We start from the raw sequence: 57671 nt of genomic DNA on the forward strand, positions 1-57671 counted from the left end.
TGTCGACCAGCGGTGCGGTGTACTTGGGCGAGGAGGCTTTTTCGACCTGGTAGGACGTCGGGTCCTGCGCTTCACCGGTGATGGCGGTAGCGTCCAGAGCGATGGCATTGCCGGAGGCTTTGCTGTCGGTCTTTTCGGCGGCAAATACCATGTGCCCAGCGGAGCCGGCAGTAATGGCGACACCAATGGCCGAAGCGAGCAGACGTGGTGAACTGACCGGCAATTGTGCGTGTTGACGTGACATTTTTATTCCCCTCCCCAAGGATTTGAGGCGGCGGAATATAGGGTAAACAGGTATTCGTATCAATTGCGAAATATTGTTATTCGCGACGAATTTACATTCTTTACAATTTGGCCTTACGGTTTTTGCCGATTCATTCGTCACACGGGTTTTACACGGTCAATAAGAATCAATACCATTGGCACCCCTTTGCCATCAGGTACGTTCGTCATGCTGCTGCACATTCCCGGCCTGTTCGCCAAAGACGAAGTGCAGCGCATTCGCGAGGCGCTGGAGCAGGCTGACTGGGCCGATGGCAAGATCACCGCCGGTTACCAGTCGGCCAAGGCCAAGCACAATCTGCAACTGCCTGAAGGTCATCCACTGGCCAAGGAAATTGGTGCAGCGATGCTCGAACGGCTGTGGAAAAACCCACTGTTCATGTCTGCCGCGCTGCCGCACAAAGTATTCCCGCCGTTACTCAACTGCTACACGGCGGGCGGCAGTTTCGATTTTCACATCGACAACGCTGTACGCCAGCACAAGGGCAGCATCGAACGGGTGCGCACCGATCTCTCGGCCACGCTGTTTTTCAGCGAGCCCGAGGACTACGACGGTGGCGAGCTGGAGATCCAGGACACCTTCGGCACCCAGCGGGTAAAACTGCCTGCCGGCGACATGGTGCTGTACCCCGGCACCAGCCTGCACAAGGTCAATGCCGTCACGCGCGGTACGCGTTATGCGTCGTTCTTCTGGACGCAAAGTCTGGTACGCGAAGACAGCCAGCGCGCCTTGCTGTTCGAGATGGACGGGGCGATCCAGCAGCTGACTCAAGACATGCCCGATCACCCGTCGCTGATCCGCCTCACCGGCACCTATCACAATCTGCTGCGGCGCTGGGTCGAGGTATGAGTTTTCAACTGCGGCGCGAGGAAGTGCTCGACGGTGCACAGCTCAGCGCCATGCTCGAAGAAAGTCCGGCCCGTGCCGCGCAGGCGATTCTGCTCGCGGCCGGTCAGGGCATTGTCGAAGCGCAGGCATTGCTCGGGCAGATCCTGCTCGACGGCCGTGGCATCGCTCAGGATCAACCGTTGGCGCTGCGCTGGTTTGCTATCGCTGCCGGCCAGGGGCATTTAATGGCGCGCAACATGCTCGGTCGCTGCCATGAGCATGGTTGGGGCTGTGTGGCGGATGCTGCGGTTGCCGCGCAGCATTATCGAATGGCCGCGGATGCCGGCCTGGACTGGGCGATTTACAACCTGGCCAATCTGCTCGCGACCGGGCGTGGTGTAGCGGTGGATCATGCTCAGGCGCTGGCGCTGTATCAACGCGCCGCCGAAGCCGGCCATGCCAAATCGATGAACCTGCTGGGACGTTATCTGGAAGAGGGCCAGGCCTGCCAGGCCGATCCGGCAGCAGCGCACGACTGGTATCGACGTTCGGCCGAGGCCGGGGATTTTCGTGGGCAGTTCAGTCATGCCGCGATCCTGGCGGAAGCAGGGCGCCTCGATGACGCATTGCAATGGCTTGAGAAAGCCCTGGTGATCGGCAACGTGAAATTCTTACAGGTCAGCAGCGAGTCGCTGCTGACCTCCGCGCATCCGCAGATGCGCGCCATGGGCGAGGCTTACCGTCAGCGTCTGTCGATCCTCGCTGGCGGAGCGTCTGCCCTTCATCAGGCGTGAATGGCAGGCGCGATCAATCAGCCACGCAACCAACGTCCCTGCAGCGGATACAGATAATTGCGCAAGGCCTGGCTGTGCTCGAGCACTCGCTCGCCGCGCAGCAGGATATTGTCGTTGGGCGAAGCAGTGACAGCACTGAGAAACGCTGACAGCGCTTCGGTCAATTTACCGGTTTCGCTGACATAGGTTTGCCGGTGGGGCAGGACCTTCTGAGTGTCGGTCAACTGACGGCTCTTGTCATCGTTGTCCCGCAGCTGTTTGGCCAGCGAGGCCACACGCTCCTCGCGCTGGTCGAGGCGCGTCTGCAGGATCTGTCGCGCTCTGAGCAGGTCCTTGTATTTGATCAACTCGTTGCCTTCGTCGAGAAACTTGGTGGCGACGAGCAGTCCAGCTTCCAGCGCCAGGGCTTCGGGGCTTTTGGGTTTGCCGCTGAACATCGCCTTGAGTTGCTCGAACAGCGGTTTGATTCGGTCGATGACTGTCAGTTTTTCAAACTCCGCAATGGCCAGATTCAGAACCGCCTCATCGTCTTTCAATTGAGCCAGCGGGATTTTCTCGGCGGTGTATTCACGGTCCAGATCGACTTTGGCGGTGGCCAGTTCCTCGAGCCGGAAACGGTTGTTGCTGATGGCGATGCTCTGCACACCGAATACACCGTTGTGCAGTGACAAGTGCAGCGTGGTCATTTGATCGATACACAGCCTGATCAGTCCTGTAACAGCCTGCGAATAAAGCTTGCGTGCGTTTGCAGCCTGAGGGGTGGATTCAGCCTCGCCGAGGCTGGCCAGGGCCTGCAGGTTTTCGCTCAGTTCGTCTGTATCCAGTACAGAGATTGCCGTAGTGATGGCGTTGGCAGCCGCGAGATCCAGATCGCTGACGGCGGTATTCAAGCTGAGCAATTCATCGCTCAGGGCTTTGATGTACAGATTGGCGGAGCCGATGATCGCCTGGTAACGAATCGCCTCGCGGCTTTCGTTAAGGCGGCCAAGATCGGGCAGGGCGTAAGCAATGGTTGTCATGGGAAATTATTCTCGCTTGGATGGATGGCGTTAGTCGAAAGCGCTGATAAGCAGGTTCGAGTTGTTCTGAACGGTTTTCCAGTTCTTGAGAACAACCTTGAAACTCGCGACAAAAGTTCTGAGGGTCAGGAATTCATGCATGCCCATTACTGTGTTTTGCGAGGCGTTGATGTACTGAGTAATTTCGCTCCACAGCTGCTCAAGTTGTGAGGTGCTATTGACGGCGCCCTCGACATAGATCGACATACTGCTCAAGCTCGACTGAAACTCCATGAGCGTGCCGGCAAGAATGTTTTTTTGCTTGACCTGCTCGGCCAGCAAATCTCGTTGCTCGATCAGCGGACGCAAGTGGATTGCCTGCTGCAGATTGACGTGCCGATACCAGGCGGGTCCGCCACCGGTGTAAACCACGATGGTGCCGAAGATGTAGTCGAAAAAATCAGCATTGGACTCTCTGGTCTTCTCGGCAATACGCTGCTCGGCAAGATCAATGGCGGCATTCAACTCGGTAAGCTGTCGGTTGATTTGCGCATCGCCGGCCAGTTTCAGTTTTTCGCCAATTCTGACGGCGACCTTGTCGTTGAGCTCCGCCTTGAAGTATTTCAGGCGCTCATTGACGTCCTGGCTGCTGAGCTTTTTGTCCTCGATCGACCGTGCAATGAACGCCAGTGATTCCTGGATGGAACCGAATCGGTTCTTTTCTTCCCGACCGATTTCCAGCGGCGGCAGACTGTTTATCTCTTCTTCACTCAGCGAGTTGATAGTGCCAATGAAGTTGATGTAGCCCGGCATGGTCACGATCGCGTCGATAATGTCCTGACCGAAACTTTCCAGGTCTTCCGAGAAGGTAGCGAGGCTGCCGGCCACGAGCCGCATCGAATATTCGATATCTGTCCAGGAATTGGCATTGTTAATCATCGTGTGATTGAGTTCGACAATGTCGGTTAACTCCAGACCGATGATGCCGGTGCGTTTTGTTTTCAATTGCCTTTCGACATCTTCGATATCGCGTGGCAATGCCTTGGCGGCGGAAATGTAGTTTTTTATTTTTCGAATGTCATCTTTGGTGATGAGCGGTTTTGAGATGGGTTGCACTTTCAATTCCTTTGAAGTGTTGTTTGAGTCCTTAGGTTGAATTTGGATTCGCTGTTGAGTACATGTATTGATTGTGACTTGTTGTTGGTTATGATTTGTCGTTTTTTGTAATTTTTTGCATGGGTGGCTGGTTGTCTGTCGCAAGACGATGTTTGTGTATTCAATTTTAATATTTGATTGGTTGCATGTGATGGTTTTGTCGATCTAAGTTGAGGGGTGGCGTTGATTTGATTGCGCTCCGGATGAGCGCGCCAACGCTGTAAGTGAATAATCAATATTAATATCCGAAGAAGACAAGGAGTCTCCGATGGAACAGAATTTAAATGACAAGATGGTTGAGGTCGCCGCAAAAGCCCCATTGCTTTTTGTGAACGCTTCGTTGGGTGAGGGCGAAGAATACAACCGGGACACCGGTCTCCATGTGACCAAAGAGCAAATAAACAATTTAAGGCGGTATGAGGCGCTAGGTTTGTCCCTGCCGATTCAATTGGACGACGTCATTGCCTATCTTAACTATGGCTCCGGTGATGACGGTGGTGTGGGACGCACTGCTCGGGATTTTTTGCGAACTTTTACCACGACCTATCAGCATGCACGACGCTGGTCGCCTCTGCGCGAGAAAATAATGCTGACGGGAAATGATCTGAAGATATTTGCTGGCAGCATCATCGGAACGGGTGATGCCATTGTTGAAGTGTATAACGATCTGAGGGCTTCTAAATATCTGGAAGAGCATGATATTACTACTGTTCAACAATACCTGAAGCTTCAACGGCAAATGCCAGGGCTACCAGATCTCGATCTTGCCCCTGGTGATATCGCCGATATTCGAAGTTATCTGAATAGCTTGCTGTCGACAATCAAACTTTGTCATCAAAAAGCCGAAGAGGTACGCGGGGAACTGGACCGTTTCGGCACCGATATGCGGGCGTCTGTTCTGCCGGAAATCAAGCTGCGACTGGAGTTCGTTTCCAGGAATACGTACGCGTCCGATATCAAAGAGTTGCAAGGTCAAATGGATCAGCGTTCCGCTGAGATTGATGAGCTGAACAAACAATATGAAAAGTTGGTTCAAGATGCGATCAGAGATGCGGCGGGTCTTAACATTGGTGGACTGGTCATGGCTATCTATCAGGGTGTCAAAGCTGAAAAAATACGCCGTGAACGTAATGCGTTGAAGCAACTGCAGCAGGCCGATAATCAAAAAATGGCCAGCAAGAACCAGACGCTGAGTTCGCTGAATAAAGTTCGTGATGATCTGCAAAACCTTAGTTACGTTGCGATCGAGGCCGATGTAGCAACGCAAAACCTCATGCTGGTTTGGAACGCGCTCGGTGATTATGTCATTGCCTCAATTAATAAAGTCAATGAAATCGACGAGTCCGTGACGTTGCGCGCTTTCAAGAATCAGATAGTTCAAATCATCGCTCCGTGGGAGCAAATACAATCCAAGGCCGATCAGTTGTTGGAGGTATTTGCGGAAGCCGATAAAGAATACCAAAACAATAATGTCGCGATTCGGAGTAGGGCTGCAATGCAAAATTTTTCGATCAATGCTGTAGAACCAGCGTTCAATATGCAAAAACTGCGCGAACACAATGCGTCCGTGCAGCGACTGAACACTACTGCGCAAATGCTCTTTGAGCAATTCGATTACATGCCCGGCACTGTCGGGGCTATGAACGGTATGGCACTGGCGTTGAACAAGGCAACTTTTGAATTGCGCGACAAGGCGCAGAGACTAAGCATCAGTCTGGTGCTGTCCGAGAGGAATTTAAAATCCTATCAGGAAGAATTGAGTTCTCCGGAGGATGCGGAAGAGGTGCGCGAGGACATGGAGGTGGAACTGAAAGATATTTTCGCTAAAGTCTCTGCGCAAACTCGAGACTTGAAAAGTATCCACAACAGCATTGGCGCAGTCTATGACCGCAAGGCGTCGGCGGAGTGGATCGTCAAGCTGGAAGAAGAGCGTGTCAGTAACGAGGAACTCAAGACCCAATCCGAAGAGAAAATTGCAGCCTTCACTGCTGAGATAAAGTCTATTTCCGATGCGATTGATCTGATCACCAAGGCGGGTATCGAAAAAATTGGCCAGGAAGCCCAGTTATCGCTTGAAAATCTGAAGGCGTTGGGTCTGGCGCCTCCGCAAGTTCAAATCGCCATGTTAGCTATTGATACCCTGAAAAAATTGATTTCTGGTATTGGTGAGGCGATTTCTTATCTCAACATGCTGGCTGCATACCGTCGACTCAGCGACAAAGCAGCCGAAATGCGCGCTCAGTTGCGAAAGCACCTCAACGATGGCACTCGGATTGTCGGGCGTATCGAACTGGTCACTACGCTGGACGAGCAGGACGACGAACGTTCGAAGTACGCCAAGGAGTTTGCCAGCCTGATCAACTACTTTGATCTGCTCTCTACTGAGTTTACCCAGGACACTTCGGTGCCGGTGGACGGCCGGGCAGACTCTGCAATTGCCCGGATTGCCGAAGCCGTAAACGTTCTGAAATCCATTTCCCAATAACAAGGAGGTGAGGAAGTGGGCGATCGCTCGCCCACTTCCTGCACAGGAAATATGAATTCAGTGAGTTATGAGTTTTCGGCGCCGCAGCGCGAGGTGCTGAATCGGTATGTCCGTTGGCTGGGTCTGTTGATACCGACCTACGACAACACGCCGGTTGTATTTGAGGCGCGACGAAAAAATGGTCATCAACGCGCAGAACTGTCCTGGGATACGCGCCTGAACCGCGTTAACTTTTATGAACAATATCTGCAAGGGAGCTGGGAGCGAATTAGAGACCTGCGGAGTTTGACCAGTCGGTATTTGAGTGACCTGGATACGTTTGGACGTGAATCTTTGGAAATAACACAGAGAACATCGAAACGCGCACCTGTCAGTCAGGTTGACGTAACAAGTTACAGTCTGTATCGCTCGACGGACTGGGGACGGTCTCCACCTACCAGCCCCAGAGGATTGGTGCACCAGTTGGGTAATTGTTTCTGGAGCTTGAGCGGAGTAATCAATCCGATTGAGGGCCAGATTGACATGCTGGGCGAGGCATCATTTGGATTGAACGCGGCATTTATCAAGATAATGGGTTGGCAGTCGTGTGCCTGTCATCTACAACCGACTGTCGCGCAAGAGTTGTTCAGGAATCCTGCCACAACGCCTCCCTGGGACATTGCTTACTCTTCTTCAGACCCCACGATCAGGGCTGCCGAGTTTCAGGCCGATATTGCTAAGCTCTTCAATGAGTTCGTACCGCTGAATATTCAGATGGGCGTGTTCCTCAGAAACGTATCTGAGCGTGCGAGAGGCTTGGGCACTGCCCTCACACAAACCGAAAATATGACCACCATGGGGCTGCTGAATTTCAAGATCGAATCGGCTCTGGAAGGCGCTGATGAGATTTTGCAGATGTTGACGCACTTCGAAAACTGGCTGAAAAAATAAAAAAGGCCCATTCAATGGGCCTTTTTTACTCGGAGGTGTCGATTACACGTAGAACGATTTCAGTGGCGGGAAGCCATTGAATTCGACGGCGCTGTAACTGGTGGTGTACGCACCGGTCGACAGCCAGTACAGACGATCACCGATGGCCAGGTTCAGCGGCAGGCCGTACTTGTAGTTCTCATACATGATGTCGGCGCTGTCGCAGGTTGGGCCGGCGATGACCACTTCTTCCATCTCGCCTTTCTTCTCGGTCCAGATCGGGAACTTGATCGCTTCGTCCATGGTTTCGATCAGGCCGGAGAACTTGCCCACATCGGTATACACCCAACGCTCGACGGCGGTGCGGGATTTACGTGCAACCAGTACCACTTCGCTGACCAGAATACCGGCGTTGGCAATCAGCGAACGGCCCGGTTCCAGAATGATTTCCGGCAGATCGTCACCGAAGTCTTCCTTGAGGAAACGGATGATCTCTTCGGCGTAGGTTTCCAGGCTGTTGGTGCGGGTGATGTAGTTGGCCGGGAAGCCACCGCCCATGTTGATCAGCTTCAGATGAATGCCGTCTTCTTCTTTCAGGCGTTCGAAGATCACTTTGACCTTGGCGATGGCCGCGTCCCAGACGCTGATATCACGCTGCTGCGAGCCCACGTGGAACGAGATGCCGTAAGGCACCAGGCCCAGGTCACGGGCGAGGATCAGCAGGTCCATGGCCATGTCGGTCTGGCAGCCGAACTTGCGCGACAGTGGCCAGTCAGCGGTGGTCGAGCCTTCGGTGAGGATGCGCACATAGACTTTCGAACCCGGCGCGGCCTTGGCGATGTTGCGCAGGTCGGCTTCGGAGTCGGTGGCGTACAGGCGCACGCCCTTCTCGAAGAAGTAGCGGATGTCCTTGGATTTCTTGATGGTGTTGCCGTAGCTGATCTGGTCCGGGCTGACGCCACGGCTCAGCACTTTGTCCAGCTCATAGATGGAGGCGATGTCGAAGCTCGAGCCTTTCTCTTTGAGCAGGTCGATGATCTCGACGGCCGGGTTGGCCTTGACCGCGTAGTAGACCTTGGCGAATTCGAAACCGGCGCGCAGGTCATCGTAGGCCTGGCTGATCATCGCGGTGTCGATCACCACGAACGGGGTTTCCTGTTTGTCGGCGAACGCCTTCATTTTCTGAAAGGTTTCGCGCGCGAAATAGTCTTCGACCTGGATCGACATGCTGGAGTGCTCCTATGGGCAAACGGGTAAAAACATGGGTGTAAATGAACGTCCTCCGTATCCCCACTTTGGTTCGCCTACTTCCCAAGGCATGTCGCCGAAAGCAAAAAGGCCACGGGCGTAACTGCCCTTGGCCTTGCTGTCTCGTCGTCAGTACTTGAGCCGGATGGATCGTTTCCAGCATGGACGTTCGGCGCGAACTTTAGGGCGTGAGGGGCCTGAGATCAACTAAAAATGTCGCGTTTTTGCACGCTTCTGACGTACGTCGCGGATATCACTCTTTGTAGCCGACCGAGATGACGGACAGATGTTCCCCGAGAATTTTCATGTGTTAAAAATACCTGCACGTTCGATGCTTTTGTCGGCTAAGTCGTGGGTAAGTGCGATAGGCGCAACATCGGCGACGTTGGCGGCGAGAGGAGGGTGTGAGGGGGATTTTGGCCGTTTGGGAGCGGCTGCTTGCAGAAGTTCCGTGAACGCAGCTGTTGAGATTCTTTTCCGCCTGCGAATCACCAGGAAATTGCACAAATCCTGTGGGAGCGGGCTTGCTCGCGAAGACATTTTCATAGCCAACATCACCGCTGACTGAGATTACGCTTTCGCGAGCAAGCCCGCTCCCACAGATTTGCATGCTTAAGCCACTACCGCCTCAGCCGGCGAGACGATATTGGTCTTCATCCCGCGCGAACGCCCCGAGCTCAGGTAAGCCGCAATCGACTCCTGCGTCACCTCTCCCAGGAACACCCGCTCGGCATCCATCACCGGCAGCCACGAACGGTTGAACTCGTACATGCGCGACAACAGGATGCGCAGATGCTCGTCGTACGCCGCGGTGGCGTTGAACTCGCGCAGATACTGCGCGCAGGTGCCGGTCTGGCGGTGCAGGTCGCGACGACGGACGTAACCCAGCGCCTTGTTCTCGGCACAGGTGACCACCACGTAGCGGCGGTCATGCTCGTCCATCAATTCCAGCGCATCGGCCACCGGGGTCTCTGGACTGACCGATGGCGCGTTGTCCGCTGCGTCTTCAGCCTTCACCAGCAGCAGACGCTTGAGGGTGCTGTCCTGGCCAACGAAGTTGCTGACAAAGTCGTCCGCCGGGTGTGCGAGCAGGGTGTCCGGATGGTCGATCTGCAGCAGTTTGCCGGCGCGGAAAATCGCGATCTTGTCGCCGAGTTTGATCGCTTCGTCGATGTCGTGGCTGACCATGATCACGGTCTTGTTCAGTGCCCGCTGCATCTCGAAAAACTCGTTCTGGATCATCTCGCGGTTGATCGGGTCGACCGCACCGAACGGCTCGTCCATCAGCAACAGCGGCGCATCAGCGGCCAATGCGCGGATCACACCGATGCGCTGTTGCTGGCCACCGGACAGTTCACGCGGATAGCGGTGCAGATACTGTTTGGGTTCCAGTTTGATCATGCTCATCAGTTCGCGGGCGCGGTCGTGGCATTTCTGTTTGTCCCAGCCGAGCAGTTTCGGCACCACGACGATGTTCTCTTCGATGGTCATGTTGGGGAACAGGCCGATCTGCTGGATCACGTAGCCGATGTTGCGGCGCAGGGTCACTTCGTCGAGGTCGGTGGTGTCTTCACCGTTGATCAGGATCTTGCCCGAGGTCGGCTTGATCAGGCGGTTGATCATTTTTAGCGTGGTGCTTTTGCCGCAACCCGATGGCCCGAGGAACACACAGATTTCGCCTTCATTGACGGTCAGGCTCACCGAGTCCACGGCTTTGACATCTTTGCCGTTGCTCTGGAAGGTCTTGCTGAGGTTTTGAAGTTCGATCATTTGAGGAGTCCTTTTGGAGTCAGCGTACGTTGCAGCCACTGCAGGAGAAGGTCGGCGAAGATCGCCAGAAGACTGACCAGCAGCGCGCCGACGATCAGCATCGACATGTCGCTGCGGCTGATGGAGGCGAGGATCAGCACACCGAGGCCACCGGCGCCGATGGTCGCGGCGATGGTCATCACACCGATGTTCATCACCACCGCGGTGCGCACCCCGGCGAGGATCACTGGCACCGCAATCGGCAGCTCGACCATGCGCAGGCGCTGGCCGAAGGTCATGCCGATACCGCGTGCGGCTTCACGGATGCCCGGCTCGACGCCCGTCAGGGCGAGGTAGGTGTTGCGCATGATCGGCAGCAGTGAATAAAGGAACACCGCGGTGATCGCCGGCATCGGCCCAAGGCCCTGGCCGAACTTGGAGTAGAACGGCAGCAGCAGACCGAACAGCGCAATCGACGGCACGGTCAGCAGCACTGTGGCGCTGGCCTGCAAGGGACCGGCGAGGCTGGGGAAGCGCGTCATCAGAATGCCCAGCGGCACCCCGATGAGGATCGCCAGACTGACGGCGATGCCGACCAAGGTGATGTGCTGCCAGGTCAGGTGCATCACCTGCTGCCAGTCGAGGTGGGAAAAGGCGTTCAGAAATTCCATGACTTTTCCTCCTTAATTGAGTGGGTGCTGGCGCAGAAAGTCGGCGGCCACTTTCGATGGGCTTTCGTGATCGACGTCGACCCGCGCGTTGAGCTGGCGCATGGTTTCGTCATCGAACAGTTCTGCCAGCGGCTTGAGTTGCTCGGCCAGTTGCGGGTGCGCATCGAGGTAGGCCTGACGCACCACTGGCGCGGCGGTGTAGTCGGGGAAGTAGTGCTTGTCGTCTTCCAGCAACTTCAGGCCGAAGGCATTCAGGCGGCCGTCGGTGGTGTAGACCAGACCGGCAAACACCTGGCCGTTGCGCAGCGCGGTGTAGACCAGTCCCGCGTCCATCTGGCGGATGTTGTTGCGGGTCAGGTTCATGTCGTAGAGCTTGACCATGCCGTCGAGACCGTCGGAGCGGTTGGCGAACTCGGTGTCCAGCGCCACCAGGTGATTGGTCTTGGCCTCATCGCGCAGCACCTTGTTCAGGTCGCTGATGGTGTTGATCTGCGGGTACTCCTCGGCGACTTTTTTCGGCAGGGCGAGGGCGTAGGTGTTGCTGAATTTCGACGGGGTCAGCCAGACCAGACCTTTTTTCGCGTCGAGTTCTTTGACCCGGGCGTAGGACTGTTCGCTGTCGAGTTTTTCGGTGACATGGTTGTAGGCCACCAGTGACACGCCGGTGTATTCCCAGAGCATGTCCAGTTGCCCGCTTTCGTGGGCGCTGCGGGCGAGGTTGCTGCCCAGACCGCCGGTGATCTGCGCGTCGTAACCTTTGCTGCGCAGGTATTGCGCGGTGATTTCCGCGAGCAGGGTCTGCTCGGTGAACACCCGGGCGCCGAGGCGAATCACCGGTTTTTCGGCGGCTTGGGCCAATCCTGCAAACAGCAGGAGGCCGCTCAAGATCAAGCTAAATCGTTTCATAAATATTCCTTCGCAAGAGCCTTAAGACGGGCGCAAACCGCGTTCCAGCCAGAGACGGCTGGCGAGGGTGACCACGCCATCGAGCAGCAGGGCCAGCAGCGCGGTGCACGCGGCGCCGAGCAGCAGTTGCGGCTGATTGTTCAGGGCGATGCCGGGAAAGATCAGGCTGCCGAGGCTGTTGGCGCCGATCAGGAATGCCAGCGGCGCGGTGCCGACGTTGATCGCCAGTGCCACGCGCACGCCACCGATGATGATCGGCACGGCGTTGGGCAATTCAACTTTCCACAGCACCTGGCGCGGGGTCATTCCGATGCCGACGGCGGCTTCTTTCAGCGAACCCTGGACGTTTTTCAGGCCTTCGTAGGTGTTGCGCACAATCGGCAACAGAGAGGCGAGGAACAAAGCGAAGATTGCCGGGCCACTGCCGATGCCGAGAATCCCCAGGGCAATCGCCAGTACGGCCAGCGGTGGCACGGTGTTGCCGATATTGAAGATCTGCATGAAGCGTTCAGCGCGGCCGACCATGGTCGGGCGACTGAGGAAGATACCGGCGGGGATGCCCACGACAAGGGCGGCCAGCATTGAAGCGAGGACGAGAATCAGATGAGCTTGCAGGTAAAACAACAAATCGTCGCGGTAATGTTCGATCGTGTTGATTCCGATCCAGTGGACCAGCAGGGCCAGGAGCGCGATAACCACCGCACCTCCCATCAGCCCTTTGCCATAGCGGATAGCCACAGGCGGACTCCTTTTCTTGTAGTCGGCGAACGCCGTCCCGAGTGGCATGCCATGCCTGGCTGCCGGGAAATAAACGTTCGCGAGAAGCAGCTCCTTCAGCACCGGCAACAAGCGGTCTGAAAGCGAGCCATGAGCGCAGCCTCGTCAGGCTAACTTGCTGATTTTTCAGCCCCTGACGAAATGTCGTAACAGGGGATGGACGTCTCCGTGCTTTAAAAGGTTCCCATCCGGGGCAGCATTTGGCCACCCTTAATGTGCTCAACGGTTCGGTTATTGCATCGAGTTGGGCTATAATCGCGGCCCTTTTTTGAATCACCGCCAGGCGATTTCCCATGACCAACCAGGCCGCCGAAGTCGCGAAACGCCGCACTTTCGCCATTATTTCCCACCCCGATGCCGGTAAAACCACGATCACCGAAAAGCTCCTGTTGATGGGCAAGGCGATTGCAGTGGCCGGCACGGTGAAATCCCGTAAATCCGATCGCCATGCGACATCCGACTGGATGGAGATGGAGAAGCAACGGGGTATTTCCATTACCACGTCGGTCATGCAGTTCCCGTATCGCGAACACATGATCAACCTGCTCGACACCCCGGGCCACGAAGACTTCTCCGAAGACACCTACCGCACCCTGACGGCGGTCGACTCGGCGCTGATGGTGCTCGACGGCGGTAAAGGCGTTGAGCCACGGACCATCGCGCTGATGGACGTCTGCCGTCTGCGTGACACGCCGATCGTCAGCTTCATCAACAAACTCGACCGTGACATCCGCGACCCGATCGAACTGCTCGACGAAATCGAAGCCGTCCTCAAGATCAAGGCTGCGCCGATCACCTGGCCGATCGGTTGCTACCGCGACTTCAAGGGCGTTTATCACCTGGCCGACGACTACATCATTGTCTACACCGCCGGTCACGGTCACGAACGCACCGAAACCAAGATCATCGAGAAACTCGACTCCGACGAGGCGCGCGCGCACCTGGGCGACGAGTACGATCGCTTCCTCGAACAACTGGAGCTGGTGCAGGGCGCCTGCCACGAGTTCAACCAGCAGGAGTTCCTCGACGGTCAACTGACCCCGGTGTTCTTCGGTACTGCATTGGGCAACTTCGGGGTCGACCACGTGCTCGACGCCGTAGTTGACTGGGCCCCGCGTCCGCTGGCCCGTGTCGCCAACGAGCGCACTGTCGAGCCGGTGGAAGAGAAGTTCTCGGGCTTCATCTTCAAGATCCAGGCGAACATGGACCCGAAACACCGTGACCGCATCGCCTTCATGCGTATCTGCTCCGGCAAGTACGAGAAAGGCATGAAGATGCGCCATGTGCGTACCGGCAAGGACGTGCGCATCGGCGACGCCCTGACGTTCTTCTCCTCCGAGCGTGAACAGCTGGAAGAGGCGTATGCCGGCGACATCATCGGTCTGCACAACCACGGCACCATCCAGATCGGCGACACCTTCAGCGAAGGCGAAGTCCTCGGTTTCACCGGCATCCCGCACTTCGCCCCGGAACTGTTCCGTCGCGTGCGTTTGCGTGATCCGTTGAAGTCCAAGCAGTTGCGTCAGGGCCTGCAACAGCTGGCTGAAGAGGGCGCGACTCAGGTGTTCTTCCCGGAGCGCAGCAACGACATCATTCTTGGCGCCGTGGGTGTGCTGCAGTTTGATGTGGTCGCGAGCCGCTTGAAGGAGGAATACAAGGTTGAGTGCTCTTATGAGCCGATCACTGTTTACTCCGCGCGCTGGATTGAATGCAGTGACAAGAAGAAGCTTGAGGAGTTTTCCAACAAGGCTGTGGAGAACCTGGCATTGGATGGCGGTGGGCACCTGACCTATCTGGCGCCGACGCGGGTTAATCTGGCGTTGATGGAAGAGCGGTGGCCGGATGTGAAATTCCGTGCGACGCGTGAGCATCACTAAGCGCTGAGCTGAGTTGTCTGGAGCCCCTGAGGTGTAGGCCTTGGGGGCTTTTTTTGGGCTTTGGTCTTGGCGGCCGTCGGGCCGACCAGGCTTCGGGTGGTTTGGGTGTATATCCGTTTTTTTGGTGATGGCGGATTAGGGGGCCGCCCTTACGGCGGGTCACTTTTTCCAGACGCCGAAAAAGTAACCAAAAAGGCTTGCTCCTGCGTTCGGCCCGCTCGCTGGGGCTCGGGGTTCCTTCGCTCCGGGATCGATCCGGGGGCAGCGCCTACGGTTTGCTTCGCTGCACCTCCTCTCGCTGTGTTTGGCTGCGCCAAACGGTCGCTACGCTCCCACCCCCGGATCAATCCCTCCACTCAGCCTTCCGATGTCGCCCGTGGATCAAGATCAAGAGCTTTCGGCGAGCTGACACTCGGCCATTTGAGTGGTGAAGAGCATGCGCTGGGCTTTTGCTTTCCTGTAGGAGCCAGCCTGCTGGCGATGGCGGCCTGACAGCCGACCAATCTCCAACTGCCTGCACCCAATCCCACTGTAGGAGCCAGCCTGCTGGCGATGGCGGCCTCCGAGCCGACCAATCTCCAACAGACCACACCCAATCCCACTGTGGGAGCGGGCTTGCTCGCGAAGGCGGTTTCACAGCCGACCATTTTCTAATCGAGCTGAGCGCCCGAAGGCTGCGATCTTTTGGACTCAAAAAAGCGAAGTCAAAAGATCGCAGCCTACGGCAGCTCCTGCAGGGACTGTAGGGCGACTCCGTATTTTGAGTTCTCGATGTTCTTGAGAACGACAAGCGGCGTGCTGACCGTTAGTGTTTTTGTCGACGGTGATCTGGACATTGGGTGAAGCTTTTTTCATGCCGCCGATGAATGTGCTGGTCATGCGGCACGCGCAGGGTGGCAAAAGCGGTCAGTATTTTGGTCTGTTTTTCATGGGCTGGAGCGCCAGTGCATTGCTGTCGCCGGTACTCAGTGGGCAGTTGTATGGTCGCTTCGGCGGCCACAGCGTATGGCTTTCGAGTGCGACGCTGGCGCTTCTGACCCTGCCGTTGATCTACCTTGCAACGCGCTCATTGACCCAGGCCAAGGCGCTGGTCGCCACCAGGCATGCCGCCTCGCTTAGCTGATTCGGTTATAGAAGTTATTCAGAAGTGATCTGCCAAACTGGGGCATTTCCGAGGTCTCGTTAGCGTCCTATCTGGTGAACTGGACTGATCGGAACTAGATTTCATTCAGCGCCGGATTGGCACCCCAGGCTTCAACCACGAAAGGATGGAAATGGCTATGAGCATTTTTCAACGCGTTGTGCTGTTGCTTAAGGTTTTGGTGATGTTGACGCTTGGCACCACGGCAGCGTGGGCGAGTTCCGCCACGCCACAACAAGGTTTTAATGCAGCCCACGGACAAGCCGGTGTGGTCATGCTGGCTAAGTCGGAATCCGAACCGGGCGATCAGGACCAGGGCGGCAGCAAGGACGATGACGACTCGACCACTGACGAGCCGGACACTGACGATGATGACGGCGACAGCCAGTCGTAAATCGCCGGCAAAAGAAAACCCCTTCTTCCCCGACTGATGCGCAATCGGAGGAGAAGGGGTTTGGTTAACACGTTACCTCCGGATAAACACGATCCCTGTAGGAGCTGCGGCACGCTGCGATCTTTTGATCTTGATGTTGAAAATCAACAGATCGCAGCCTCGTTTCACTCGACAGCTCCTACAGGTTTTGTGTCGGTCTTCGGTTTTGCTTACGCGGCGCCGTCGAGGAACTGCTCGGCGTAGTGGCATGCCACCTGCCGGTTGTCGAGCTGGCGCAGGGCCGGCTCTTCGCTGCTGCAACGTTCGGTTGCGTACGGGCAGCGCTTGTGGAACGCGCAGCCCGGTGGCGGGTTCAGCGGGTTGGGCAGTTCGCCGACGATCTTGATTTTCGGCTTGTCCGGATCCGGGTGGATCGTTGGCGTCGCCGACAACAAGGCTTGGGTGTACGGGTGCAGAGGACGGGTGTAGATGTCCTCTTTCGGGCCCATTTCCACCGGCCGGCCGAGGTACATCACCAGCACCGAATCAGCGACGTGACGCACCACTGCCAGGTTGTGCGAGATGAACACGTAGGCGGTGTTGAATTCCTGCTGCAGATCCATGAACAGGTTCAGCACCTGCGCCTGAATCGACACGTCCAGCGCCGAGGTCGGTTCATCCGCCACCAGCACTTTCGGTTGCAGCATCATCGCCCGGGCGAGGGCGATACGCTGGCGCTGACCGCCGGAGAACATGTGCGGATAACGCTGGTAGTGCTCGGGACGCAAGCCGACCTGCTTCATCATCGCCTGGACTTTCTCGCGACGTTCGGTGGCCGACAGGTTGGTGTTGATCAGCAGCGGCTCGGCCAGTTGATCACCGATTTTCTGCCGTGGGTTCAACGACGCGTACGGGCTCTGGAACACCATCTGCACGTCTTTGCGCAGTTGCTTGCGCTGGGCCTTGTCGGCGCCGGCGACTTCCTGACCGGCGATTTTCAGCGAGCCGGACGACGGCTCTTCGATCAGGGTCAGGGCACGGGCGAGGGTGGATTTGCCGCAGCCCGATTCGCCCACCACGGCGAGGGTCTTGCCGGCTTCTAGTTCGAACGACACACCGTTGAGGGCGCGCACGGTCGCATGGCCCTTGAACAGGCCACGGGAGACTTCGTAGTGACGGGTCAGGTCGCGGGCGGTAAGTACGACGGCCATTACGCCACCTCCTGGTTCAGCGGGAAGAAGCAGCGCGCGAGGCTGTTGCTTTTCGGATCAAGGGCTGGACGCTGCGCGCGGCAGCTGTCCTGCACGTACGGGCAGCGCGGCGACAGCAGGCAACCCTGCGGACGGTCGTAGCGGCCCGGAACGATACCCGGCAGGGTCGACAGGCGTGAGGCGCCCAAACTGTGCTCGGGAATCGCTTTGAGCAGCGCTTCGCTGTACGGGTGCGCCGGGATGTCGAACAGTTGCGGCACCTGACCGACTTCAACGGCCTGGCCGGCGTACATCACGCACACGCGCTGGGCGGTTTCAGCCACGACCGCGAGGTCGTGGGTGATCAGCACCAGGCCCATGTTCTGTTCTTTCTGCAACGCCAGCAGCAGATCCATGATCTGTGCCTGAATCGTTACGTCGAGTGCCGTGGTCGGCTCATCGGCGATCAGCAGTTTTGGCTCGCCGGCAATCGCCATGGCAATCGCGACACGCTGGCTCATACCGCCGGACAGTTGGTGCGGGTAGGCATCCATACGGCTGGCGGCGCCCGGGATTTCAACTTTTTCCAGCAGTTCGATGGCACGTTTGCGCGCTTGCTTGCCGGACATTTTCAGGTGCAGGCGCAGCACTTCTTCGATCTGGAAACCGACGGTGTAGCTCGGGTTGAGCGCGGTCATCGGGTCCTGGAACACCATCGCCAGGTCTTTGCCAACAATCTGCCGACGCTGGCGGTTGCTCAGCTTGAGCATGTTCTTGCCGTCGAAGCTCAGGGAATCGGCAGTGACGATCCCCGGGTGCTCGATCAGGCCCATCAGCGCCATCATGGTCACGGACTTGCCCGAACCGGACTCGCCGACGATCGCCAGGACTTCGCCCTTGTCGACTTTCAGGTCGAGGCCGTCGACTACTGGAACGGCGTTCTTGTCGCCGAAGCGAACGTTGAGATTCTTGATTTCTAGCAGTGACATGGGAATCTCCTCAGGCGGCGTTCTTGAGTTTCGGGTCCAGCGCATCGCGCAGGCCGTCGCCCATCAAGTTGATTGCCAGCACGCTGAGCAAAATGGTCAAACCAGGCAGACTGACGACCCACCAGGCGCGTTCGATGTAGTCGCGGGCCGAGGCCAGCATGGTGCCCCACTCAGGGGTTGGCGGTTGTACGCCAAGGCCGAGGAAGCCCAGTGCCGCAGCATCGAGAATCGCCGAGGAGAAACTCAGGGTGGCCTGCACGATCAGTGGCGCCATGCAGTTGGGCAGCACGGTGATGAACATCAGGCGTGGCAGACCGGCACCGGCCAGGCGCGCGGCGGTCACGTAGTCGCGGTTCAGTTCGCCCATCACCGCAGCACGGGTCAGACGCACGTAGGACGGCAGCGAGACCACGGCAATAGCGATCACGGTGTTGATCAGGCCTGGGCCGAGGATGGCGACAATCGCCACAGCCAGCAGCAGCGACGGCAGGGCCAGCATGATGTCCATCAGACGCATGATGGTCGGGCCGATCATTTTCGGGAAGAAACCGGCGAACAGACCCAGCAGGATCCCCGGGATCAGCGACATCACCACCGACGACAGACCGATCAGCAGCGACAGGCGCGAACCCTGGATCAGGCGCGACAGCAGGTCACGCCCCAGTTCATCGGTACCGAGCAGGAACTGCATCTGTCCGCCTTCAAGCCAGGCCGGTGGCGTCAGTAGGAAGTCACGGTATTGCTCGCTCGGGTTATGCGGGGCGACCCACGGCGCGAAGATCGCGCAGAAAATAACCAGCAGCATGAACAGCAGGCCGGCAACCGCGCCCTTGTTCTTGGAGAAGGCTTGCCAGAATTCTTTGTACGGCGACGGGTACAGCAGACTTTGATCCGCGCTTGGGGCGGCATTGGCTACTGAGGATGTTGGAGTGCTCATGGGTATGGACCTCAGCGCTGATGACGGATGCGTGGGTTGGCAAAGCCGTAGAGGATGTCCACCACGAAGTTGACCAGAATCACCAGGCAGGCGATTAACAGGATGCCGTTTTGCACAACCGGGTAGTCCCGGGCGCCGATGGCTTCGATCAGCCATTTACCGATGCCGGGCCAGGAGAAGATGGTTTCGGTCAGGACTGCACCGGCCAGCAGGGTGCCGACTTGCAGACCGACCACGGTCAGCACCGGAATCAGTGCATTGCGCAGGCCGTGCACGAACACCACGCGCGCCGGTGACAGGCCTTTGGCCCGGGCGGTACGGATGTAGTCTTCACGCAGCACTTCGAGCATCGACGAACGGGTCATCCGCGCGATCACCGCCAGCGGAATGGTGCCGAGCACGATGGCCGGCAGGATCAGGTGATGCAGGGCATCGAGGAACGCGCCCATGTCATCGGCCAGCAGCGTGTCGATCAGCATGAAACCGGTGCGCGGCTCGATGTCGTAGAGCAGGTCGATCCGTCCGGAGACCGGGGTCCAGCCCAGGCTCACCGAGAAAAACATGATCAGGATCAGGCCCCACCAGAAGATCGGCATCGAATACCCCGCCAGGGAGATGCCCATCACCCCGTGGTCGAACAGGGATCCTCGCTTGAGGGCCGCAATCACCCCGGCCAGCAGGCCCAGGATGCCGGCGAACAGCAGGGCGGCCATGGACAGTTCCAGGGTCGCCGGGAAGAGAGAGGTGAACTCGGTCCATACGCTCTCACGCGTACGCAGGGATTCGCCGAGATCGCCGTGGGCCAGTTTGCCGATGTAGTCCAGGTACTGGGCATACAGCGGTTTGTTCAGACCTAGGCGTTCCATTGCCTGAGCGTGCATTTCGGGGTCGACCCGACGTTCGCCCATCATCACTTCCACGGGGTCGCCAGGGATCATGCGAATCAACGCGAAAGTCAGCAGGGTGATGCCGAAAAACGTGGGGATCAACAACCCCAGTCGGCGGGCAATAAAACTAAACATCTTGTGTGGTACCTCATCAGCCGGTTAGGCGTGCCCAGCGACCCTGGGGTCAGGGAGGCCGGGAGTTTCTTATCTACTTCACCTGGGTGGTGGCGAAGTTATTAGTGGTGAGAGGGCTGATGTGATAACCCTCTACGTTGTTGCGCATTGCGGTAAACATACGGGTGTGGGCCATGCTGATCCACGGTTGATCCTGATTAAACAGCACCTGGGCCTGTTCGTAGAGTTTGGCGCGTTCGGCCGGATCTACTTTAGCCCGTGCTTCGTCCAGCAGTGCCTGGAATTTCTCGTTGCACCAGCGAGCGTAGTTTTCGCCGTTCTTAGCCGCTTCGCAACTGAGCATAGGCGTCAGGAAGTTATCCGGGTCGCCGTTGTCGCCCGCCCATCCGGCCGACACCATGTCGTGCTCGCCGGCCTTGGCGCGTTTGAGCATCTCGCCCCATTCCATCACGCGGATGTCGATCTTGATCCCGACTTTCGCCAGGTCAGCCTGCATCATCTGCGCGCCGAGCATCGGGTTCGGGTTGGTCGGGCCACCGCCGTTACGGGTAAACAGGGTAAACACGGTGCCTTCCGGAACCCCGGCTTCCTTGAGCAGGGCGCGCGCCTTGTCGAGGTCACGTGGCGGGTTCTTCAGGTCGTGGTTGTAGCCCAGCAGCGTCGGCGGGTACGGGTTGACCGCGACCGAGGCGTTGCCTTTGCCGAACAGCGCGTTGACGTAGGCTTCCTTGTCGAAGGCGATGTCGATCGCTTTGCGCACTCGCACGTCGCTGATGTATTTGTGCTGGGTGTTCATGGCGATGTACGAGACGGTCATCGCGTCCATCTCGTCGACCTTCAGGTTGCTGTCTTTCTTGATGCTCGGGATGTCATCCGGCTTCGGATACAACGCGATCTGGCACTCGTTGGCCTTGAGTTTCTGCAGACGCACGTTGTTGTCGGTGGCGATCGCCAGGATCAGCGCGTCGGCCGGGGCCTTGCCACGGAAGTAGTCCGGGTTGGCCTTGAAGCGTACCTGGGCGTCCTTGGCGTAACGCTGGAAGATGAACGGGCCGGTGCCCACAGGCTTGTTGTTGAGGTCGCCGGTCTTGCCGGACTTGAGCAACTGGTCGGCGTATTCGGCCGGGTAGATCGAGGAGAACGCCATGGCGATGTCGGCCAGGAACGGCGCTTCGCGGCGGGTCAGGGTGAACTTGACCGTGTTGTCGTCGACTTTCTCTACGCTTTTGAGCAGTTCCTTGAAGCCCATGCTTTCAAAGTACGGGAAGCCCACGCTCGACAGTTTGTGCCACGGGTGATTCGGGTCCAGCTGGCGCTGGAAGCTCCAGACCACGTCGTCGGCGTTCATGTCGCGGGTCGGCTTGAAATATTCGGTGGTGTGAAACTTGACGCCTTTGCGCAGGTGGAACGTGTAGGTCAGGCCGTCGTCACTGATGTCCCAGGACTCGGCGAGCGCCGGGATCACTTCGGTGGTGCCGGGCTTGAAGTCGGCCAGACGGTTGAAGATCGTTTCGGCCACCGCATCGGCAGTGACTGCAGTTGTGTACTGGACCATATCGAAGCCTTCCGGGCTGGCTTCGGTGCAGACCACCAAGGGTTTGGCCGAGACGCCGATGGCGGCGCTCAACAACGCGGCAGCGACGGCCGCACGTAGGGGAAGCATTTTCATCGATAACCCTCTGCAATCGGTTGAAGACTAAAAACCGAACGGCCGACTCGTCATGAGTCAGCCGTCGGTCGGCGGTTTTTACAGGATGTTGAATGGAATCGTGGTCACGAGACGGAACTCGTTGATGTTGCCGTCAGCCTGGTGCTCGCTCGCGCGGTGAGTGGTGTAAGTCGCGCGAATCGCGGTGGCCTTCAGAGGGCCACTCTGCACGGCGTAAGAGGCGCCGATGCCGTATTCGTAGTGGCTTTCGCCGTCCATCAGGCTCAGGTCGCCGCGCTTGGCGCCCGGATCGGTGTAGGCGGTGCCGGTGTAGTGAGTACCGTCGATGCCCCAGCCGCGAGCCTGGTAGATGTTGAACTTCAGGCCTGGCACGCCGTATTCGGCCATGTTGATGCCGTAGGCGATCTGGAAGGATTTCTCGTTCGGGCCGTTGAAGTCCGACAGCAGGGAGTTGGCCAGGTAGATGCCGTTGGTTTCGTGCAGGTAGTCGAAGTACTCGTCACCGTTCACTTGCTGGTACGAGAAGGTCAGGCTGTGCGCCTGGTGGGTCAGGCCGAACGACAGCGAGTAGGTGTCGTTGTCGATTTTGCCCATCAGTTTTTTGCCTTCATCTACGGTCTTGTAGTAGTTCAGACCGGTGGTCAGGCTCAGCACCTGGCTGTCACCCAGTTCATGGGTGCCGCCGAAGTAGTACTGGTTCCAGAAGTCTTCGACGTTGGCCACGTAGAGGCTGGTTTTCAGGCTTTTGAGCGGCTGATAGTTGACGCCGGCGGTGTAGACCTTGTCGGTTTCCGCGCCGTTGGCACCGTATTCGCTGCGGAACTTCGACAGGCTCTGCTCGGTACGAGGCGAGACGCGGTCGAAACCGGCCAGGTCGAACGACAGGTTGTTGAATTCTTCGCTGTGCAGGCTGATACCTTCGAAGCTCGAAGGCAGCGGACGGTTGCCGATGACGTCGACGATCGGGGTGCTGAAATTCTGGCGGCCTGCGGTCAGCGTAGTGTTGGAAACACGGAACTTGACGTTGGCCAGACCCAGTTTGCTCCACTGGTCGACAGCGTCACCGTCGGAGTGCGCCAGGGTACGGTTGGAACCGCCGGCGATGTCCTTGCGGTCACGGTCGAGAGCGATGGCGTTGTAGGCCGCGACTTCGGTGCTGACGCCAACGGTGCCTTGGGTGAAGCCCGAGGTGTAGTTGACGATTGTGCCTTGAACCCAGTTGATACGACGTGCGGTCGGTGTTTTGACCACGGGCGAAGTGTTCTTGTCACTGTTTTTCACGTAGCTGAAGGTGTCATCGCGACGCTTCAGTTCGTTGGCATACCAGTTACGCGTGGTGCCGCCCAGACTTTGTCCATCGACAAAGCCTTTGGCCTCGCTTTGGGCGCTGCTGCCGGCCAGAGTGGTCGGTACGAATTCCTGACTAACAGGTTCCGCATACGCCGTTGCGGTAATGCTGCTGATGGCCAAAGCCAGTATCGCAGTGCTGCTCAGTTTCATGGGTGAAGCTCCTTTACTTTCTTTTTATGCCGGCTTTTTTGGGTTGGCCGGTTATTGGTTTAGAACTCATTCACACATCGCAAACGTTTGCAAAAGGCCTGATTGGCGAATTTCGGCAAAGCGCTTGCGTGAGGGGGATAGACAGCCCCCTCAGCGTTGCGGCTAATCGGTTGGGTTAATCGATACTGACGCCCGAGAACACATTGCGACCGAAGGGGCTGACCTTGAAGCCTTCAACCCTGGCGCTTAACGGCTGGTTGACCGTCGAGTGGGCGACAGGCGTGATCGGCACTTGCTGCTTGAGCAACTGCTGCGCCTGTTTGTAGAGCACGGTGCGCTGGTCGCGGTCGGTGACGACCTTGGCCTCTTTGATCAGCTTGTCGTAAGCCGGGTCGCACCACATGGAGTAGTTGTTGCCGCCAATCGCGTCGCAGCTGTACAGGGTGCCCAGCCAGTTGTCCGGGTCACCGTTGTCGCCGGTCCAGCCGATCAGGCTGATATCGTGCTCGCCATTCTTGGTGCGCTTGATGTACTCGCCCCATTCGTAGCTGACGATCTTCACTTTCAGACCGATCTTGGCCCAGTCAGCCTGGAGCATTTCGGCCATCAATTTGGCATTCGGGTTGTACGGACGCTGTACCGGCATCGCCCACAGGGTGATCTCGGTGCCTTCCTTGACGCCGGCAGCCTTGAGCAACTCGCGGGCTTTTTCCGGGTTGTAGGCGGCGTCCTTGATGCTGTCGTCGTAGGACCACTGGGTCGGCGGCATGGCGTTGACCGCCAGCTGTCCGGCGCCTTGATAAACGGCGTTGAGAATCCCTTGTTTATTCACCGCCATGTCCAGCGCCTGCCGCACTTCGAGCTGGTCGAACGGCTTGTGACGGACGTTGTAGGCGATGTAGCCGAGGTTGAAACCGGGCTTGGAAATCAGCTGCAGTTTTGGATCGTTCTTCAGCGCTTCAACATCAGCCGGGCGCGGATGCAGGGTGATCTGGCATTCGCCGGCCTTGAGTTTCTGCACGCGTACCGAGGCGTCGGTGTTGATCGCGAAAATCAGGTTCTTCAGCTTGACCCGGCTCGGGTCCCAGTAATGCTCGTTGCCGGTGTAACGGATGTTCGAGTCTTTCTGATAGCTCTTGAACACGAACGGCCCGGTGCCGACCGGCTTCTGGTTGATGTCGCTCGGCTTGCCTTCGGCCAGCAGCTTGTCGGCGTATTCGGCGGACAGGATGGCAGCGAAGCTCATGGCGATGTTCTGGATGAACGCGGCGTCGACGCTGTTGAGCGTGAACTCCACGGTCAGCGGCCCGGTCTTTTCGACCTTGGCAATGTTCTTGTTCAGGCTCATCCCGTTGAAGTACGGGAACTCGGTCGGATAAGCCTTACGGAATGGCTGCGCGGGATCGAGCATGCGGTTAAACGTGAACAGCACGTCGTCGGCGTTGAAATCGCGCGTCGGTTTGAAGTAGGGCGTTGTATGAAACTTCACACCTTCACGCAGGTGAAAGGTGTACTTGAGACCATCCTCGGAAATATCCCACTTGGTTGCCAGACCCGGTACGACGTTGGTCGCGCCTTTTTCGAACTCGACCAGACGGTTGTACAGCGGCTCGGCGGCGTCGTTATCGGTTGCCGTCGTGTATTGCGCGGTATCGAAACCCGCCGGGCTGCCCTCGGAGCAGAACACCAGACTGTCGCTGGCGGCGTAACTGGCGGACGTGGCGGCCAACAGGCCGGCGCCCAGCAATGCGGAAAAAACCAAGGTATGGCGCATGACGCTCCCTCTTTTTTTAGTGTTGTTCAATGCACCGCGATCCCGTCCAGGGAAGTTGAGGTTGCATTGAGCTCAATCCAGTACGTACAGCAAGCCGGTGGCCCACGCAGAAACTGGTCAGAGCCCGACAGTAGGGGCCGTGGGTCTGGCAGTAAATGCGTAATTGCCTGAAAACTCGTAGGAAAAGTCAACGCGTCCTCTGCCGCTGCAGTCATCCGCAGCGGAATTGGCTGTAGGCAAATTCCTGACTTCCCGGCAGCGAAAGCAACGGCGACGTCATGAACGCCGCCGTTGCGATGGCTTAATTGCTGACGCTGACGCCGTAGAAGGAGTTCAAGCCGAATGGGCTGATCTTGAAGTCCTGCACGTTGGCGCGCATGGGTTGGAACACCGTCGAGTGAGCGATAGGTGTGTATGGAACAGCATCTTTAAGGACGTGTTGCGCCTGTTTGTACAGTTCGGTGCGCTTGGCCTGGTCGGTGGTGCGTTTGGCATCCTTGACGAGACCGTCGTACTTCTTGTCGCACCACTTGGAGAAGTTGTTGCCGTTGAGCGAGTCGCAGCCGAACAGCACGTTCAGCCAGTTGTCCGGATCACCATTGTCACCGCTCCAGCCAATCAGCATGGCCTGGTTCTCGCCACCTTTGGAACGCTTGATGTACTCGCCCCACTCGTAGCTGGTGATCTTCACGTTCAGGCCGATCTTCTTCCAGTCGGACTGGAGCATTTCAGCCATCAGCTTGGCGTTCGGGTTGTACGGACGCTGAACCGGCATCGCCCACAGAACGATCTCGGTACCTTCCTTGACGCCAGCTTCCTTGAGCAGTTGCTTGGCTTTTTCAGGATCGTACTTGGCGTCCTTGATGGTGGTGTCGTAGGACCACTGGGTCGGCGGCATGGCGTTGACGGCCAGTTGGCCGGCGCCCTGGTAAACCGAATCGATGATCTGCGGTTTGTTCACCGCCATGTCCAGCGCCTGACGTACGCGCAGGTCAGCCAGCGGGTTAGGCTCGTTGCTGCCCTTGACCTTGTCCATCACGTTGTAGGCGATGTAGCCCAGGTTGAAACCGGCCTGGTCAGGCATCTTCAGGGTCTTGTCGGCCTTGAGCGCCGCGAGATCCGCCGGACGCGGGAACAGGGTGACCTGGCACTCGTTCTTTTTCAGCTTCTGGATACGTACCGACGGGTCGGTGGTGATGGCGAAGATCAGGTTGTCGATCTTCACGTCTTCAGGCTTCCAGTAGTCCTTGTTCCCGGTGTAGCGGATGTTGGAGTCTTTCTGGTAGCTCTTGAACACGAACGGGCCGGTGCCGATCGGCTTCTGGTTGATGTCGGCAGCCTTGCCTTCCTTGAGCAGCTGGGCAGCGTACTCGGCGGACTGGATCGAGGCGAAGCTCATGGCCATGTTCTGGATGAACGCGGCGTCGACTTCTTTCAGGGTGAACTTGACGGTGTGGTCGTCGACTTTATCGATCTTGGTGATGTTGGTATCCATCCCCATGTCGGTGAAGTACGGGAATTCGGTCGGGTACGCCTTACGGAACGGATCATCCTTGTTAATCATGCGATTGAAGGTGAACAGCACGTCGTCGGCGTTGAACTCACGAGTCGGCTTGAAATACGGGGTGGTGTGGAACTTGACGCCTTCACGCAGGTGGAAGGTGTAGGTCAGGCCGTCCGGGGAAATGTCCCAGCTGGTGGCGAGGCCAGGAACAACAGCGGTACCGCCGCGCTCGAACTGGCTCAGACGGTTGAACATGGTTTCTGCTGAGGCGTCGAAGTCGGTTCCGGTGGTGTACTGGCCCGGGTCGAAACCGGCCGGGCTCCCTTCGGAGCAGAACACCAGGTTAGTCGCAGCGGATGCGAATGGTGCGGAGGCTAACAAGCCTGCGCCGACTAAAAACGGAATGACCGCGTGTTTAAGCATGTTGGCCTCATGATTTGTTGTCATTTTTTAATATTGAGGTACGACCTCGTGAGTCGTGCCTGCGGATACTTATGCAGGGGCCATACCCAATGCAAGATCCAGAGCGACTGCCGGCCTCAAAGCGTGGCACGAACGTACCTTAATGTCGCATTTGTATAAGAGTTGACGCATTTGACCGTTTGCGGCCGTTTTTTACGGTGCAAACGAGGCCCCAAAACGGTGCGCTGGTCACGTTGTGTGCGCCGCTCTGGGGCTCGGTGTTACTTATTTATACCCACGCCGTAGAAGGGCGTCAGGCCGAACGGGCTGATCTTGAAGTCGGTCACTTCTTTGCGCAGCGGTTGGAACACGGTCGAGTTGGCAATCGGGGTGATCGGCACCTGCTGTTTAAGGATCAGTTGGGCCTGTTGATACAGTTTTACCCGTTGCGCCTTGTCGGTGGTCACCTTGGCCTGCTGCACCAGTTTGTCGTAGGCCGGATCGCACCACTTGGCGTAGTTACTGCCCTTGACCGCCGCGCAGCTGTAGAGCACGCCGAGCCAGTTGTCCGGGTCACCGTTGTCACCTGTCCAACCATAGATCATGGCGTCGTGTTCGCCATTTTTCGCGCGCTTGATGTACTCGCCCCATTCATAGCTGACGATGTTGGCCTTGATCCCGATCTTCTCCCAATCCTGCTGGATCATCTGCGCCGACATCCGCGCGTTCGGGTTGGAGGCGCGCTGCACGGTCATCGCCCACAGGTTGATGGTGGTGCCCGGTGCAACCCCGGCTTCTTTGAGTAGCGCCTTGGCTTTCACCGGGTCGTACGGCGCGTCCTTGATGTTCGGGTCATACGACCACTGCGCTGGCGGCAAGGCGTTCTGCGCCAGTTGGCCGGCACTCTGGTAGACGGCTTTGATGATCGCCGGTTTGTCGATGGCCATGTCCAGCGCCTGCCGCACCTTGAGCTGATCCAGTGGCGGGTGAGTGGTGTTGTAGGCGAGGAAGCCGAGGTTGAAACCGGCCTGCTTCAGTACGCGCAGGTTCGGGTCTTGTTCCATCACTTCGATGTCGGCCGGGCGCGGGTAGCCGCTGACCTGGCATTCGCCGGTCTTGAGTTTTTGCAGGCGTACGGCGGCGTCGGGGGTGATCGAGAAGATCAGGTTGTCGATCTTCACGTCTTCGGGTTTCCAGTAGGCCTTGTTCGCGGCGTAGCGGATTTGTGAGTCTTTCTGGTAGCGCTTGAACACGAACGGGCCGGTGCCCACCGGTTTCTGGTTGAGGTCGGCGGCTTTGCCTTCCTTTAATAGCTGGGCTGCGTATTCGGCCGATTGCACCGAGGCGAAGCTCATGGCGAGGTTTTGCACGAACGCGGCGTCGACGTTGTTGAGGTTGAAGCGCACGGTCTGCTCGTCGAGTTTTTCCACCGATTTGATCGTGGTGTTCAGGCCCATGTCGGTGAAGTACGGGGACTCGGCGGGGTAGGCCTTGCGGAAGGCGTTGTCCGGGTCGAGCAGGCGCTGAAAGGTGAACAGCACGTCGTCGGCGTTGAAATCGCGGGTGGGTTTGAAGTAGTCGGTGGTGTGGAATTTTACGTTTTGGCGTAGGTGGAAGGTGTACTGGAGGCCGTCCGAGCTTACGTCCCAGTTGGTTGCCAGGCCGGGTTCGACTTCGGTGCCGCCGCGTTTGAATTGGGTGAGGCGGTTGAAGATGGTTTCGGCGGAGGCGTCGAAGTCGGTGCCGCTGGTGTATTGGCTGGGGTCGAAGCCTGCGGGGCTGGCTTCGGAGCAGTAGACCAGGGTGGTGGCTGCGTTGGCGATCGGGGCTAGGGCTGTCAGTGCGAGGGTGATTAGAAGTGGTTTTAGGGTGAATCTTTCCATGGAGTCCCCGGGTCGATTGGAGGTAGTTGTGTTTTCAGGGTAGCGGGGATTTGGGGGGCTTCGGAAATATCGTTTTTCTTGTTGGGGTGTCTATCTTGGTATATCTGGGTTGTGGGTATATATCCGTTGCTGCGGTAACGGCGGCTTGGGGTTCCGCCCTTACGGCGGGTCACTTTTTCCAGACGCCGAAAAAGTAACCAAAAAGGCTTGCTCCTGCGTTCGGCCCGCTCGCTGGGGCTCGGGGTCCCTTCGCTGCGGGATCGATCCGGGGGCAGCGCCTACGGTTTGCTTCGCTGCACCTCCTCTCGCTGTGTTTGGCTGCGCCAAACGGTCGCTGCGCTCCCACCCCCGGATCAATCCCTCCACTCAGCCTTCCGACGTCGCCCGTGGATCAAGATCAAGAGCTGCAGCCGAGCTTGCGCTCATCCTGGAGTGGGGCGGCATGCGCCGCGTACGGGTTGTACTTATCTTCCCTGTAGGAGCTGCCGCAGGCTGCGATCTTTTGATCTTGATTTTGTGGGAGCTGGCTTGCCAGCGAAGGCGGCCTGACAGCCGACCGGTCTCTAATTGACTGGACCCAGTCCCCCTGTAGGAGCTGCCGAAGGCTGCGATCTTTTGATCTTGCTTTTGTGAAAGTCAAAGTCAAAAGATCGCAGCCTTCGGCAGCTCCTACCAGTGAGTGGGGTTGTGTTTAAGAATGTGTGAGAAAACCAGAACCTTCCCACAAGGTTTTCAGGTTGTCCCTCGGACGCCAGCTCTCTAGCCTTGAGCTGTCGCTGAGAACTCAGCGATCGGGTGTGAGAGCCTGGAAAAATTAGTGATTCGGTCCATGTGTCCGCATAATTGCCGGCGGCTTATCTGTTGCCTGCAAATGCTTCATGGCGGCTGTGTGCGGGCAGACTTCGGTCTGGCCGGTTTCCTATTTTTTCCGGTTTCTCACCTCGCACATAGCTGCCACCCACTTCGCCGCGTGAGAAACGGCAAGTGCTGGCGTTCATTTGCAAAATAGGGTTATCCAATGACTAAGCCTGTCCCCGATCCACCCCCAGAAACAACCCCACTCTCCGAAGCCCTCCACGCCGAAGACCTCGCGAAAAACCGAGAAGCCATCAAACGCGCCCTCGATTTCTACCTCAGCCCCGAATCCGCAAAACCACGTCCACCCAGTTCGATGTTCCTCGTCCATCCGGGCATCGACACGGAAAGCCTGCTGGCCCACGCCTGTGAATCCCTGGCCTCGGCCAACACCATGGCCAGTGATTTCGCCGATCAGCTCAGTCGCCCGCAGCGCAATACGGCGCTGGCGATTCAGCAGATCATCATGCTGGCTGAACTGGCGGTGAATCGGGCGCTGGATCGGGTGGATCCGCAAGGCTGACGACCGCGTTATCGTTCTTCGCGAGCAAGCCCGCTCCCACAGGGGAACGCATTCCAAATTGTAGGAGTGAGCCTGCTCGCGATGGCGGCGGAACATTCACCAAAAAATCCAGGCACAAAAAAACCGGCGATCATCCTCTGATCGCCGGTTTCTCATTCAGCGCGCATCAACTCACTGCATCAGCACTTCAATCGAGCCATCGGCGGTCAGGCTGACCTGGCTGGTGCCGGCTTCAACTTCAGGTGTCACCGGTGCCGAATCCGCCATCCCGGCGGCTTTCATCATCATCGGGGCGCGCATGTACGGTTGCGGGAAGCCATTGCTGTTGAGGTTCAGGTTGACGATTTTGTAGCCCTTGCCGCCCAGTGCATCGGTGGCCAGTTGCGCGCGGGCCTTGAAGGCGCTGACGGCTTCTTTCAGCAACTTGTCTTCGCTGGCCTTGCGGGTCGGCTCGGCGATGGCGAAGTCCATGCCGCCCATTTTCAGGTCGGTCAGCAGTTCGCCGGTGAGTTTGGACAGGGCGGCGAAGTCGGCGCTTTCCAGGCGCAGTTCGGCGCGTTCACGCCAGCCGGTGATTTTCTGGCCCTTGGTGTCGTAGATCGGGTAGCTGTTGCGGCTGCCCTGGCGCAGGGTGATGTCTTTGACTTGCTTGGCCTGGGCCAGTGCCTTGTTCATGGTGGTGCTGACGTCGGCGGCGAGTTTGGCCGGGTCGGTGTTTTGCGCTTCGGTGTAGAGCGTCACGATCATCAGGTCGCGGGCCACTTCCTGGCTGACTTCGGCGCGCAGGGAGATCTGGTTGTAGTGCAGCTCATCGGCGGCCAGCGCCGGAAGGCTGGCGACGCTGCCGACGGTCAGGGCGAGAAGGGCGGCGCTGCGGCGAAATGTGTGCATGAAAGCTCCTTGATGAGGGCGCAGGTGCTGGATCGGGGGGCCTGCGTGAAACCATCAGACTCTAGCTTTTATGATCCGGTTCGCCCAGTTACAACTTCTATACAGATGGCCGGGATCACCGCAGATCCTGAGTCGAGTGCGCTCTTGTGGCGAGGGAGCTTGCTCCCGCTGGACTGCGAAGCAGTCCCAAACCCGGCAACCGTGATCTGCCAGAAATACTGGAGATACCGGATTTACGACTGCTTCGCAGCCGAGCGGGAGCAAGCTCCCTCGCCACAGGTGATCTCGGGCAGCCATGCGGGGTAGACCAATTTTTCGGCAACGCCATGTGGTCATTTGCCGCACTTTCGCCTCTCAAAGCCGTGGCTTGGTTATACTCCGTGCGATCCGCCTGGAGCGCTCATCAGGAGAGCTCATGCTCGCCCCCGTACAACTGACTTCCGCCACTCGCCAGAACCTCTGGCGGCTGACTTTCATCCGCACCCTGGTGCTCGCCGCGCAGGCCGGCTCCGTAGGCCTGGCCTACTGGCTGCAACTGCTGCCGTTGCCGTGGGTGCAACTGGCGATGACCCTTGGCTGCTCGATTCTGCTGTGTGTGTTCACTGCCGTGCGCCTGCGTACTTCATGGCCGGTGACTGAACTCGAATACGCCCTGCAACTGGCCTGCGATCTGGTGATCCACAGTGCGTTGCTGTATTTTTCCGGCGGTTCGACCAACCCGTTCGTTTCCTATTATCTGGTGCCGCTTACCATCGCGGCGGTGACGCTGCCGTGGCGTTATTCGGTGATTCTGTCGGGTATCGCGCTGGCGCTGTACACCGTGATGCTCACGCGTTTCTATCCGTTGGAAACCCTGCCGGTGGCCCGCGAGAACCTGCAGATCTACGGCATGTGGCTGAGCTTCGCCCTCGCTGCTGCGGTGATCACCTTCTTCGCTGCGCGTATGGCTGAAGAGCTGCGTCGTCAGGAAGAGTTGCGGGCGATTCGCCGCGAAGAAGGCCTGCGCGATCAGCAGTTGCTGGCCGTCGCCACCCAGGCGGCCGGCGCCGCACATGAACTCGGCACGCCGCTGGCAACCATGAGCGTGTTGCTCAAGGAGATGCAGCAGGATCATCCCGACGCGATGTTGCAGGACGATCTGAAGGTGCTGCAGGATCAGGTCAAGCTGTGCAAAGAGACCCTGCAACAATTGGTGCGCGCCGCCGAAGCCAACCGCCGTATGGCCGTGGAGATGCAGGACGTCACCCAATGGCTCGACGAAGCGCTTAACCGCTGGCACCTGATGCGTCCGGAAGCCAGTTACCGTTTCCAGCGTCTCGGCCAGGGCACCGTGCCGCGCATGGCGCCGCCGCCGGATCTGACCCAGGCGCTGCTCAACCTGCTGAACAATGCCGCCGACGCCTGCCCGGAAAATCTCCAGGTCACCCTGGACTGGGACGCGGAAACCGTGACCATCAGTATTCGTGACCACGGCGCCGGTGTGCCGCTGGCCATCGCCGAGCAGATCGGCAAACCGTTTTTTACCACCAAGGGCAAAGGTTTCGGCCTGGGCCTGTTTTTGAGCAAGGCCAGCGTGACACGCGCCGGCGGCTCAGTGAAACTCTATAGTCATGAGGAAGGCGGCACGCTCACCGAGCTGCGCCTGCCCCACGGCGCCCGAGGAGACCAACATGAGTGACGAAATCCAAGTCGAAGGCGAAGAACTGCCGCATTTGCTGCTGGTCGACGACGACGCGACCTTCACCCGAGTGATGGCCCGTGCCATGGCCCGCCGTGGCTTTCGCGTCAGCACCGCCGGTTCCGCCGAGGAAGGCCTGACCATCGCCCAGGCCGACCTGCCGGACTACGCCGCGCTGGACCTGAAAATGGACGGCGACTCCGGCCTGGTGCTGCTGCCCAAGCTGCTGGAGCTGGACCCGGAAATGCGCGTGGTGATCCTCACCGGTTATTCGAGCATTGCCACCGCGGTCGAAGCGATCAAGCGCGGCGCCTGCAACTACCTGTGCAAACCGGCCGACGCCGACGACGTACTGGCCGCGCTGCTCTCCGAGCACGCCGACCTCGACAGCCTGGTGCCGGAAAACCCGATGTCGGTTGACCGTCTGCAGTGGGAGCACATCCAGCGTGTGCTGACCGAGCACGAAGGCAACATCTCCGCCACTGCCCGCGCCCTGGGCATGCACCGCCGCACCCTGCAGCGCAAACTGCAGAAGCGTCCGGTTCGTCGCTGAACCTGCGCTGAACGGCCATCGCCAGCTCTCGCGATAACGCGCACCGATCAACTATGATCGGTGCGTGTCTGTTCTTTTCTTTATCGAGCCTTTTCCATGAATCAGAACGCTGAATATTCCGCGGTCAACGATGCTGTGCGCGGGCAGTTTTTTCGCAAGGTATGGGCGATCATCACGCCTTACTGGCGCAGTGAAGAGAAGGGCAAGGCCTGGACGCTGCTGATTGCGGTGATCGCGCTCTCGTTGCTGAGCGTGGGCATCTCGGTGTGGTTCAACACCTGGTACAAGGACTTCTACAACGCCCTGCAAAAGAAGGATGAAGCGGCGTTCTGGCGCTTGATTCTGTACTTTTGCGGCATTGCGGCCGTGGCGATTATCGGCGCCGTGTACAGGCTTTATCTGACCCAGATGCTGACGATTCGCTGGCGCGCCTGGCTCACCGAAAAGCATTTCTCCCGTTGGCTCGCCGACAAGAATTACTACCAGCTGGAGCAGGGCGGTTACACCGACAACCCGGACCAGCGGATTTCCGAAGACCTCAACAACTTCACCTCCAATACCCTTGAGCTGGGGATCGGCCTGCTGCGCAATATCGTCAGCCTGGTGTCGTTCTCGATCATTCTGTGGGGCGTTTCGGGCAGCATCGAAGTCTATGGCATCACCATTCCCGGCTACATGTTCTGGTGCGTGCTGGTCTACGCCGTGGTGGGCAGCTGGCTGACGCACTTGATCGGTCGTCGCTTGATCGGCCTGAACAACCAACAACAACGCTTCGAAGCCGACCTGCGTTTTTCCATGGTGCGGATTCGTGAAAATGCCGAGAGCATCGCGTTGTACAACGGCGAGCCGAACGAAAATCGTCGTTTGAGCGGGCGCTTCGGCAATGTCTGGCACAACTTCTGGGACATCATGAAAGTGTCCAAGCGCCTGACATTCTTCACCGCCGGTTACAGCCAGGCGGCGATCATCTTCCCGTTTATCGTTGCGTCGCCGCGTTACCTCGCCGGCAAGATCGAACTTGGCGAGTTGATGCAGATCAGCTCGGCATTCGGCAACGTCCAGGAGAGCTTCAGCTGGTTCATCAGCGCTTACCAGAGCCTCGCGTCCTGGCGCGCCACCTGTGATCGTCTGCTGAGTTTCCGTCAGGCTATGACCGATAACGAACAGCGCACCCCGGCCATCGACGTGCAGAATCAGGGCCGTGAGTTGAAAGTGCACAACCTCGGTCTGGATCTGGCCGATGGCCGTCACCTGTTGACCAATGCCGACATGACCGTCGAACCCGGCGAGCGGGTGATGCTCAGCGGCCGCTCCGGCAGCGGTAAATCGACTCTGCTGCGGGCGATGGGGCATCTGTGGCCGGCGGGGCACGGCAACATCCGCTTGCCGGCGGCGCGTTATCTGTTCCTGCCGCAGAAGCCGTATCTGCCGATCGGCACCCTGCGCGAGGCGTTGAGTTATCCACAACCGGGCGACACCTACGCGCCGGAGCGCTACGTCGAGGTGCTGGAAATCTGCCGTCTGCCGCATCTGGTCGCACGTCTGGACGAAGCCAATCACTGGCAGCGCATGCTCTCGCCGGGTGAACAGCAACGTCTGGCCTTCGCCCGCGCCATGCTTTACGCACCGCAATGGCTGTACATGGACGAAGCGACGTCGGCGATGGATGAAGAGGATGAAGCGACGCTGTATCAGGCGCTGATCGATCAATTGCCGGGGCTGAGCATCGTCAGTGTCGGCCACCGCAGCAGCCTCAAACGCTTCCATCCACGCCATGTGCGCATCGACAGCGGGCATCTGGTGGAGCAGGCCGTGACCGCCTGATCACCACCATTACCCAGTGGGAGCGGGCTTGCTCGCGAAGGCGTCCATTCAGTCGACAAATCGGTTGCCTGACACACCGCCTTCGCGAGCAAGCCCGCTCCCACAGGGGGTTACGCGTGGTAAGTGATCGTACAACCCGCCTGCGCTATGATGCCCACCAAGCCGAATTTCGAGACAAGACGTAGACCATGGAAAACCCGATCGACACCCCACGCCTCCCGCGCAAGCGCCGCAGCCTCGCCCAGGAGCTGGTGACGGTGCTGACCGAGCAGATCCGCGACGGTCTGCTCAAGCGCGGCGACAAGCTGCCCACCGAGTCGGCGATCATGCAGGAACATGGCGTCAGCCGCACCGTGGTGCGCGAGGCGATTTCCCGCTTGCAGGCCGCTGGTCAGGTGGAAACCCGCCATGGCATCGGCACGTTTGTGCTGGACACCCCGAGCCCGAGCGGTTTTCGCATCGACCCGGCGACGGTTGTCACCTTGCGTGATGTGCTGGCGATTCTGGAATTGCGCATCAGCCTGGAAGTGGAGTCCGCCGGCCTCGCCGCGCAACGCCGCAGCCCGGAGCAACTGGCGACCATGCGCGCGGCCCTCGATGCGCTGAACGACAGCGTGGCCCACGCCAGCGATGCCGTTGCCTCGGACTTCGCCTTCCATCTGGAAATCGCCCTGTCCACCGGCAACCGCTACTTCACCGACATCATGACCCACCTGGGCACCAGCATCATTCCGCGTACACGGCTGAATTCGGCGCGCCTTGCGCATGACGATCAGCAGCACTACATGAACCGCCTGAGCCGGGAACACGAGGAAATCTACGAAGCGATTGCCCGCCAGGATGCCGATGCGGCGCGGGCGGCGATGCGTCTGCATTTGACCAACAGCCGCGAGAGACTGCGCCAGGCCCATGAAGAGGCGCAGGCGCAGCGGGGATGAGTTTGCAGGTTTGATTCATGTGTTGATTGATCTACCGCTTTCGCGAGCAAGCCCGCTCCCACCCTGGATTTTCGGTGAGCCCGGATTTTGAGTTCAGCCGAGATCCATTGTGGGAGCGGGCTTGCTCGCGAAGGGGCCCGTGAATTCAGCGCGACAATATCGAACGATCCACCCTCACCGCCAGTTTCGCTTTACCCGGCTTGGCAGCAAACGCCACTTCGCCTGATTGATCCACAACCCCCCGCGCAATCGGCTTGCCATCGGCCAGCAACTCCAGCGGCGCCCCTTGCAGCGATTGCCCCGACGCCAGTTCCAGTTTCAATTTGCTCGTCATGCCCATTCTCCTTAATTGACGTTGCCGCTCGGGTGATAGTCCTTGAGCAGCAGGTAGGTGCTCCAGCCCCACCAGTTGTCGACGGTGGCGGTGTCGTTGAGGTTGTTCACATCTTTGCGGCGCAAGACTTTGCTGCCCTCGACGCGGAACAGCGGCGCGAAGTTATTGGAAATATTCAGCACCGCCGTCAGGTCGGGCACGCGTTGCAGTGCGGCGAATGTGGACGGGGCGGGCAGCGTGCCGCTCAAGTAAGCGGCAAACACCTCATCCGCCGAGGCCTGCACCGCCAGATTGACCTGGGTGCGGTTGTCCGCGTCGCTGGCTTCGAAGTAGCGCTTGTCGCCGTACGCGCGCCATTGATCGCCATGGGCGTTACCCACCTTGAGGCCGAATTTGCTGTCCTCGTCGTGCATGAAACGGGTGATCAGTGAACCCAGATCGCTCGGGGTCACCACCGCGGCAAGCTCCTTGCGCGGTACTCGCAAGTGGCCGGATGAGAACAGGTCGGTGAGGAAGTGGTCGGCAAACGCGTTCATCGCGTAGGCGCGCGCCAGTTGCTGTTTATCCTGACTGGCGCGGGCGGCGATGGCGGTTTGCAGGGCGGCGGTGTGACCGGCGATATAAGCCAGTCTTGCCCATTCGCCGAAGTGGTCGGCGTTGTTCGCCGCCAGTTTCAGATAACGCCCGAGCGGGATCAGCGCGGAGACGAAACTGCCGCCACCGGTGATCTTGTTCCACTCTTCGGACAACGTATCTCCCAGTGCGTCGTAGGCTTCGTGCGCCGGTTTACCGTCCTGGATCGCTTGTTTAACCGCGTCGATCTCTTTTTGCATGACCGCGAGAATCTGCGTGGCCTCGGCGCGCGAGGCCGGGAGTACTGCGAGGGAGTCGAAGGCGGCATTGAACCGGTTCAGGCGATCGGCCGGGGTCGCACCTTCGTTGATCGGTCGATCAACCACGCCGTAGAAATCACCGCCCAGCGCCAGCACCTGACCGTAGGTGAGCGCGAGGCCGTTGGGCAGGTGCAAGGGCACGTTTTGCGCGCGGATCGGTTCAGCGTTTTCAGCAAGGCGCAGCAGGGTGTTGTCGCCGATGGCCGTGTGCTCGCCACCTTCGAAGCGCAGTTTGGGCTTGCCTTTGAGGGTGTTGCCGGGCGGGGCGCTTAGCGGTTCGACATCGCTGTGGGCGTCGGCGATGTGCAACACCAGATGCGGATTGTCGGCGCTGAAGTGGATGCCGTTTTCCGTGAAAAGATCATCGAAACGAGCGATCAGCGGTTTGGGTCTTTCCTGTGGTTTTGGGTGCGGTCCGGACATTTCTTGCTCCTTGATATGCCGTCGGTGGATTTATTTTTAACTGTATGGATATACAGACTAATCGAGCCTAGACCAGATTTTTCCTACGTCAAGAAGGGATCTTGTCCGACAAAAAGCGTGGGGCAACGATGAAATGCAGTTGACGGTTGTCTTTTAAGTTGTACGATGACCTACAACTTCAGCGCTGGCTGAATCATAAAACTCACAAAAAATGTTGCTACCCAGGGTGTTCGAAAAATGAATCCACAAGAACTGAAGTCCATCCTCTCCGCCGGTCTGTTGTCGTTCCCGGTCACCGATTTCAACGCCCAGGGCGATTTCAACCGCGCCAGCTACATCAAGCGTCTGGAATGGCTGGCCCCGTATGGCGCTTCGGCACTGTTCGCCGCCGGTGGCACCGGTGAGTTCTTCTCCCTGGCAGCCAGCGAATACTCGGAAATCATCAAGACTGCGGTCGACACCTGCGCCACCAGCGTGCCGATTCTGGCCGGTGTCGGCGGTTCGACCCGTCAAGCCATCGAGTACGCCCAGGAAGCCGAGCGTCTGGGTGCCAAAGGCCTGTTGCTGCTGCCGCATTACCTGACCGAAGCCAGCCAGGACGGCGTCGCCGCCCACGTTGAAGCCGTGTGCAAATCGGTGAACATCGGCGTGGTGGTCTACAACCGCAACGTCTGCCGCCTGACCGCGCCACTGCTGGAACGTCTGGCCGAACGCTGCCCGAACCTGATCGGCTACAAGGACGGTCTGGGCGATATCGAGCTGATGGTGTCGATCCGTCGTCGCCTCGGCGATCGCTTCAGCTACCTCGGCGGCCTGCCGACCGCTGAAGTCTACGCCGCCGCCTACAAGGCGCTGGGCGTGCCGGTTTACTCGTCGGCGGTGTTCAACTTCATTCCGAAAACCGCGATGGATTTCTACCACGCGATTGCCCGCGACGATCACGCCACCGTCGGCAAGATCATCGACGACTTCTTCCTGCCGTACCTCGACATCCGCAACCGCAAAGCCGGTTACGCCGTGAGCATCGTCAAGGCCGGGGCCAAGATTGCCGGCTATGACGCAGGCCCGGTGCGGGCGCCGCTGACCGACCTGACCGGCGAAGAATTCGAAATGCTCGCCGCGCTGATCGACAAGCAAGGCGCGCAATAAACACCGACCCACAAGGCCGCTGAGCAATCAGCGGCTTTTGCGTAGAGAGGAGAATTTTCTGTGGCTGATTCCAAGCGTTACGACAACTACATCAACGGTGAATGGGTCGCCGGTGCCGATTATTCGGCGAACATCAATCCGTCCGAGTTGAGCGACACCATCGGCGACTACGCCAAGGCTGACCTGACTCAGGTTCACGCCGCCATCGATGCCGCCCGCGCCGCGTTCCCGGCGTGGTCGACGTCCGGTATTCAGGCCCGTCACGATGCGCTGGATAAAGTCGGCACGGAAATCCTCGCCCGTCGCGAAGATCTCGGCACCCTGCTGGCCCGGGAGGAGGGCAAGACCCTGCCCGAAGCCATCGGCGAAGTGACCCGCGCCGGCAACATCTTCAAGTTCTTCGCTGGTGAATGTCTGCGGCTGTCCGGCGATTACGTGCCGTCGGTGCGTCCGGGCGTCAACGTCGAAGTGACCCGCGAAGCCCTCGGCGTGGTCGGTCTGATCACCCCTTGGAACTTCCCGATTGCCATCCCGGCATGGAAGATCGCCCCGGCGCTGGCCTACGGCAACTGCGTGGTCTTGAAACCGGCGGACCTGGTGCCGGGCTGTGCCTGGGCACTGGCGGAAATCATCTCCCGCGCAGGCTTCCCGGCCGGCGTGTTCAACCTGGTGATGGGCAGCGGCCGGGTAGTCGGTGAAGCGCTGGTCAACAGCCCGAAAGTCGATGGCATCAGCTTCACCGGTTCGGTCGGCGTGGGTCGGCAGATCGCCGTTAATTGCGTGTCGCGCCAGGCCAAGGTGCAGCTGGAAATGGGTGGCAAGAACCCGCAGATCATTCTCGACGACGCTGACCTCAAACAAGCGGTCGAGCTGTCGGTGCAGAGCGCGTTCTACTCCACCGGCCAGCGTTGCACGGCGTCGAGCCGCCTGATCGTCACCGCCGGGATTCACGACAAGTTCGTCGAGGCGATGGCCGAACGCATGAAGTCGATCAAGGTCGGCCACGCGCTGAAATCCGGCACCGACATCGGTCCGGTGGTGTCGCAGGCGCAGCTGGAACAGGACATGAAGTACATCGACATCGGCCAGAGCGAAGGTGCACGTCTGGTCAGCGGTGGTGGTCTGGTGACCTGCGACACCGAAGGCTACTTCCTCGCGCCAACGCTGTTTGCCGACAGCGAAGCGTCGATGCGCATCAGCCGTGAAGAGATCTTCGGCCCGGTGGCCAACATTGTTCGCGTGGCCGATTACGAGGCAGCGCTGGCGATGGCCAACGACACCGAGTTCGGTCTGTCCGCCGGTATCGCCACCACCTCGCTGAAGTACGCCAACCACTTCAAGCGTCACTCGCAAGCCGGAATGGTCATGGTCAACCTGCCGACCGCCGGTGTCGATTACCACGTTCCGTTCGGTGGCCGTAAGGGTTCATCCTATGGCTCACGTGAGCAAGGCCGCTATGCGCAAGAGTTCTACACGGTCGTGAAGACCAGCTACATCGGCTCCTGATACAGCAATACCCCTGTAGGAGCTGCCGAAGGCTGCGATCTTTTGATCTTGATTCTCTGGCGTCACGGACGACGCCGAAGATCAAAGGATCGCAGCCTTCGGCAGCTCCTACAGGGAATACATGCAGCACAACAGATTCACCCGCGCATAAAAATAATCAGTGGGAGTACATCTACATGCAACCGTCCAAGCCGACTCACGTCCGCTATTTGATCCTGCTCATGTTGTTCCTGGTGACCACGATCAACTACGCCGACCGCGCGACCATCGCCATCGCCGGTTCCAGCCTGCAAAAAGACCTCGGCATCGACGCGGTCACTCTCGGTTATATCTTCTCCGCCTTCGGTTGGGCCTACGTGGCCGGGCAGATCCCCGGTGGCTGGCTGCTCGATCGCTTCGGCTCGAAAAAAGTCTATGCCCTGAGCATTTTCTGCTGGTCGCTGTTCACCGTGCTGCAGGGCTTTGTCGGTGAGTTCGGCATGTCCACGGCGATTGTTGCGCTGTTCATGCTGCGCTTTCTGGTGGGCCTGGCCGAGGCGCCGTCGTTCCCCGGCAACGCTCGAATTGTCGCTGCGTGGTTCCCGACTGCTGAACGTGGCACCGCTTCGGCGATTTTCAACTCGGCGCAATACTTCGCCACGGTGCTGTTCGCGCCGCTGATGGGCTGGATTGTCTATACCTTTGGCTGGGAACACGTGTTCATCGTCATGGGCGGTTTCGGCATTGTCTTCTCGCTGATCTGGCTCAAGGTTATCCACAGCCCGCGCCAGCACCCGATGGCCAACGACGCCGAAGTGCAGTTCATCGCCGACAACGGCGGCATGGTCGACATGGATCAGAAGCAAGGCAAAAAGTCGGACGGGCCGAAGTGGGATTACATCCGCCAGTTGCTGACCAACCGCATGATGCTCGGCGTTTACCTGGGCCAGTACTGCATCAACGGCATCACTTATTTCTTCCTGACCTGGTTCCCGGTGTACCTGGTGCAGGAGCGCGGCATGACCATTCTCAAGGCGGGTTTCATCGCCTCGTTGCCGGCGATCTGCGGCTTCATCGGCGGCGTACTCGGCGGGGTGATTTCCGATTACCTGCTGCGCAAAGGGCACTCGCTGACCTTCGCCCGCAAGGCACCGATCATCGGCGGTCTGCTGGTGTCGAGCAGCATCGTCGCCTGCAATTACGTGGACATCGAATGGATGGTGGTCGGCTTCATGGCCCTGGCGTTCTTCGGCAAAGGCGTGGGTGCGCTGGGCTGGGCAGTGGTCTCCGACACTTCGCCGAAACAGATCGCCGGGCTCAGTGGTGGCTTGTTCAACATGTTCGGCAACATCGCGTCGATCACCACACCGATCGTGATTGGCTACATCATCAGCTCCACCGGTTCGTTCAAGTGGGCACTGGTGTTCGTCGGCGCCAACGCACTGGTCGCGGTGTTCAGCTACCTGGTGATCGTCGGTCCGATCAAACGTGTGGTGCTCAAAGAGCCGCCAACCAACGGTGGTTCTGAAATCACCGGCAAATTGTCTCAAGCGCATTCCTGAGGAGCGGCGTCATGCAGTTGATTGAACATTCCGACTCGCCGCGCTACATCCGCCTGCACGAGCGGGACAACGTAGTGATTGTGGTCAACGACCAGGGCGTACCGGCCCGCACCGAATTCCCGGACGGTCTGGTGACCGTGGATTTTGTGCCGCAGAGCCACAAGGTCACCCTCGAAGACATTCCCGAGGGCGGTCAGGTGATTCGCTACGGTCAGACCATCGGCTACGCGTTGCAGCCGATTCCACGCGGCAGTTGGGTCAAGGAAGATCAACTGCGCATGCCGACCGCGCCGCCGCTGGACAGCCTGCCGCTGTCCACCGAAGTACCGGCCGCGCAGGCCCCGCTGGAAGGTTTCACCTTTGAGGGTTACCGCAACGCCGACGGCACCGTCGGTACGCGCAACATCCTCGGGATCACTACCACGGTGCAGTGCGTGACCGGTGTGCTCGATCATGCGGTGAAACGCATCAAGGACGAACTGCTGCCGAAATACCCGCACGTCGATGACGTAGTGGCGCTGACCCACAGTTACGGTTGTGGCGTGGCGATCACCGCCACCGATGCCTACATCCCGATCCGCACCGTGCGCAATCTGGCGCGCAACCCGAACCTCGGTGGCGAAGCGCTGGTGATCAGCCTCGGCTGCGAGAAATTGCAGGCCGGGCAGGTGATGCACGAGGACGATGCCTCAGTAGATCTCAGCGAGCCGTGGCTGTATCGCTTGCAGGATTCCAGCCACGGTTTTACCGAGATGATCGAGCAGATCATGGCGCTGGCTGAAGTCCGTTTGAAGAAGCTCGACCAGCGCCGCCGCGAAACCGTGCCGGCGTCGGAGCTGATCCTCGGCATGCAGTGCGGCGGCAGCGATGCGTTCTCCGGAATCACCGCCAACCCGGCGCTGGGTTATGCCTCGGACTTGCTGCTGCGCGCAGGAGCTACGGTGATGTTTTCCGAAGTCACCGAAGTGCGCGATGCAATCTATCTGCTGACCTCCCGTGCCGAGACCAAGACCGTGGCGCAGGAACTGGTGCGCGAGATGGACTGGTACGACCGCTATCTGGCCAAGGGCGAAGCGGATCGCAGCGCCAACACCACGCCGGGTAACAAGAAGGGCGGGTTGTCGAACATTGTCGAGAAGTCCCTGGGTTCGATCGTCAAATCCGGCAGCAGCGCGATCAACGGCGTGCTCGGCCCGGGCGAGCGTTTCAAGCGCAAGGGCCTGATCTTCTGCGCAACACCGGCGAGTGATTTTGTCTGCGGCACCTTGCAGTTGGCAGCGGGGATGAACCTGCATGTGTTCACCACCGGGCGTGGGACACCGTATGGCCTGGCGATGGCGCCGGTGGTCAAGGTCTCGACCCGGACCGAACTGGCGCAGCGCTGGCCGGATCTGATCGACATCGATGCCGGACGGATCGCCACCGGGCGCGCGACCATCGAGGAATTGGGCTGGGAGTTGTTCCACTACTACCTGGATGTGGCGAGCGGCAAGCAGCAGACCTGGGCGGAGAAGCACAAGCTGCATAACGACATCACCTTGTTCAATCCGGCGCCGATTACCTGATGGTTTGTGAGGCAAAAGCTACCCTCACCCCAACCCTCTCCCGGGGGGAGAGGGGGCCGATCCGGGAATATTTTAGTAATACACCGACCTGAAAATGCTTTGCCGAATCCATAGTCGACTCGGTATTGCAGGTCGATGTATGACGCACCACACCTCAGTCAGTCCCCTCTCCCTCCGGGAGAGGGTTAGGGTGAGGGGCTTTTCAAGCTTTTGGCTTATCATTAAGCCCTGACGACGCTCACCCAAAGGCTCCCCCGGCATGCTGGCAATCTTCCTCGACACCCTGAATATCACCGCGCCGGTGTTCGCCATGCTGTTCCTCGGGGTGTTGCTCAAGCGTATCGAGTGGATCAACGACAACTTTATCCACACGGCCTCGGCGCTGGTGTTCAACGTGAGCATGCCGGCGCTGCTGTTTCTGGGGATTCTGCATGCGGATCTGCACGCCGCGCTGCAACCGGCGCTGCTGATCTATTTTGCGCTCGCCACGCTGGCGAGTTTTGCCCTGGCCTGGGGCTGGGCGATCATCAAGTGCCCGCGTGAAGATCGCGGCATCTACACCCAGGGCGCGTTTCGCGGCAACAACGGGGTGATTGGTCTGGCGCTGGCGGCGAGCATGTACGGCGACTACGGGATTTCCCTCGGGGCGATTCTCGCGGCGCTGGTGATCCTGTTCTACAACACCCTATCGACCATCGTGCTCGCGGTGTACAGCCCGGTGATCAAGTCCGATCCGTGGAGCATCTGCAAAAGCGTGTTCAGCAATCCGTTGATCATCAGCGTGATCGCGGCGGCGCCGTTTGCCTGGTTCAAGCTCAGCCTGCCGGGCTGGCTGGAAACTTCCGGGCAGTATCTGGCACAAACCACCTTGCCGCTGGCGCTGATCTGCATTGGCGGCACGTTGTCACTGGCGGCGCTGCGCAAGAGCGGCAGCATGGCGCTGAGTTCGAGCCTGGTGAAGATGATCGGCCTGCCGCTGCTGGCGACGCTCGGCGCGTGGCTGTGGGGTTTTCGGGGGGCGGAACTGGGGATTCTGTTTCTGTACTTCGGCAGCCCGACGGCGGCAGCCAGTTTCGTCATGGCCCGCGCGGCGCAGGGCAATCATGAGTTGGCGGCGGCGATCATTGTCATGACGACGCTGATGGCGGCGGTGACCACCAATATCGGGATCTTTCTGTTGCAGTGGGGTGGGTGGATCTAGCCTGAGACTCGGGTTGCTCCTGCGGGCCTCTTCGCGAGCAAGCCCGCTCCCACAGGTTTTTGTGTTGTTAATCAGATTTCAACAACACCAAAGAACCCTGTGGGAGCGGGCTTGCTCGCGAAGGCGTCAGATCAGACTTCCCGACTTCCAGTGCATCACTCAGGTTTCTGGTAACTGTCGATCACTTCCTGCGCCGCCCGAAACGCATCAATCGCCGCCGGCACCCCGGCGTACACCGCGCAATGCAGCAACGCTTCACGAATCTCCTCGACCGTGCAGCCATTGTTCAGCGCACCCCGCACGTGGCCCTTCAATTCCTGCGGACACTTCAACGCGGTCAGCGCGGCGAGGGTGATCAGGCTGCGGGTTTTCAGTGGCAGACCTTCGCGATTCCACACGCCGCCCCAGGCGTGCTCATTGACGAAATCCTGCAATGGCTGAGTGAATTCGGTGGCGTTGCCCAGCGCGCGATCAACGAACGCATCGCCCATTACCTGACGGCGGATTTCAACCCCGGTTTTCTGCGAATCGGTCATGGCACATCCCTCTTGTGGTGTTGGCGGCGCCAGGCGCGTACGGACGTGAACAACAGGAACGCCAGCAGCGTCGGCAGCACGTAAAACAGCATCAGCTTTTCCAGTTTGCCGGCCAGCGGCATGCCGGTGGTGAACGACACCACGTGCAGCCCGTAAGCCAGGTACAAACCGAGCAGCAACAAGCCTTCGGCGCGGGTCACGCGGTAGCCGGAATAGAACACCGGCAGGCACAGCGCGGCGACGCCGAGCATCACCGGCAAGTCGAAGTCCAGCGCGTTGGGCGAGACCGACAACGGTGTCGGCGCGATCAGTGCGGTGATGCCGAGCACTCCCAGCAGATTGAACAGGTTGGCGCCGATCACGTTGCCCACGGCGATATCGCGTTGCCCGCGCAGTGCCGCGATCAGTGAGGTGGCGAGTTCCGGCAGCGAGGTGCCGACCGCGACCACGGTCAGGCCGATCACCCGCTCGGAGAAGCCCAGATCGGTCGCCACCGCCACGGCGGCGCCGAGCAGCAAATGCCCGGCGAACACCAGCAGCGCCAGCCCGACAGCGATCATCAGCAGACTGCTGAGCCACGGCGCCTGCGGGGTTTGCGGCAATTCCGAATGCGGGCGCGCCGAGTGCCGCGACTGGCGCAGCAGCAAGCCCAGATACAACGCCAGCGCGGCGAGCAGCAGGACGCCGTCGAAGCGGCTGATCTGTTCATTCCAGGCGAGGACGAACACCAGCAGACTGGCGCCGATCATCAGCGGAATATCCAGACGCACCAGCTGTCGCGAAACCCGTAACGGAATGATCAGTGCCGACAGGCCGAGGGTCACGAGGATGTTGAAGATGCTGCTGCCGATCACGCTGCCGACGGCGATGTCGGGATTGTGCGCGAGGGTCGCTTGCAGGCTGACTGCCATCTGCGGGGCACTGCTGCCGAGGGCGACGATGGTCAGGCCGATGATCAGTGGTCGCACATGCAAGCGTGCGGCGAGACGCACGGCGGCGCGCACCATCAGTTCGGCGCCGAGGATCAGCAGTAGCAGGCCACTGAGCAGTTCGATCACGTTGATCAGCGGTAAATCGGCTAGCGCGAAAATGGCGGGTGCTCCATCAGTCGTCGAGGGCCTGCACGCGAACCCGTGCCGTACCGCTGCCGAGCATACCGAGTTGTTCGGCGGCTTCGCGTGAAACATCAATCAGACGGCCACGGGTATGCGGTCCGCGGTCGTTGATGCGCACCACGCAGGATTTGTCATTTTTCAGGTTGGTGACCTTCACCCGCGTACCGAATGGCAGTTGGCGATGGGCGGCGGTCAGGGAATGCTGGTTGAACGCTTCGCCGCTGGCGGTGCGTTTGCCGTGGTGTTGGGCGCCGTAGTAGGAGGCGACCCCGGTCTGGTCGTAACCGTGCGGGTCGATGATGTCGTTGCTGGCGCAACCGGCGAGCAAGGAGAGCAGGGCGCACGCGCCGAGCAGGCGTTTCATTCGAAAGCTCCCAAAATAATTGTGGCGAGGGAGCTTGCTCCCGCTCGGCCGCGAAGCGGTCGCAAAACCGGCAACCACATTCTTTCTGGAAGAGTGCGGTTGCCGACTTGGGTCTGCTGCGCAGACCAGCGGGAGCAAGCTCCCTCGCCACAGGGGATCAGAGCCAGTAACAAATGCTGGCTCCATTTGTGGTCAGCCTTCGAGCTTGCTTTTCAGCAGTTCGTTCACTTGCTGCGGGTTGGCCTTGCCTTTCGAAGCCTTCATGGCCTGACCGACGAAGAAGCCGAACATCTTGCCGCGTTTGGCTTCGTCTGCCGCGCGGTATTGCTCGACCTGCTCGGCGTTGGCCGCGAGCATTTCGTCCAGCACCGCCGAGATGGCGCCGGTGTCGGTCACTTGCTTGAGACCGCGCTTGTCGATGATCTCGTCTGCCGTGCCTTCGCCGTTGGCCATCGCTTCGAACACCACTTTGGCGATCTTGCCGGAGATGGTGTTGTCCTTGATGCGCTGCAGCATGCCGCCCAGCAGCTCGGCGGACACTGGCGACTCGTCGATGTCCAGGCCTTGCTTGTTGAGCAGGCTGCCCAACTCGACCATCACCCAGTTCGCCGCCAGTTTGGCGTCGCCGCCGATGGCGGCGACTTTCTCGAAGTAGTCCGCTTGCTCACGGCTGGTGGCCAGCACGTTGGCGTCGTAGGCCGACAGACCGAACTGGCTCTGGAAGCGCTCGCGTTTTTGCGGTGGCAGTTCCGGCAGGGTGGCACGCACCTCGCCGAGGAACGACTCTTCGATGACCACTGGCAGCAGGTCCGGGTCGGGGAAGTAACGGTAGTCGTTGGCTTCCTCTTTGGAGCGCATCGGACGGGTCTCGTCCTTGTTCGGATCGTACAGACGGGTCTGCTGGATCACTTTGCCGCCGTCTTCGATCAGCTCGATCTGCCGCTGGATCTCGGAGTTGATCGCCTTCTCGATGAAGCGGAACGAGTTGACGTTCTTGATCTCGCAGCGGGTGCCGAACTCGACCTGGCCTTTCGGACGTACCGACACGTTGCAGTCGCAACGCAGCGAACCTTCGGCCATGTTGCCGTCGCAGATGCCCAGGTAACGCACCAGCGCGTGGATCGCCTTAACGTAAGCCACGGCTTCCTTGGCACTGCGCATGTCAGGCTCGGAAACGATTTCCAGCAGCGGCGTGCCGGCACGGTTCAGGTCGATGCCGGTGGCGCCGTTGAATTCTTCGTGCAGGCTCTTGCCGGCGTCTTCTTCCAGGTGCGCGCGGGTGATGCCGACACGTTTGACGGTGCCGTCTTCCAGCGCGATGTCCAGGTGGCCCTTGCCGACGATCGGCAATTCCATCTGGCTGATCTGGTAGCCCTTCGGCAGATCCGGGTAGAAGTAGTTTTTGCGGGCGAACACGTTGTGCTGACCGATCTCGGCGTCAATCGCCAGACCGAACATCACCGCCATGCGCACCGCTTCCTGGTTCAGCACCGGCAATACGCCGGGCATGCCCAGGTCGATCAGGCTGGCCTGGGTGTTCGGCTCGGAGCCGAACTGGGTAGAACTACCGGAAAAGATTTTCGACCGGGTAGTGAGCTGAGTGTGAATCTCCAGCCCGATCACGACTTCCCATTGCATGTGTGTCTCCTCAGAAGCCGGTTGGGGTGCGGGTGTGCCAGTCAGTGTTCAACTGATACTGGTGCGCAACATTGAGCAAACGGCCTTCCTGGAAATACGGCGCAAGCAACTGCACGCCAACCGGCAGACCGTCGACAAAACCGGCCGGCATCGACAGGCCCGGCAGGCCCGCGAGGTTGGCGGTGATGGTGTAGACGTCTTCCAGATAGGCAGCGACCGGGTCGCTGTTCTTGGCGCCGAGCTTCCAGGCCGGGTTCGGCGTGGTTGGGCCGAGGATGATGTCGACTTCATTAAAGGCCGCCATGAAGTCGTTCTTCACCAGGCGACGGATCTTCTGCGCTTTCAGGTAGTAGGCGTCGTAGTAACCGGCGGACAGCGCGTAGGCACCGACCATGATCCGGCGCTGCACTTCCGGCCCGAAGCCTTCGCCACGCGAGCGCTTGTACAGGTCGATCAGGTTTTCCGGGTTCTCGCAGCGATGGCCGAAACGCACGCCGTCGAAACGCGACAGGTTCGAGGAGGCCTCGGCCGGGGCGATCACGTAGTACGCAGGGATCGCGTGCTGCATGTTCGGCAGGCTGATTTCCTTGATCACGGCACCGAGCTTCTGCAGCTCTTTGATGCTGTTCTGGATCAGTTCGGCGATACGCGGGTGGAGACCGGCGCTGAAGTATTCCTTCGGCACGCCGATGCGCAGGCCCTGCAGCGAAGTGTTGAGGCTGGCGGAGTAATCCGGAACCGGCTCATCGATGCTGGTGGAGTCGTTCTGATCGAACCCGGCCATACCTTGCAACAAAATCGCGCAGTCTTCGGCAGTGCGCGCCAACGGGCCGCCCTGATCGAGGCTGGAGGCGTAAGCGATCATGCCCCAGCGCGAAACACGACCGTAGGTCGGTTTCAGGCCGGTGAGGTTGGTGAATGCAGCTGGCTGACGAATCGAACCACCGGTGTCGGTGGCCGTGGCCGCCGGCAACAGACGAGCGGCAACTGCTGCAGCCGAACCACCGGACGAACCGCCCGGCACGTGTTCCAGGTTCCACGGGTTCTTCACCGCGCCGTACCAGCTCGACTCGTTGGCCGAACCCATGGCGAATTCGTCCATGTTGGTCTTACCCAGAGTCACGGCACCGGCAGCGGCCAGTTTCGCGACCACGGTGGCGTCGTACGGGGCCTTGAAGTTGTCGAGCATCTTCGAACCGCAACTGGTGCGGATGCCCTGGGTGCAGAACAGGTCCTTGTGAGCGATCGGCGCACCGAGCAGGGCGCCGCTCTCACCGTTGGCCCGGCGTGCATCGGCGGCTTTCGCCTGCGCCAGCGCCAGCTCTTCGGTGAGGCTGATGAAACTGTTGAGCTGCGGATCGAGCTGGGTAATACGCGCCAGCAGGACTTTGGTCAGCTCTTCGGAGGAAAACTTTTTATCGGCGAGACCGCGGGCGATCTCGGCCAGAGTCATTTGATGCATTGCAGGCTCTTTCCCTTTAGTCGATGACTTTCGGAACCAGATACAGGCCGTTTTCGACCGCTGGTGCGATGGACTGATAGGCCTCGCGGTGATTGGTCTCGGTCACGACGTCGGCGCGCAGGCGCTGACTGGCTTCCAGCGGGTGGGCCAAAGGCTCGATACCGTCGGTATCAACGGCCTGCATTTCGTCGACCAGCCCGAGAATGCTGTTGAGGGCGGAAGTAATGTGCGGAAGATCGGCATCATTCAGGCCAAGGCAGGCCAGATGTGCGATTTTTTCCACGTCGGAGCGTTCTAGCGCCATCGGGATTCTCCAGTGGAAAACAGAACGGACGGCGTCCGTGTGTTAGATTGTCGGAACACTACCGCACTTCTACGGTCATAAGGCCGCGATTGTGGGGCTTGGTGCACAGAAAAGCGGCCAATTTAACATATTGGCGCCTTGCCCAAAATCCCTGTCGTTGTTAGAGTTTGCCGCACTTTTTTACCCACGCGTTGCCTAGGGTCCCTTTCCCATGTTCAAGAAACTGCGTGGCATGTTTTCCAGCGATCTTTCCATTGACCTGGGCACTGCCAACACCCTTATTTACGTGCGCGAGCGCGGTATCGTCCTGAATGAGCCATCGGTTGTGGCCATTCGGACACACGGTAACCAGAAAAGTGTCGTAGCTGTCGGCACCGAAGCCAAGCGCATGCTCGGTCGTACGCCGGGCAACATTGCTGCCATTCGTCCGATGAAGGACGGCGTGATCGCCGACTTCAGCGTCTGCGAAAAGATGCTGCAATACTTTATCAACAAGGTTCACGAAAACAGCTTTCTGCAGCCCAGCCCTCGTGTGCTGATCTGCGTTCCATGCAAATCCACCCAGGTCGAGCGTCGTGCCATCCGTGAATCGGCCCTTGGTGCCGGTGCCCGTGAAGTGTTCCTGATCGAAGAGCCAATGGCTGCTGCGATCGGTGCCGGCCTGCCGGTTGAAGAAGCACGCGGTTCGATGGTCGTCGATATCGGTGGTGGTACCACTGAAATCGCGCTGATCTCCCTGAACGGTGTGGTCTATGCCGAATCCGTCCGCGTCGGCGGCGACCGCTTCGACGAAGCGATCATCACCTACGTGCGCCGCAACTACGGCAGCCTGATCGGTGAATCGACTGCCGAGCGCATCAAGCAGGAAATCGGTACGGCCTACCCGGGCGGCGAAGTGCGCGAAGTCGACGTTCGCGGTCGTAACCTGGCCGAAGGCGTTCCACGCGCATTCACCCTGAACTCCAACGAAGTGCTGGAAGCTCTGCAAGAGTCGCTGGCTACTATCGTTCAGGCGGTGAAAAGCGCGCTGGAGCAATCGCCGCCGGAACTGGCTTCCGACATCGCCGAGCGTGGCCTGGTGCTGACCGGTGGTGGCGCGCTGCTGCGTGACCTCGACAAGCTGCTGGCTCAGGAAACCGGTCTGCCGGTGATCGTTGCCGAAGATCCGCTGACCTGTGTTGCTCGCGGCGGTGGCCGTGCATTGGAAATGATGGACAAGCACACCATGGACCTGCTCTCCAGCGAATAAGCGCTGGGTTGCAATACGTGGGTGAGCGCACAGGCAGCACTTTGCAGTGCTGCCTGTTGGCGTTTATCTTCTGTCAGTCTTCATCCAGGCCGGTTTGATGCCGTATGAATAAACAGAACATTTGCCTGGGAGGAGCGGCTTATTAAACCGCTTTTCGCCAAAGGCCCTTCGTTGGGTGTGCGCCTGTTGGTGTTGGCCGTGCTATCGGTCGCACTGATGGTGGTCGATGCCCGCTTCGACCTGCTCAAACCCGCGCGCAAACAAGCGTCGCTGGTGTTGATGGACGCCTACTGGATCACCGACCTGCCCGGACGGCTGTGGGAAGGGGTCGCCAGTCAGTTCGGCAGTCGCACCGAGCTTGTCGCCGAAAACGAAAAACTCAAGACCGAAAACCTGCTGTTGCAGGGCCGCATGCAAAAGCTTGCCGCCCTCACCGAGCAGAACGTGCGGCTGCGCGAGTTGCTCAATTCCTCCGCACTGGTCAACGAAAAGGTCGAAGTGGCCGAGTTGATCGGCATGGACCCCAATCCCTTCACCCATCGCATCATCATCAATAAAGGTGAGCGCGATGGCGTGGTGCTCGGTCAGCCGGTGCTCGATGCACGCGGTCTGATGGGCCAGGTGGTCGAGTTGATGCCGTACACCTCCCGTGTGCTGCTGCTGACCGACACCACTCACAGCATTCCTGTACAGGTGAACCGTAACGGTCTGCGGGCGATTGCCAGCGGCACCGGCAATCCGGAACGCCTGGAACTGCGGCACGTTGCCGATACCGCCGATATCAAGGAAGGCGACCTGCTGGTCAGCTCCGGCCTCGGTCAGCGCTTCCCGGCCGGTTATCCGGTGGCGACGGTCAAGGAAGTCATCCACGATTCCGGCCAGCCTTTCGCGATTGTCCGCGCGGTGCCGACCGCTGCGCTGAACCGCAGCCGTTATCTGCTGCTGGTGTTCAGCGACAACCGCACCGCCGAAGAGCGCGCCAACGATGCGGCGCAGGCCCAGGAAAATCTTGATGCGCAGGGCGGTGGCCCGGTGCTTCCTGCCACGGTGCCGAAAATCGTCAACAGCCCGGCTGCCGCTGCAGCAACAACCGCCCCCGCAGCACCTGCCGCCGCGGCCAGCACTACGCCGGCCAAACCGGTAGCGAGCAAACCGCCTGCGACCAAGCCTGCGGCAGCGAGTAAACCGCCGGCGTCCCAGCCTGCTGCGCGTCCGGCGGCGAAACCGCCGGTCACCGCGCCGGCCAATACCGGGAGACAAGAATAATGGTTGGGGCTACTGCTTCCCGTAACGGCTGGATGGTCTGGCTGACATTTCTCATCGGTCTGCTGCTCAGCGTGTCGCCGATGCCGCAATTCATGGAAATCCTGCGTCCGCTCTGGCTGGCGCTGCTGCTGGCATTCTGGGCCTTGGCCTTGCCGCAAACCGTGGGCATGGTCACGGCGTTTTGCCTGGGGTTGGCCGAAGATGTGCTGTACGGCACTCTGCTTGGGCAGAACGCCTTGATCCTGACCCTGATCACCTTCCTGGTGCTGTCCTTGCAACAACGCCTGCGGATGTTCCCGATGTGGCAGCAATGCCTGGTGATCCTGGTGATCTTCGGCCTCGCCCAGCTGGTTCAATTGTGGCTGAGTGCCCTGACCGGCAACCGCCAGCCAACTCTGGCGCTGGTGCTGCCAGCCTTGACCAGCGCCTTGCTCTGGCCTTGGGTCAGCTTTGCTTTGCGTGGATTGCGCCGCCGCTACAAAATCAACTGATTCGGTCAGGCATGTGCCCGCACCTCGACAAGGGAGATGTCTTGATGAAGCCGCTTTACCTCGCCTCTGGTTCGCCGCGTCGGCGTGAGTTGCTCACGCAGATCGGCGTGCCGTTCGCCGCCATCAGTGCGGACATCGATGAAACCCCGCTTCCCGAAGAATTGCCCTCGGCCTATGTCGAACGCCTCGCGCGTGGCAAGGCCGAGGCCGGTCGACGCACGCGGGTGTCCGACGCGGCGTTTTGCGTTCTGGGCGCGGACACCGCGGTGGTGCTCGACGGCAAAATTCTTGGCAAACCGGTGGACGAAGCCGACGCATGCGCCATGCTGATGATGTTGTCCGGCAAGGAGCATGAAGTGCTGACCGCCGTCGCGGTGCTGGAAGGCCAGCGTTGCGAGTCGCGAGTGGTGCGCAGTCTGGTGCGGTTTCGCTCGATCAGCCGTGAAGAAGCGGCGGCCTACTGGGCCAGCGGTGAACCTCGGGACAAGGCTGGCGGTTATGGCATTCAGGGCCTCGGCGCGGTGTTTGTCGCGGGGCTCAATGGCAGCTATTCGGCCGTGGTCGGGCTGCCGGTTTGCGAAACCGCAGAACTGTTGGGCCATTTCGGCATACCCTGTTGGCAAAACCTGAACGCGCAATGAGCGTCGTACGAATCAAGATGCGGCCATTATCGTGAACATGCCTGAACGAGACCCTGCCATGAGTGAAGAGATTCTGATCAACATCACGCCGATGGAATCGCGCGTGGCGGTGGTCGAAAACGGTGTGCTGCAAGAAGTCCACGTTGAGCGCACGCAAAAGCGCGGGATCGTCGGCAACATCTATAAAGGCAAGATTGTCCGGGTGCTGCCGGGCATGCAGGCGGCATTCGTCGATATCGGTCTGGATCGTGCGGCCTTCATTCACGCCTCGGAAATCTCCCTGCGCGAAGGCCCGGCGGTGGAAAGCATCAGTTCGCTGGTGCACGAAGGCCAGAGTCTGGTGGTGCAGGTGACCAAGGACCCGATCGGCTCGAAAGGTGCACGACTGACGACTCAGCTGTCGATTCCGTCGCGCTATCTGGTGTACATGCCGCGCACCGCCCACGTCGGCATTTCCCTGAAAATCGAAGACGAAGCCGAGCGCGAACGCCTCAAGCAGGTGGTCAGCGATTGTGTGGCCAAGGAAGGGATCAAGGAGGCCGGTGGCTTCATCCTGCGTACCGCCGCCGAGGGGGCCGGGGCTGATGAAATCCTCATGGACATCCGCTATCTGCGCCGTCTGTGGGATCAGATCAGCGAGCAGATCAAGACCATTGGCGCGCCGAGCGTGATTTACGAAGACCTCGGTCTGGCCCTGCGCACCCTGCGCGACCTGGTCAGCCCGAAGATCGAGAAGATCCGTATCGACTCCCGGGAAACCTTCCAGAAAACCACGCAGTTCGTCGCCGAACTGATGCCGGAAATCGCCGATCGTCTGGAACACTATCCGGGCGAGCGGCCGATTTTCGACCTGTATGGCGTCGAAGACGAAATCCAGAAAGCCCTCGAGCGCAAAGTGCCGCTCAAGTCCGGCGGTTATCTGGTGGTCGATCCGGCGGAAGCCATGACCACCATCGACGTCAACACCGGCGCGTTCGTTGGCCATCGCAATCTCGAAGAAACCATCTTCAAGACCAACCTCGAAGCGGCCACCGCGATTGCCCGGCAGATGCGCCTGCGCAATCTGGGCGGGATCATCATCATCGACTTCATCGACATGGAAGATGAAGAGCATCAGCGTCAGGTGCTGCGCACCCTGGAAAAACAGCTCGAACGTGATCACGCCAAGACCAACATCATCGGCATCACCGAGTTGGGCCTGGTGCAGATGACCCGCAAGCGCACCCGCGAAAGTCTTGAACAAGTGCTGTGCGAGCCGTGCAGCAGTTGCCAGGGGCGTGGCAAGTTGAAGACTCCGGAAACCATCTGTTACGAGATTTTCCGCGAGATTCTGCGTGAAGCCCGGGCCTATCAGGCTGAGGGTTATCGGGTATTGGCGAACCAGAAAGTGGTGGATCGGCTGCTCGACGAAGAATCCGGTAACGTCGCCGAGCTTGAAGGGTTCATCGGCCGCACCATACGCTTTCAGGTCGAAACCATGTATTCCCAGGAACAATATGACGTGGTGCTGCTCTGAACCCCTGCAGCACATTTAATCCACAACGGCTGGCCTCAGCTTTTAGTAGTTTTATTGCCATGGGAGCCAACTGACATGGAGCGTCTGACACGCATTTTGGCCGCGCTGACCCGCTGGGGGCTGGGCCTGTGCGCGTTGGTTCTGGTGCTGATGGCGTTGTACGTCAGCCTCGGTCGGGAACTGACGCCGCTGGTGGCGGAATACCGCACCGATATCGAAGACAAGGCCACGGCCGCGCTCGGCATGCCATTGCAGATCGGCGAACTGGAAGGCAACTGGAGCGGATTCGCGCCGATTCTGCTGGCCCACGATGTGATGGTCGGTGACGGCGCCAATGCCTTACGTCTGGACCGGGTCCGCGTGGTGCCTGACCTCTGGGCCAGTGTGCTGGCGCGCGAAGTACGCATCGCCCATCTTGAACTGAACGGCCTGAAGATCAGCGTCAAACAAGCGCAGGACGGCACCTGGGCACTGGAAGGCCTGCCAGTGCAGAACGACCAGCCGCTTGATCCCGAACAATTGTTCAATCGCTCGCAGATTATTCAGCAACTGTCGGTGCTCGACAGTCAGGTGACCGTGCAGCCGCTGGATCAGGCGCCGATGACCTTTACCTACGTCGGCCTCAATCTGAAAACCGGCAGCAGCCGTCAGCGTCTCGACGCCCGTCTGACCTTGCCCGACGGGCAGCCGGTGGCGATGAGCCTGCGTACGCGGATTCGCCCCTCTCAATTGCCGGACAGTTCGGTGGAGGGTTATGTCAGCCTGCCGCAAAGCGATTGGTCAAAGTGGCTGCCCGAGCGTTTGACCCAGCAGTGGAATTTTTCCCAGATCAAGGCCGGCGGCGAGCTGTGGGTGAACTGGAACGACGGCGCCCTGCAAAGCGCCGCCGTGCGTTTGAATGCGCCGCAGGTGACCGGCGCTTATGCCGAGCGCAAACCGATCAAGATCAGCAATCTGGCGCTCAACGGTTATTACCAGCGGGATGACGAGGGCGCGATCGTTACCCTCGATTCGTTGGCAATGAATTTTGGCGAGACCCGCTGGGAATCCCATGTGCAACTCAAGCAGACGGTGGCCACCGATAAAGCCGATGAGCTGTGGCACTTGCAGGCCGATCGCCTTGATCTGACACCGCTCACGCCGTTGCTCAATGCGCTGGGGCCGTTGCCCGAAAGCGTCGCCACGGTCGTCGACCACCTGAAGGTGACGGGCGGACTGCGCAACGTGCTGCTGGATTTTCGCCCGAACGCCACCGACGGCTCGAAATTCGGCTTCGCTGCCAACCTCGATAATGTCGGTTTCGATGCCTATCACGGTGCCCCGGCGGCGCGAAACGTCAGTGGCAGCCTAAGCGGCAACCTCGACGGCGGTGAACTGCGCCTGGACAGCAAGGATTTCGTCCTGCACCTCGACCCGATCTTCGCCAAGCCATGGCAATACATTCAGGCCAACGCCCGCTTGACCTGGAAACTCGACAAAGACGGTTTCACCCTGATCGCGCCTTACCTGAAAGTGCTGGGCGAAGAGGGCAAGATTGCCGGCGACTTCCTGATCCGCCTGCACTTCGACCATAGCCAGGAAGACTACATGGACCTGCGCGTCGGACTGGTCGATGGCGACGGTCGTTACACCGCCAAGTACCTGCCCGAAGTCTTGAGCCCGGCCCTCGACGAGTGGTTGCGCACGGCGATCCTCAAAGGTGCCGTGGACCAGGGGTTCTTCCAGTACCAGGGCTCGTTGAACAAGAACGCCAAGGATGTCGATCGCAGTATCAGCCTGTTCTTCAAGGTGCATGATGCCGAACTGGCGTTCCAGCCGGGCTGGCCGCATGTGAGCAAGGTCAGCGGCGACGTGTTCATCGAGGACAGCGGCGTGCGCATCGTGGCCGACAAGGGCCAGTTGCTCGACACGCAGGTCAGTGACGTCTTCGTCAACATTCCCCATGTGCAGGCCGGACAACATACCCATCTGTTCCTCGACGGCGGTTTTTCCGGTGGGCTGGGCGACGGACTGAAAATACTGCAGACCGCGCCGATCGGCACCGGCGAAACCTTTGCCGGCTGGGAAGGCGAGGGCGATCTGCAAGGCAAGGTCAAACTCGATATTCCGCTGGAAAAGGGTGATCAGCCGAAGATTGTCGTCGACTTCAAG

Annotated in this window: 48 protein-coding genes and 1 pseudogene (2 of these 49 cut by a window edge); 23 read left to right on the forward strand and 26 right to left on the reverse strand. The window is 59.4% G+C overall.

What is annotated here, in order from left to right:
* Nucleotides 1-244 carry the 5' portion of a TonB-dependent receptor gene (locus AC27VU_RS04795; protein WP_262143691.1) on the reverse strand. Its footprint begins 2078 nt before the window's first position, so the window shows 244 of its 2322 coding nt (coding positions 1-244); its start codon is at nt 242-244; its stop codon lies off the left edge, out of view.
* A 207-nt stretch (nt 245-451) separates the two neighbouring features.
* Here AC27VU_RS04795 and AC27VU_RS04800 point away from each other — a divergent pair, with 207 nt between their 5' ends.
* On the forward strand, nt 452-1132 hold the full coding sequence (locus AC27VU_RS04800; RefSeq protein ID WP_488723561.1) for a Fe2+-dependent dioxygenase: 681 nt from the start codon (nt 452-454) through the stop codon (nt 1130-1132).
* Complete coding sequence (locus tag AC27VU_RS04805; protein WP_488723562.1) at nt 1129-1905, forward strand: tetratricopeptide repeat protein; 777 nt, start codon at nt 1129-1131, stop codon at nt 1903-1905. The genes AC27VU_RS04800 and AC27VU_RS04805 overlap by 4 nt, the downstream gene beginning before the upstream one ends.
* Nucleotides 1906-1922: 17 nt before the next feature.
* Here the strand turns inward: AC27VU_RS04805 and AC27VU_RS04810 are convergent, their stop codons facing one another.
* Both AC27VU_RS04810 and AC27VU_RS04815 read right to left on the reverse strand, forming a co-directional pair.
* The gene (locus tag AC27VU_RS04810; RefSeq protein WP_488723563.1) at nt 1923-2924 is read right to left on the reverse strand and encodes an alpha-xenorhabdolysin family binary toxin subunit B; all 1002 of its coding nucleotides are present in this window, start codon (nt 2922-2924) and stop codon (nt 1923-1925) included.
* 30 nt (nt 2925-2954) lie between these two features.
* Nucleotides 2955-4019 carry an alpha-xenorhabdolysin family binary toxin subunit A gene (locus AC27VU_RS04815; protein WP_488723564.1) on the reverse strand — a complete coding sequence of 355 codons (1065 nt, stop codon included), beginning with the start codon at nt 4017-4019 and terminating at the stop codon, nt 2955-2957.
* A 307-nt stretch (nt 4020-4326) separates the two neighbouring features.
* On the opposite strand from AC27VU_RS04815, the gene AC27VU_RS04820 reads away from it, so the two are divergent.
* Nucleotides 4327-6543: an alpha-xenorhabdolysin family binary toxin subunit A gene (locus AC27VU_RS04820; protein ID WP_488723565.1), complete on the forward strand. Its 2217-nt coding sequence runs from the start codon at nt 4327-4329 to the stop codon at nt 6541-6543.
* Nucleotides 6544-6558: 15 nt separating this feature from the next.
* A complete protein-coding gene (locus tag AC27VU_RS04825) occupies nt 6559-7473 on the forward strand; it encodes a hypothetical protein (protein WP_488723566.1) in 915 nt (304 codons plus the stop codon).
* Nucleotides 7474-7515: 42 nt separating this feature from the next.
* Here the strand turns inward: AC27VU_RS04825 and AC27VU_RS04830 are convergent, their stop codons facing one another.
* From AC27VU_RS04830 to AC27VU_RS04850, 5 genes are all read right to left on the reverse strand, one after another.
* Complete coding sequence (locus AC27VU_RS04830; RefSeq protein WP_003221589.1) at nt 7516-8679, reverse strand: type III PLP-dependent enzyme; 1164 nt, start codon at nt 8677-8679, stop codon at nt 7516-7518.
* Nucleotides 8680-9312: 633 nt separating this feature from the next.
* Nucleotides 9313-10470 (reverse strand): osmoprotectant ABC transporter ATP-binding protein OsmV, encoded by a 1158-nt coding sequence (locus AC27VU_RS04835; RefSeq protein WP_003221591.1) that lies wholly within the window; start codon nt 10468-10470, stop codon nt 9313-9315.
* Nucleotides 10467-11120: an ABC transporter permease gene (locus tag AC27VU_RS04840; RefSeq protein ID WP_183784677.1), complete on the reverse strand. Its 654-nt coding sequence runs from the start codon at nt 11118-11120 to the stop codon at nt 10467-10469. Before AC27VU_RS04840 ends, AC27VU_RS04835 begins: the two co-directional genes overlap by 4 nt.
* 12 nt (nt 11121-11132) lie before the next feature.
* Nucleotides 11133-12026, reverse strand: a complete 894-nt coding sequence (locus tag AC27VU_RS04845; RefSeq protein ID WP_488723567.1) for a glycine betaine ABC transporter substrate-binding protein — start codon at nt 12024-12026, stop codon at nt 11133-11135.
* A gap of 21 nt (nt 12027-12047) precedes the next feature.
* Nucleotides 12048-12737: an ABC transporter permease gene (locus tag AC27VU_RS04850; RefSeq protein WP_177327464.1), complete on the reverse strand. Its 690-nt coding sequence runs from the start codon at nt 12735-12737 to the stop codon at nt 12048-12050.
* A 359-nt stretch (nt 12738-13096) separates the two neighbouring features.
* Here AC27VU_RS04850 and AC27VU_RS04855 point away from each other — a divergent pair, with 359 nt between their 5' ends.
* The 3 genes and pseudogenes from AC27VU_RS04855 (at nt 13097) to AC27VU_RS04865 (ending at nt 16215) form a co-directional block, all read left to right on the forward strand.
* A complete protein-coding gene (locus AC27VU_RS04855; protein WP_027610807.1) occupies nt 13097-14680 on the forward strand; it encodes a peptide chain release factor 3 in 1584 nt (527 codons plus the stop codon).
* Nucleotides 14681-15494: 814 nt separating this feature from the next.
* Nucleotides 15495-15803: pseudogene (locus tag AC27VU_RS04860) on the forward strand (MFS transporter); the annotation flags it as partial.
* A gap of 157 nt (nt 15804-15960) precedes the next feature.
* A complete protein-coding gene (locus AC27VU_RS04865; protein ID WP_045122291.1) occupies nt 15961-16215 on the forward strand; it encodes a hypothetical protein in 255 nt (84 codons plus the stop codon).
* Nucleotides 16216-16424: 209 nt separating this feature from the next.
* Here the strand turns inward: AC27VU_RS04865 and AC27VU_RS04870 are convergent, their stop codons facing one another.
* The 9 genes from AC27VU_RS04870 to AC27VU_RS04910 form a co-directional block, all read right to left on the reverse strand.
* Nucleotides 16425-17405: a peptide ABC transporter ATP-binding protein gene (locus tag AC27VU_RS04870; RefSeq protein WP_103485765.1), complete on the reverse strand. Its 981-nt coding sequence runs from the start codon at nt 17403-17405 to the stop codon at nt 16425-16427.
* Nucleotides 17405-18373: an ABC transporter ATP-binding protein gene (locus AC27VU_RS04875; protein WP_262143684.1), complete on the reverse strand. Its 969-nt coding sequence runs from the start codon at nt 18371-18373 to the stop codon at nt 17405-17407. The genes AC27VU_RS04870 and AC27VU_RS04875 overlap by 1 nt, the downstream gene beginning before the upstream one ends.
* 10 nt (nt 18374-18383) lie before the next feature.
* Nucleotides 18384-19310, reverse strand: coding sequence for an ABC transporter permease subunit (locus AC27VU_RS04880; protein WP_064585947.1), 927 nt, complete (start codon nt 19308-19310; stop codon nt 18384-18386).
* An 11-nt stretch (nt 19311-19321) separates the two neighbouring features.
* A complete protein-coding gene (locus tag AC27VU_RS04885) occupies nt 19322-20332 on the reverse strand; it encodes an ABC transporter permease subunit (RefSeq protein ID WP_003221609.1) in 1011 nt (336 codons plus the stop codon).
* Nucleotides 20333-20405: 73 nt separating this feature from the next.
* A complete protein-coding gene (locus tag AC27VU_RS04890; protein WP_201135809.1) occupies nt 20406-22001 on the reverse strand; it encodes an ABC transporter substrate-binding protein in 1596 nt (531 codons plus the stop codon).
* 78 nt (nt 22002-22079) lie between these two features.
* Nucleotides 22080-23501: an OprD family porin gene (locus tag AC27VU_RS04895; protein WP_103485768.1), complete on the reverse strand. Its 1422-nt coding sequence runs from the start codon at nt 23499-23501 to the stop codon at nt 22080-22082.
* A gap of 175 nt (nt 23502-23676) precedes the next feature.
* A complete protein-coding gene (locus AC27VU_RS04900) occupies nt 23677-25275 on the reverse strand; it encodes an ABC transporter substrate-binding protein (RefSeq protein ID WP_003221615.1) in 1599 nt (532 codons plus the stop codon).
* Between the two features lie 301 nt (nt 25276-25576).
* Nucleotides 25577-27202, reverse strand: coding sequence for an ABC transporter substrate-binding protein (locus tag AC27VU_RS04905; RefSeq protein ID WP_003221617.1), 1626 nt, complete (start codon nt 27200-27202; stop codon nt 25577-25579).
* A 260-nt stretch (nt 27203-27462) separates the two neighbouring features.
* Entirely contained in the window at nt 27463-29064 is a 1602-nt protein-coding gene (locus tag AC27VU_RS04910; protein ID WP_488723568.1) for an ABC transporter substrate-binding protein, read from the reverse strand.
* Between the two features lie 1018 nt (nt 29065-30082).
* Here AC27VU_RS04910 and AC27VU_RS04915 point away from each other — a divergent pair.
* The gene (locus AC27VU_RS04915; RefSeq protein WP_473018802.1) at nt 30083-30442 is read left to right on the forward strand and encodes a DUF6124 family protein; all 360 of its coding nucleotides are present in this window, start codon (nt 30083-30085) and stop codon (nt 30440-30442) included.
* A gap of 171 nt (nt 30443-30613) precedes the next feature.
* Here the strand turns inward: AC27VU_RS04915 and AC27VU_RS04920 are convergent, their stop codons facing one another.
* On the reverse strand, nt 30614-31333 hold the full coding sequence (locus AC27VU_RS04920; RefSeq protein WP_488723569.1) for an SIMPL domain-containing protein: 720 nt from the start codon (nt 31331-31333) through the stop codon (nt 30614-30616).
* A 415-nt stretch (nt 31334-31748) separates the two neighbouring features.
* Between AC27VU_RS04920 and AC27VU_RS04925 the strand changes: the two genes are divergently transcribed.
* The 4 genes from AC27VU_RS04925 to AC27VU_RS04940 all read left to right on the forward strand — a co-directional run bounded on the left by AC27VU_RS04925 (nt 31749) and on the right by AC27VU_RS04940 (nt 36326).
* On the forward strand, nt 31749-33011 hold the full coding sequence (locus tag AC27VU_RS04925) for an ATP-binding protein (protein WP_027610820.1): 1263 nt from the start codon (nt 31749-31751) through the stop codon (nt 33009-33011).
* A complete protein-coding gene (locus tag AC27VU_RS04930) occupies nt 33004-33564 on the forward strand; it encodes a response regulator transcription factor (RefSeq protein ID WP_003221630.1) in 561 nt (186 codons plus the stop codon). The genes AC27VU_RS04925 and AC27VU_RS04930 overlap by 8 nt, the downstream gene beginning before the upstream one ends.
* A 96-nt stretch (nt 33565-33660) precedes the next feature.
* Nucleotides 33661-35388 carry an ABC transporter ATP-binding protein/permease gene (locus tag AC27VU_RS04935; protein WP_488723570.1) on the forward strand — a complete coding sequence of 576 codons (1728 nt, stop codon included), beginning with the start codon at nt 33661-33663 and terminating at the stop codon, nt 35386-35388.
* 188 nt (nt 35389-35576) lie between these two features.
* Nucleotides 35577-36326: a FadR/GntR family transcriptional regulator gene (locus tag AC27VU_RS04940; RefSeq protein ID WP_041072876.1), complete on the forward strand. Its 750-nt coding sequence runs from the start codon at nt 35577-35579 to the stop codon at nt 36324-36326.
* A gap of 145 nt (nt 36327-36471) precedes the next feature.
* On the opposite strand, the gene AC27VU_RS04945 is transcribed toward AC27VU_RS04940, so the two are convergent.
* Nucleotides 36472-36660 (reverse strand): hypothetical protein, encoded by a 189-nt coding sequence (locus tag AC27VU_RS04945; protein ID WP_488723571.1) that lies wholly within the window; start codon nt 36658-36660, stop codon nt 36472-36474.
* Nucleotides 36661-36671: 11 nt separating this feature from the next.
* Nucleotides 36672-37976 (reverse strand): phospholipase, encoded by a 1305-nt coding sequence (locus AC27VU_RS04950; protein WP_488723572.1) that lies wholly within the window; start codon nt 37974-37976, stop codon nt 36672-36674.
* 237 nt (nt 37977-38213) lie between these two features.
* On the opposite strand from AC27VU_RS04950, the gene kdgD reads away from it, so the two are divergent.
* The 5 genes from kdgD to AC27VU_RS04975 all read left to right on the forward strand — a co-directional run bounded on the left by kdgD (nt 38214) and on the right by AC27VU_RS04975 (nt 44938).
* Nucleotides 38214-39125, forward strand: coding sequence for a 5-dehydro-4-deoxyglucarate dehydratase (gene kdgD / locus AC27VU_RS04955; RefSeq protein WP_003221638.1), 912 nt, complete (start codon nt 38214-38216; stop codon nt 39123-39125).
* Between the two features lie 60 nt (nt 39126-39185).
* Complete coding sequence (locus AC27VU_RS04960; RefSeq protein WP_201135801.1) at nt 39186-40631, forward strand: aldehyde dehydrogenase family protein; 1446 nt, start codon at nt 39186-39188, stop codon at nt 40629-40631.
* A 176-nt stretch (nt 40632-40807) separates the two neighbouring features.
* A complete protein-coding gene (locus AC27VU_RS04965; RefSeq protein WP_003221643.1) occupies nt 40808-42172 on the forward strand; it encodes an MFS transporter in 1365 nt (454 codons plus the stop codon).
* 11 nt (nt 42173-42183) lie between these two features.
* A complete protein-coding gene (gene garD / locus AC27VU_RS04970) occupies nt 42184-43737 on the forward strand; it encodes a galactarate dehydratase (protein ID WP_488723573.1) in 1554 nt (517 codons plus the stop codon).
* A 259-nt stretch (nt 43738-43996) separates the two neighbouring features.
* Complete coding sequence (locus AC27VU_RS04975) at nt 43997-44938, forward strand: AEC family transporter (protein ID WP_103485933.1); 942 nt, start codon at nt 43997-43999, stop codon at nt 44936-44938.
* A 155-nt stretch (nt 44939-45093) separates the two neighbouring features.
* On the opposite strand, the gene AC27VU_RS04980 is transcribed toward AC27VU_RS04975, so the two are convergent.
* The 6 genes from AC27VU_RS04980 to gatC all read right to left on the reverse strand — a co-directional run bounded on the left by AC27VU_RS04980 (nt 45094) and on the right by gatC (nt 50357).
* Entirely contained in the window at nt 45094-45474 is a 381-nt protein-coding gene (locus AC27VU_RS04980; RefSeq protein WP_003221648.1) for a carboxymuconolactone decarboxylase family protein, read from the reverse strand.
* The gene (locus tag AC27VU_RS04985) at nt 45471-46532 is read right to left on the reverse strand and encodes a calcium/sodium antiporter (RefSeq protein ID WP_003221649.1); all 1062 of its coding nucleotides are present in this window, start codon (nt 46530-46532) and stop codon (nt 45471-45473) included. The genes AC27VU_RS04980 and AC27VU_RS04985 overlap by 4 nt, the downstream gene beginning before the upstream one ends.
* Before the next feature lie 46 nt (nt 46533-46578).
* On the reverse strand, nt 46579-46953 hold the full coding sequence (locus tag AC27VU_RS04990) for a septal ring lytic transglycosylase RlpA family protein (protein ID WP_003221651.1): 375 nt from the start codon (nt 46951-46953) through the stop codon (nt 46579-46581).
* Between the two features lie 192 nt (nt 46954-47145).
* Nucleotides 47146-48591 (reverse strand): Asp-tRNA(Asn)/Glu-tRNA(Gln) amidotransferase subunit GatB, encoded by a 1446-nt coding sequence (gene gatB, locus AC27VU_RS04995; protein WP_003221653.1) that lies wholly within the window; start codon nt 48589-48591, stop codon nt 47146-47148.
* Nucleotides 48592-48601: 10 nt separating this feature from the next.
* The gene (gene gatA / locus AC27VU_RS05000; protein WP_488723574.1) at nt 48602-50053 is read right to left on the reverse strand and encodes an Asp-tRNA(Asn)/Glu-tRNA(Gln) amidotransferase subunit GatA; all 1452 of its coding nucleotides are present in this window, start codon (nt 50051-50053) and stop codon (nt 48602-48604) included.
* Between the two features lie 16 nt (nt 50054-50069).
* Entirely contained in the window at nt 50070-50357 is a 288-nt protein-coding gene (gatC, locus tag AC27VU_RS05005; protein ID WP_003221657.1) for an Asp-tRNA(Asn)/Glu-tRNA(Gln) amidotransferase subunit GatC, read from the reverse strand.
* Nucleotides 50358-50568: 211 nt separating this feature from the next.
* Here gatC and mreB point away from each other — a divergent pair, with 211 nt between their 5' ends.
* From mreB to AC27VU_RS05035, 6 genes are all read left to right on the forward strand, one after another.
* On the forward strand, nt 50569-51606 hold the full coding sequence (gene mreB, locus AC27VU_RS05010; RefSeq protein WP_002555108.1) for a rod shape-determining protein MreB: 1038 nt from the start codon (nt 50569-50571) through the stop codon (nt 51604-51606).
* 141 nt (nt 51607-51747) lie between these two features.
* Nucleotides 51748-52872 carry a rod shape-determining protein MreC gene (gene mreC / locus AC27VU_RS05015; RefSeq protein WP_080593219.1) on the forward strand — a complete coding sequence of 375 codons (1125 nt, stop codon included), beginning with the start codon at nt 51748-51750 and terminating at the stop codon, nt 52870-52872.
* Nucleotides 52872-53363, forward strand: coding sequence for a rod shape-determining protein MreD (gene mreD, locus AC27VU_RS05020; RefSeq protein ID WP_003221660.1), 492 nt, complete (start codon nt 52872-52874; stop codon nt 53361-53363). Before mreC ends, mreD begins: the two co-directional genes overlap by 1 nt.
* Nucleotides 53364-53407: 44 nt before the next feature.
* Nucleotides 53408-54004, forward strand: coding sequence for a Maf family protein (locus AC27VU_RS05025; protein ID WP_473018809.1), 597 nt, complete (start codon nt 53408-53410; stop codon nt 54002-54004).
* A gap of 58 nt (nt 54005-54062) precedes the next feature.
* Complete coding sequence (gene rng, locus AC27VU_RS05030; RefSeq protein ID WP_003221665.1) at nt 54063-55520, forward strand: ribonuclease G; 1458 nt, start codon at nt 54063-54065, stop codon at nt 55518-55520.
* Between the two features lie 75 nt (nt 55521-55595).
* Nucleotides 55596-57671: the 5' portion of a YhdP family protein gene (locus tag AC27VU_RS05035; RefSeq protein WP_488723575.1), read on the forward strand. It continues 1728 nt past the right edge of the window; the window shows 2076 of its 3804 coding nt (coding positions 1-2076); it begins with the start codon at nt 55596-55598; the stop codon falls past the right edge of the window.

It is taken from the genome of Pseudomonas sp. 14P5.3.2 (assembly GCF_057799175.1).

Coding starts and splice junctions, on each gene's coding strand:
- AC27VU_RS04800 (WP_488723561.1), top strand. CDS start 452: ATGCTGCTGCACATTCCCGGCCTGTTCGCCAAAGACGAAGTGCAGCGC.
- AC27VU_RS04805 (WP_488723562.1), top strand. CDS start 1,129: ATGAGTTTTCAACTGCGGCGCGAGGAAGTGCTCGACGGTGCACAGCTC.
- AC27VU_RS04810 (WP_488723563.1), bottom strand. CDS start 2,924: ATGACAACCATTGCTTACGCCCTGCCCGATCTTGGCCGCCTTAACGAA.
- AC27VU_RS04820 (WP_488723565.1), top strand. CDS start 4,327: ATGGAACAGAATTTAAATGACAAGATGGTTGAGGTCGCCGCAAAAGCC.
- AC27VU_RS04830 (WP_003221589.1), bottom strand. CDS start 8,679: ATGTCGATCCAGGTCGAAGACTATTTCGCGCGCGAAACCTTTCAGAAA.
- AC27VU_RS04835 (WP_003221591.1), bottom strand. CDS start 10,470: ATGATCGAACTTCAAAACCTCAGCAAGACCTTCCAGAGCAACGGCAAA.
- AC27VU_RS04840 (WP_183784677.1), bottom strand. CDS start 11,120: ATGGAATTTCTGAACGCCTTTTCCCACCTCGACTGGCAGCAGGTGATG.
- AC27VU_RS04845 (WP_488723567.1), bottom strand. CDS start 12,026: ATGAAACGATTTAGCTTGATCTTGAGCGGCCTCCTGCTGTTTGCAGGA.
- AC27VU_RS04850 (WP_177327464.1), bottom strand. CDS start 12,737: ATGGGAGGTGCGGTGGTTATCGCGCTCCTGGCCCTGCTGGTCCACTGG.
- AC27VU_RS04855 (WP_027610807.1), top strand. CDS start 13,097: ATGACCAACCAGGCCGCCGAAGTCGCGAAACGCCGCACTTTCGCCATT.
- AC27VU_RS04865 (WP_045122291.1), top strand. CDS start 15,961: ATGAGCATTTTTCAACGCGTTGTGCTGTTGCTTAAGGTTTTGGTGATG.
- AC27VU_RS04870 (WP_103485765.1), bottom strand. CDS start 17,405: ATGGCCGTCGTACTTACCGCCCGCGACCTGACCCGTCACTACGAAGTC.
- AC27VU_RS04875 (WP_262143684.1), bottom strand. CDS start 18,373: ATGTCACTGCTAGAAATCAAGAATCTCAACGTTCGCTTCGGCGACAAG.
- AC27VU_RS04880 (WP_064585947.1), bottom strand. CDS start 19,310: ATGAGCACTCCAACATCCTCAGTAGCCAATGCCGCCCCAAGCGCGGAT.
- AC27VU_RS04885 (WP_003221609.1), bottom strand. CDS start 20,332: ATGTTTAGTTTTATTGCCCGCCGACTGGGGTTGTTGATCCCCACGTTT.
- AC27VU_RS04890 (WP_201135809.1), bottom strand. CDS start 22,001: ATGAAAATGCTTCCCCTACGTGCGGCCGTCGCTGCCGCGTTGTTGAGC.
- AC27VU_RS04895 (WP_103485768.1), bottom strand. CDS start 23,501: ATGAAACTGAGCAGCACTGCGATACTGGCTTTGGCCATCAGCAGCATT.
- AC27VU_RS04900 (WP_003221615.1), bottom strand. CDS start 25,275: ATGCGCCATACCTTGGTTTTTTCCGCATTGCTGGGCGCCGGCCTGTTG.
- AC27VU_RS04905 (WP_003221617.1), bottom strand. CDS start 27,202: ATGCTTAAACACGCGGTCATTCCGTTTTTAGTCGGCGCAGGCTTGTTA.
- AC27VU_RS04910 (WP_488723568.1), bottom strand. CDS start 29,064: ATGGAAAGATTCACCCTAAAACCACTTCTAATCACCCTCGCACTGACA.
- AC27VU_RS04915 (WP_473018802.1), top strand. CDS start 30,083: ATGACTAAGCCTGTCCCCGATCCACCCCCAGAAACAACCCCACTCTCC.
- AC27VU_RS04920 (WP_488723569.1), bottom strand. CDS start 31,333: ATGCACACATTTCGCCGCAGCGCCGCCCTTCTCGCCCTGACCGTCGGC.
- AC27VU_RS04925 (WP_027610820.1), top strand. CDS start 31,749: ATGCTCGCCCCCGTACAACTGACTTCCGCCACTCGCCAGAACCTCTGG.
- AC27VU_RS04930 (WP_003221630.1), top strand. CDS start 33,004: ATGAGTGACGAAATCCAAGTCGAAGGCGAAGAACTGCCGCATTTGCTG.
- AC27VU_RS04935 (WP_488723570.1), top strand. CDS start 33,661: ATGAATCAGAACGCTGAATATTCCGCGGTCAACGATGCTGTGCGCGGG.
- AC27VU_RS04940 (WP_041072876.1), top strand. CDS start 35,577: ATGGAAAACCCGATCGACACCCCACGCCTCCCGCGCAAGCGCCGCAGC.
- AC27VU_RS04945 (WP_488723571.1), bottom strand. CDS start 36,660: ATGACGAGCAAATTGAAACTGGAACTGGCGTCGGGGCAATCGCTGCAA.
- AC27VU_RS04950 (WP_488723572.1), bottom strand. CDS start 37,976: ATGTCCGGACCGCACCCAAAACCACAGGAAAGACCCAAACCGCTGATC.
- kdgD (WP_003221638.1), top strand. CDS start 38,214: ATGAATCCACAAGAACTGAAGTCCATCCTCTCCGCCGGTCTGTTGTCG.
- AC27VU_RS04965 (WP_003221643.1), top strand. CDS start 40,808: ATGCAACCGTCCAAGCCGACTCACGTCCGCTATTTGATCCTGCTCATG.
- garD (WP_488723573.1), top strand. CDS start 42,184: ATGCAGTTGATTGAACATTCCGACTCGCCGCGCTACATCCGCCTGCAC.
- AC27VU_RS04975 (WP_103485933.1), top strand. CDS start 43,997: ATGCTGGCAATCTTCCTCGACACCCTGAATATCACCGCGCCGGTGTTC.
- AC27VU_RS04980 (WP_003221648.1), bottom strand. CDS start 45,474: ATGACCGATTCGCAGAAAACCGGGGTTGAAATCCGCCGTCAGGTAATG.
- AC27VU_RS04990 (WP_003221651.1), bottom strand. CDS start 46,953: ATGAAACGCCTGCTCGGCGCGTGCGCCCTGCTCTCCTTGCTCGCCGGT.
- gatB (WP_003221653.1), bottom strand. CDS start 48,591: ATGCAATGGGAAGTCGTGATCGGGCTGGAGATTCACACTCAGCTCACT.
- gatA (WP_488723574.1), bottom strand. CDS start 50,053: ATGCATCAAATGACTCTGGCCGAGATCGCCCGCGGTCTCGCCGATAAA.
- gatC (WP_003221657.1), bottom strand. CDS start 50,357: ATGGCGCTAGAACGCTCCGACGTGGAAAAAATCGCACATCTGGCCTGC.
- mreB (WP_002555108.1), top strand. CDS start 50,569: ATGTTCAAGAAACTGCGTGGCATGTTTTCCAGCGATCTTTCCATTGAC.
- mreD (WP_003221660.1), top strand. CDS start 52,872: ATGGTTGGGGCTACTGCTTCCCGTAACGGCTGGATGGTCTGGCTGACA.
- AC27VU_RS05025 (WP_473018809.1), top strand. CDS start 53,408: ATGAAGCCGCTTTACCTCGCCTCTGGTTCGCCGCGTCGGCGTGAGTTG.
- rng (WP_003221665.1), top strand. CDS start 54,063: ATGAGTGAAGAGATTCTGATCAACATCACGCCGATGGAATCGCGCGTG.